The following is a 51,719-nucleotide window of genomic DNA, read 5'->3' on the forward strand; positions in this document are numbered from 1 at the left end:
GGGGCCGCCCCGCCAGGGGCCGCCGATGCCGCCCGGCGGAGCCGGGAACCGGCCGCCGCAGGGCGGTCCGGAGCAGCAACAGCAGCAGCCGCGGCCCCCGCAGGGGGCTGGGCAGCAGATCCAGCCGCTGGGCGGCGAGCCGCCGCTGACGCTGTACCGGGACAGGCGCCACGTGGTGCTCCAGCCGGGCACCGACCTCGACCGGTTCGGCGAGCCGAACGGCAACGTCACCTACGCGATCCGCACCCCGTACGCGCAGCGCTCGCTGCCGCCCCAGTGGGCGAACCGCGCCTACTTCGCCTACCGGGTCCAGCGCCCGGTGCAGGTGCTGCGCGGCACGGCGGTTCCGTGGTTCGAGCAGCCGGGCGGCGGTACCGCATACGTGCTGCCGGGCGCGGTCAGCGACCTGATCGCCGACGGCACGCTGATCGAGCTCACCGGGAACGAGGCCCCGCCTCGCCCCGCGATGGAGTGAGGTAGCGGTTTTCGAGGGGGATGTGGGCGTGCGCGCACATCCCCCTTTTTTTGCGCGCACGTCCCCTTTTGACGCGGTTTCGGGACGCGTTTGGCGCGGTTTCGGGACGCGTTTGGCGCGGTTTCGGGGCGCGGGTGAACCCCGGCCGCTCCAAGCCCCCAGCCACTGCGCCGGTCGTTAGAAGTGCGCCGGTGCTAGAAGTGCTCCGGTCGCTAGAAGTGCTCCGGTCGCTAGAAGTGCTCCGGTCGCTAGAAGTGGGCCGGTCACTAGAAGTGCTCCGTGTCGACGGTGAGTCCGTGGGCGGCGGCGAAGGCCAGTGCGGTCGTGGTGTCCACCCGCGCTCCCCGCAGCCGCGCCTGCACCAGCCCGTCGGCGTCGATGCGCGCGTCGCGGAGGTCGGCCTCTTCGAGCCGGGTGCCGAGCAGCCGGGCGCCGGTCAGGTCGGCTCCGCGCAGGTCGCACCGGCGCAGGTCGGACTCGTTGAGGTTGGCTTCCCGGAAGCGGATTCCCCGCAGGTCGGCACCTCGCAGGTCGGCGCCGCCCAGCCCGGCCAGCGTCAGGTCCGTCTCCCGCAGCACCCAGGACCGGAACCGGCAGCCCGCGAACGACGAGCCGAGCAGGCTGGAGCCGTCCATCGTGGAGCGGTGGAGGTCGGCGCGGTCGAAGCGGCAGGAGCGGAACGCCGTCGCGCGGTGCTCGCTGCCGCCGAGATCGGTCCCGGTGAAGGTGCATTCGGTGAACACGCAGCCGGAGGTCTTGAGGCCGCGCAGGTCGGCGTCGGTGAAGTCGCAGTGCTCGAAGGTCCTGCCCTCCCAGACCTGATCGGTCAGCACTGCGTCGCTGAAGTCCTCGCCCACCGTTTCGACCGCTTCCGCCCCGTTCGCCATGCCTTCGACCCTGCCACAGCCCGGAAAGCGGTCCGCGGCAGGTGATCAGGGCACGACGACGACCGGGCGCACGGCCTCCACGACCAGCGTCGCCGGGACGGTGCCGAGCAGGCCACCGCGCCGGCGGGAGCGCCCGACCACGATGAGGTCCGCTCGGTACTGCTCGGCGACCTGCTCCAGGCCGACCGCCGGGTCACCGCGCTGGTGCACGAAGTCCCAGTCGATGTCGATCCACTTCAGGTGGGTCACTACTTCCTTCTTGAGCTCCTCGACGAGGCTCTCGGCCGCTTCGCTGGCCACGGCGACCCCCATCGGGGACCAGTAGGCGACGCCGCCCACCGCCTCGACGTAGACCAGGACCAGGCGCGCCCGCTCGCGGCGGGCCAGCCCGGCAGCCCACGCCGCGGCGTGGAAGCTCGCCGGGCTGCCGTCCATTCCCACGACGATGCCGCCCAGCCCATCCTTGCCGATCTCGAATTCCCGCTCGGTGCTGTCGCCTTCGGCCACGCGGCGATGGTAGTGGTAGCCGTTCGTTCCGCTGGACGGATGCGACACACTCGCAACGTGAACCCCGACCGGCAGCTCTCCGACCTCGAACGTCGTGCCCTCGACGCCGTCGACGTCCGCGGCGTCCTGACCGACCTGCGCGAGCTGGTCGCGATCCCCAGCGTCGGTGGGACCGAGGGCGAAGTGGACGCCCAGCGCTGGTGCGCCGAGCGGCTCACCGGGCTCGGCCACCACGTCGACCACTGGCGCATCGACGTCGCCGAACTCGCCGCCGCAGAAGGCTTTCCCGGCCAGGAAGCCGACCGCGACGTCGCCTACGGCTGCGTCGGTGCGCTGGGCGAGGGCGAGCCCGCGCTCGTGTTCTGCGGCCACACGGACGTGGTGCCGCCGGGCGACCTGGACCGCTGGCCGGACCGCGATCCCTACACGCTGCGGATCGACGACGGCATCGCCGCCGGCCGCGGCACCTGCGACATGAAGGGTGGCGTCGCGGCGTTCTTCGGCGCGCTGGAAGCACTGCGAACCGCGGGCGTGCGGCTCCGCCGACCGCTCGCCGTGCACGCGGTCAGCGGCGAGGAGGACGGCGGACTCGGCGCGTTCGCCACGCTGCGCCGCGGGCACCGCGGTGCGGCGTGCGTCCTGGCCGAGCCCAGTGCCGGCACGATCGTCGCCGCCAACGGCGGGTCGCTGACGTTCCGGCTGGAGGTCACCGGCCAGGGAACGCACGGCTCCACCCGCTACCGAGGGGTGAACGCCCTCGACAAGCTGGCGCAGCTGCTTCCCGCGCTCCGTGACCTGGAACGGCGCCGCAACGCCGAACCGGACCCGCTGGTCGCCCACCTGGAGATCCCGTACCCGCTGTCGGTCGGCATGGCCAGGGCAGGCGACTGGGCCAGCACCGTCCCCGACCTCGCGATCGCCGAGGGCCGCTACGGCGTCCGCCTCGACGAGGCGATCGACGAAGCGAAGGCGGAGTTCGCCGACGCCATCGCCCGCGCCTGCGCCGCCGACCCGTGGCTCGCCGAACACCCGGTGCGGGTCACCTGGCCCGGCGGAACCTTCGCCAGCGGCAGGCTGCCGAAAGGCCACCCGCTGCTGGACGAAACCACGACCGCGATCGTCGACGCGGGCGGGCGAGCACCGGAAGTGCTCGGCGCCCCGTACGGCACGGACCTGCGGCAGTACGCGGCAGCCGGAGTGCCCACGTTGCAGTACGGCCCCGGCGACGTCCGGTACGCCCATGCCCACGACGAGCACGTGTCCATCGCCGAACTGGAGCAGGTCACCCGGACCTACGTCCTGCTGGCGATGCGGCGGTGCGGCGTGGCCGGTTGATGGCGTGGCCGGTTGATCAGGTGGCGCCGTTGCCGCTCCGATGGTTCCGGTATCCGGGTTGCCCCAGGATCGATGACCGCGCCGAGATGCTGCGGAGGTCGACCGAGCGGCGAGAAACCGGAATAGCAGTGATGCCGGACGGGTTGCGGGATCAAACGCCCGGATCTGCCGGTCCGAGTCCGGTTGCCCGTGCCGCCGATCTACCCGCAGCAACCTTCCGAAGCGGAGTTCAGTGGAAGTCGCGGGAGGTGGACGGGATGCGCATGTCCAGGCGCTGGAGGCGTTCGGCTCTGAGGTTGGTCACCCCCTCTGCTCGTTCCACGGTTCCCCGCACCAGCAGGGCGGCGCTGGTGCGGCCGATCTTGCGGTAGCGGGCCCACAGGCCCGGTGAGCACACCACGTTGATCATTCCGGTTTCGTCCTCCAGGTTCAGAAACGTGATGCCGCCCGCCGTCGCGGGGCGCTGGCGGTGCGTGACCGCTCCGCCCACCAGCACCCGGGTGCCGTTGTCCACTTCGGACAGTTGTGCCGCCGGGAGCGCGCCCATCTCGTGCAGTCGGCCGCGGAGGAACTGCAACGGGAAGCTGTCCGGGGAAACCCCGGTGGCCCACACGTCCGCAGCCGCCATGTCCACCCCGTCCATGCCCGGTAACGCGGGAGCTGTGGCAGCCACCGTGGTTCCTGGCAGCCGGTCCGGGCGGTCGCCCGCAGCAGCGGCGGCGTGCCACAACGCTTCGCGCCTGGAGAGCCCGAAGCAGCCGAAAGCTCCTGCCGTGGCAAGCGCCTCCATCTGGGGGGCCGTCAGGGTCAATCGCCGGGCCAGGTCGGCCATGTCCCGGTACGGGCCACCGTTCGCCCGCTCCGCCACCAGTTGCCCGGCGACCTCGTCGCCGATCGTGCGGACCGATGCCAGCCCCATCCGGACCGCCTTCCCGCCCTCGCTGGCCGGATCCGGTTCGAGATCGGCCTGCTCCCGGCTCGCGTTGATGTCCGGGCCGTGCACCAGCACGCCGTGTCTTCGGGCGTCCGCGACCAGCGACTGCGGCGAGTAGAAGCCCATCGGCTGCGCTTTGAGCAGCGCGGCGCAGAACACCGCGGGGTAGTAGCGCTTGAACCAGGCGCTGGCGAACACCAGCAGCGCGAAGCTGAGCGCGTGGCTCTCCGGGAAGCCGAAGTTGGCGAAGGCGAGCAGTCTCGCGTAGATCCGCTCGGCTAGTTCGCCCGTGATGCCGTTCGCCGCCATCCCTTCGTACAGCCGCCCCCGGAGCCGCTCCATCCGCTGCGCGGAACGTTTCGCCCCCATCGCACGGCGCAACTCGTCGGCCTCGCCCGCCGAGAACCCCGCGACGTCGACCGCGAGCTGCATCAGCTGCTCCTGGAACAGCGGGACGCCCAGGGTCTTCTCCAGCGCCCCCTTCATCAGCTCGTGGTCGTAATCCCAGTCCTCCTCACCGTTGCGGCGGCGGATGTAGGGATGCACCGAGCCGCCCTGGATCGGCCCGGGCCGGATCAGCGCTACCTCCACCACGAGGTCGTAGAACTCGCGCGGCCGCAACCGAGGCAGCGTCGCGAGCTGCGCCCGGCTCTCCACCTGGAACACGCCGATGGCGTCCGCCCGTTGCAGCATCGCGTAGACCTCGGGGTCGGTGAGGTCCAGCTCGCCGAGGTCGACCTGGATGCCGTGGTGCTCCCCGGCCAGGTCGATCGCGTAGTGCAGCGCCGAGAGCATTCCCAGGCCCAGCAGGTCGAACTTGACCAGGCCGACCGACGCGCAGTCGTCCTTGTCCCACTGCAACACCGTCCGGCCCGGCATCCGCGCCCACTCCACCGGGCAGATCTCGCTGACCGGCTGGTCGCAGATCACCATGCCGCCGGAGTGGATCCCCAGGTGGCGCGGGTGGCCCGTGAGCTCGTCGGCCAGCTCGCGCACCTGCTCGGGGATGTCGCTGTCGTCCGGCAGCGCTCCCCAGTGCTCGATCTGCTTGCTCCAGGCGTCCTGCTGCCCCGGCGAGTACCCCAGCGCCCTGGCGACGTCGCGCACCGCGGACTTCGGCCGGTAGGTGATCACGTTGGCCACCTGTGCCGCGTGGGTGCGGCCGTACTTGCGGTAGACGTACTGGATCGCCTCCTCCCTGCGGTCCGACTCGATGTCCAGATCGATGTCCGGGGGACCGTCCCGCTCCGGCGCCAGGAACCGCTCGAAGAGCAGGTCGTAGCGCACCGGATCGACGTTGGTGATCCGCAGCGCGAAGCAGACCGCCGAGTTCGCCGCCGAGCCGCGGCCCTGGCAGAGGATGTCCGTCTCGCGGCAGAAGGACACGATGTCGTGGACCACCAGGAAGTAACCGGGGAACTCCAGCCTCTCGATGATGGCCAGCTCGTGCTCGATCTGCCGGTACGCCTCGGGGTTCTCCTGCGGGAGCCCGTAGCGGCTCAGCGCTCCCCGGTAGGTCAGCTCGCGCAGCCAGCCGGCCTCGGTGCGGCCTTCGGGGACGTCGAACGGCGGCAGCTGCGGGGCGACCAGCCTGAGGTCGAAGGCGCACTCCCGCCCGAGCTTCGCCGCCATGTCCACCACGCCCGGGTAGCGGGCGAACCGCTCGGCCATCTCCGCTCCCGACCGCAGGTGATCGCCGGCCCAGGCCGGGAGCCAGCCGTCCATCTCGTCCAGGCTCCGCCTGGCCCGGATCGCGGCGACCACCGCGGCCATGCGGCCGTGTTCCGGTCCGGCCAGGTGCGCCGCGGTGGTGGCCACCGCGGGCAGCCCGGCGTCGGCGGCCAGCTCGAACAGGACGTCGTTGCGTTCCGAGTCGGTGGGCAGGCCGTGGTCGGTGAGCTCCACCGCGACGTTGTCGCGACCGAACAGCGCCACCAGCCGGTCCAGCTCCGCGGCGGCTTCGGCCCGGCCGCCGGACTCCAGCGCTGAGCGCACCGTGCCCTTGCGGCAACCGGTCAGCACCAGCCAATGCCCCTCGGCCGCCGCCGCCAGCTGTTCCAACTGGTAGGTGGGTCTGCCCTTCTCCCGGCCGGCGAGCTGTCCGGCGCTGATCTCCCGGCACAGCCGGGTGTAGCCGGCGGGATCACGGGCGAGGACCAGCAGGTGCCGGCCCTCGGGATCGGCGATCCCGTTCTGCGGCGCCGAGAGGCCGAGGCTCAGCTCGGTGCCGAACACCGTCCGGACGTCGTGCTCGGCCGCCGCTTCGGCGAAGCGCACGACTCCCTGCATGCCGTCGTGATCGGTGAGCGCGATCGCTTCCAGGCCGAGCCGCGCCGCCTCCGCCACCAGCTCCTCGGGATGGCAGACGCCGTCGAGGAAGCTGAAGTTCGAGTGCGCGTGCAGCTCCGCGTAGGGGGTCGGCGGAGAACCCGGTGGATCCACCGCCGCCTCGTAGGGCGCTCGTTTCCGGCTCCACGCCGGGCTGTCACCACCGTCTCCGGGGTAGTGCTCGTCGCGCGGAATCGATCGCCCGGAGAGGACTTTCTCCAGTTCGGACCAGGTGTGCGGGGGGTTGAACCAACTCATGACCCCAGTGAACTCCCGTTCGAATCACCATCGCCAGCAAATCCGCCCCACTCCACTCGAACGAGTGTTCCCATCACCGGTACGCCCCCTGGACCCACCAGCGTTCGTCCTCGTGGACCAGCAGCAACGCCACCTCGTTGCCGTCCTCCCCCGCTTCGAGCACGACCTGCACCCGGACCACCGCACGGGCACCGGCGTCCACCCACCAGCGCTCCGAAACCGGCCAGGGGCCGGCCCAGCCGGACACCGCGCGCGACCGGCCGCCCGCCACCAGGACCCGGTCCGGGGCGGCGGTGAGCCGCTGCCGATCGGTGATCTCCACCGGCAGCCCGTCCGCGTCGAGGACCACCGCGGGCCACGGCGAGTCCGGCAGCACCGTCGGCGACGGCGCCGGGAGGCGCCCCGGCCACGGCCGGTCCGGCTCCAGCGCGGGCCGCCGCTCGTCGCCCCACGACACCAGGCGCACCTGGTCCCGCAGGTCGCGGCCACCGCCCAGCACGCCGATCAGGACCGCGTCCGGACCGAGCATGCCCTGCACGCGCACGAACGCGCGGCCCGCGCGGGCGTCCGCCGCGCCGGTGCTGGAGTTGATCAGGTCCAGTTGCAGCCCGCCAGCGCCGACCACCTCCTCCGGGTGCAGCGACAGCACCCCCACCCCGGCGGTCGGGCGCTCCGCTCCGCGCCTGCCGCTGAGCCAGCCGTCGAGCTGCCAGCGCACCCGGTCCGCGGTGCCCGAGGGGGTCAGCGGCTCAGCACAACGCCACATCCGGTGCAGCTCCTCGCCGTGCTCGGTCCGGGCCGAGATGCCCAGCCTGGTGCAGGCCAGGCCGAGCTCGCCGAGCCGGACGTGCAGCCGCTCCGCCAGCGCCCTGGCCGCGAACGCCGCGGCGTCCACCCGGTCCACCGGCGGGTCGAAGTTCTCCGCGACGGTCAGGTCCGGCGGGAGCGGCCTGCGCTCCGGAGGGCGCTCCTCCTCGCCGCGCGCCGCCCGGTGCGCCATCAGCGCGTCCCGGCCGAACCTGGTCGAGACCGCCGTGGCGGACAGCGCGGCGAACTCGCCCAGGGTGCGGATTCCCAGCCTCCGCAGCAGATCCACCAGCTCACCGCGTTCCACACCGGGGTGGTCGATCTCGTCGATCCGCAGCGGAGCCAGGAACTCCGGGCTGCCTCCGGGCTCGACGACCACGCCGGACCGGGCGGCCAGGATCGCCGCGAACAGGCCGTCCGCGAAACCGATCTGGCACTCGGCTCCCGCCTGGGCCGCGACCTGGTCCACGATTCGCTCGGCAGCGTCCACTTCGGACCCGAAGTAGCGCGACGGCCCCTTCGCCGGCAACGCGACCAGGCCCGGTCGCACGATCTCCACCCCCGGCGCCAATGCTTCGACCGCCATCACGACCGGCTCGAACAGCCGCGCGTCCCGCGCCGGATCGTGTTCGCAGACGACCAGGTCCGGGCAACGGCCCTGCGCCTCGCGGCGGCGCATGCCCCTGCGGACACCGTGCTCCCTGGCCGTTTCCGAGCAGGCCAGGACCCGGTTGGCGACGAACACCGCGGCAGGGGTCAGCGGCTCCAGACCCGCCGCCGCGACCGCCGCGACCACCGGCCAGTCCGGGCACCAGACGACGAGACGTCGAGGTGGCATCGGGCATCACCCCGCAACCGGCCGGAGTACCGCGGGTCCTTCCCGGACCTCGCTCACCGGACCGCCGCGGCCGGGCAGCAACAGCCGGCACGTGCGCGGCCGGGACGCCGCACCGCGACCGGCGGCCTGCACCGTGATCTCTCGTTCCCGCAGGTAGCCGTGGCCGTCGCCGACTCCGCTCCAGCGCCCCTGCGTGCACCGCAGCCGCACTTCGGCACCGGGCCACTCGCCGAACGGCACCAGCACCGATCCCCGGTTGCGGGCGCGCGCGGACAACCTGCGCGCATCCGATTCGGGCAGCCGGTGCGGTCCACCGACCACCACCAGGTCCACCCCGTCGAGCAGCGCGGCGATCACGCCCACCGGATCACCGCCGGGCCGGGGGACCAGCGCGAGCCGCGCGATCTCCACCCCCGCCTCGGCGGCAGCGACCAGGCCGAGCCCCGGCAGGCCCACGACCGCCGCCCACGAACCCCGGGCCGTCGCTTCGGCCAGCACCGCGAACAGCAGGGACACCGATCCGTGGACCGCCACCGTGCTGCCACGGCGAAGGCCAGGCCATGGCAGCACGGCGGCGAGTTCCGTCCGCATGGGCAGCACCCGTCCCGCAACAGGACCGCCCCCGGCATCGACGGCCGGCGCTCCCACGGACACCCCGTCAGCCGTGGTCACCCCGTCCAGCGCCGTCAATGACGCCACGGACATTGCCGCCTCCCCTCGTCGTCTCCTGGACGTCCCGGCCCCAGCTGGACATCCGTTCGACCGCCATGGGGAAGACGGCGGTCGGATCGCACCGCGCCTTGCACCCCGCAACGCGGCACCACCCGGTGAAGTGGCCGACCCCCGACGGCAGCCACTCCGCAGTGCTTTCGAACTTCGATTTCGAACTGTTTCGAACCTCAGTTCGAACAACTCAAGTAAACCCCGCAGCCGCCGCCGAGTCAAGCATCAGAGGAACACAAGTTCGAATGACCTTCGAAAGCGACCGCCTGAGCAGGGATTCCGCGATCGTGCTCGTAGGCTCTCAGTCCGTGTATCCGCAACAACCTCAGGGCTGGGGCGCTCCCCCGGCCACCTACGTCCCGCCCAAGAAGAAGACCCGGGTGGGCTGCATCGTCTCGATCGTCCTCGCCGTCGTGCTGACCCCGATCCTGGTCGTCGTCGGCGTGATCGGGTACTTCCTCTACGCCGACTACAGCGAGCCGGTGGGCGATCCGCCGACGAACTTCGCCCTTCCCGAGACCTGCGACCTGGTCAGCGCACCGACGTTGCAGCGCCTGCGCACGACCAACCCGGACGTGACCAGCTCCGAGCAACCGGAGTACGGCATCTACAACTGCAACTGGGAGCAGACCCTCGGCCGGGACGGCAACAACCCCCGCTCGCTCCAGGTCAGCGTCAGCACCGGCGGCGAGGAGTCCGAGGCGCAGGCCGACGTCGACTACGCCAGGGAATCCGGCAACGGCGCGCGGGTGTCCGATGTCCAAGGGATCGGCGACGAAGCCGTCCTCAAGGTGACCAGCTCGGGCTGGAGCGGGGCGGAACTGGTGTTCCGCAAGGGAACCACGGTCGTCACGATCGGCTACCACGGATCGGACAAGGGGTTCTTCAGCAACGGCCCCATCCCGGAGGCGGAGTCCGCGGAGGCCGTCAAGTCCGTGGCCGCGGAGGTGGAGCCGAAGGTGTGACCGGTCGCGGGTGGCGGGAACGAGCCCGCCACCCGCGCCGCGTCAGTGCGCGAAGTGGCGGGTGCCGGTGAAGTACATGGTCACGCCAGCCGCCTCGGCAGCGGCGATGACCTGCTCGTCGCGGACCGAACCGCCCGGCTGCACGATGGCTCGCACGCCCGCCTCCATCAGCACCTCGGCGCCGTCCGGGAACGGGAAGAAGGCGTCGGAGGCGCCCACCGCGCCGTTGGACCGGTCACCGGAGCGCGACACCGCCAGCCGCGCCGAGTCCACGCGGTTGACCTGGCCCATGCCGACGCCGACGGTCGCCCCGTCGTTGGCCAGCAGGATCGCGTTCGACTTCACCGCGCGGCACGCCCGCCAGGCGAACTTCAGGTCCGCCAGCGTCGCCTCGTCGACCGCGGAACCGGCCACCAGCCGCCAGTTCGCGGGGTCGTCGCCCTCCGCGTCGACGGCGTCCGAGCCCTGGACCAGCAGGCCGCCCGAGATCGCGCGCAGCTCCACGCGGCCGGACTTCGGCGGCTGCGCGGTGAGGATCCGGACGTTCTTCTTGCGGCTGAGCACGTCCACCGCACCCTCGGCGTAACCGGGGGCCACCACGACCTCGGTGAAGATCTCGGCGATCTGCTCGGCCAGCTTGACCGACACCTCGCGGTTGGTGGCGATCACGCCGCCGTAGGCGCTGACCGGGTCGCACTCGTGCGCCTTGCGGTGCGCGTCGGCGATGTCGTCGGACACCGCGATCCCGCACGGGTTGGCGTGCTTGATGATCGCGACGCACGGCTCGTCGTGGTCGTGCGCGGCGCGCCACGCGGCGTCGGCGTCGACGTAGTTGTTGTACGACATCTCCTTGCCGTGCAGCTGCGCGGCGGCGGCCAGGCCGGTCGCCTCCCCGCCGGAGACGTAGAGAGCGGCCGGCTGGTGCGGGTTCTCGCCGTAGCGCAGCGCGGACCGGCGCTCCCAGGTCTCGCCGATCCAGCCGGGGAAGGCCGAGTCGTCACCGACCGGGACGCGGCTCATCCAGCTCGCCACCGCGACGTCGTAGGACGCGGTGTGCCGGAACGCCGCAGCTGCCAGCTCGACGCGGTCGGCCAGCGTGAAACCGCCGTCGCGGACCTGCTCCAGCACCCACTCGTAGCGGTTGGGGTCCACCACGACGGCGACGTTGGCGTGGTTCTTGGCCGAGGCGCGGACCATCGCCGGGCCGCCGATGTCGATCTGCTCGATCACCTCGTCCGGCGCCGCGCCGGAGGCCACCGTCTGCACGAACGGGTACAGGTTGACCACGAGCAGGTCGAACGCCGCGATGCCGAGCTCGGCGAGCTGGTCCGCGTGGGTCTGCTTGCGCAGGTCGGCGAGCAGGCCCGCGTGCACGCGCGGGTGCAGGGTCTTGACCCGGCCGTCCAGGGCCTCCGGGAACCCGGTCAGCTCCTCGACCGGCGTGACCGGCACCCCGGCCGACGCGATCGTCTTCGCGGTGCCGCCGGTGGAGACGATCTCCACCCCGGCGCCGTGCAGTCCGGTCGCCAGTTCGAGCAGACCGGACTTGTCCGACACGCCGATCAGCGCGCGGCGAACCGGTCGCCGCTCCTGCGAGTTCGCGGTCACGGGATACTCACCTTCCGTCCCCGCACGGTCCAGCCGTGCGATGCCAGCTGTGCCAGGGTGTCCACCAGCAGTCGCCGCTCGACTCCCTTGATGCGTTCGTGCAGGCTCGCCTCGTCGTCGCCGGGCAGCACCTCGACGGCCTCCTGCGCCAGGATCGGACCGGTGTCCACACCCGCGTCGACGACGAACAGCGTGCAACCGGTAACCCGAACGCCATAGTCGAGCGCGTCGCGCACACCGTGCATCCCGGGGAAGGACGGCAGCAGCGCCGGGTGGCTGTTGAGGTAGCGGCCGGCGAACCTGGCCAGGAAGTTCTCGCCGACGAGCTTCATGAAACCGGCCGAGACGACCAGGTCCGGCTCGTGCTCGGCGCACGCGTCGGTCAGCGCCCGGTCCCAGTCGGCCCGGCTCGGGTGGTCCTTGAGGCGCTGCACGAAGGTCGGCACTCCGGCGCGTTCGGCGCGGGCCAGGCCCTCGATGCCGGACCGGTCGGCGCCGACGGCGACCACCCGGACCGGGAAGCCGGGATCGGCGGTCGCGTCCAGCAGGGCCTGCAGCAGGGTTCCGGAACCGGAGACGAGGACGACGACCCGGGCCGGGGCCTGCGTCCTGATCCGGAGCGGTTCCGGCGAATCCGGCGAATCAGCGGTGCTCGGGTTCAGCTTTCGCTCCTGACATGCCTGGGCACGATCTCGCACAGACCATATGCGTCCGCGGTGCCGAGGACATCGTCAGGTCCCGGGGCGAGTGGCGCATCCCTCACCGGGAGGTTTCGTCCACGTCGGCGTCATCCGGGGGTTCGGGGGTTTCGGCTTCGGTGGGGTCGGCTGGGTTTGCTTTGGCCCCGGCTTCGGTGGGGCCGGCGTCGGCGGGGTCCTCGGCGGGCGCTTCGTCGTCGGCGGCGAGGTCTTCCCCGGCCTCGGCGGGGTCTTTCTCGGCTGGGGTGGCTTCGGCGGGCGGCTCGTCGTCGGTGGTCTTGTCGTCTTCGGCGGGCACTTCGTCGGCGGGGTCGGCTGGTTCTTCCTCCGTGGTCTCCTCTTCGACATCCGGGGCGGTGAACCAGCTGACCAGGCCAGCGGGGACGGCGATCCAGCCGAGAGTGAGCGCGCCGACCAGCGCGGGGTGCAGGGTGACCGGGTCGAACGGTCCGTTGCCGAGATGACCGCCGGACAGCACCGCGAGCAGCGCCGCACCGATCGCCGCGGTGCCCGCCGCGACCCCGGCTACGACCAGCCTGCGCACAGGACCGACGTTGAGGCGGAGGCAGATCACCCCGGTCAGGACCCCGACCGCAGGCGGCAGGAGCAGGGCGACCGGCCACCACCCGGCGGGGCCGTCGGACGGGAGGGCCGCCAGCAGCGGGACCTCCGGCACCGGACCGGCCGTGAAGTGCAGCGGCCCCGCCGCGTACCCGCCGATCGACAGGCCCGCACCGGTCGCGAACGACCAGCCCGCGACGATCCCGTTCGGCAGGTACAGCAGCGACAGCACGACCTGGCCGAACGCGTCGCCAGGTTCTCCGGCGCGGTCGAGCGCGGCGATCAGCTCCGGGGCGGACAGGCCGATCGCGGTGAGCGCGACCAGCGCGCCGGTGCCGATCAAGGCCGCGAGAGCGAGCAGGCCCGCCCGCAGGCCGGACCAGATCTCGGCGCCGACCCGCTCCCACACCAGGTAGGCCAGGCCGCAGCGGTTCGCCGTACCCGCGGCCGACGCCAGCGCGGCGGTGAGACCGCAGCAGAGGAACGCGTCAACCGGCTGGGCTCCCACTACGTCGCCGAGCAGCAGCGACACGCCCGTGCCCAGCGCCGCGTGCGACCCGGCCAGCACCGCGATCACCCAGCGGGCCTGGGTCGGCTTGCGCAGCTTCGAGCGCCGGGCCACCTGGTTGGCGGCCGTCGCGGTCAGCCCCGCCACCAGCAGCGTGGGCACGAGCGGGAGCAGGCTCAGCGGTGATCCGAGGATCGACAGCGGTACCTGGTGCGCGGCCAGCCACCCCGGCAGCGCGGCGAGCAGGACCGCGCCGACGGAGAAACCGCCGTCCTCGGCCGTGCTCGTGATCAGTGCGAGCAGCCCCGCCAGAGCGAGATAGCCGAGCAGCGGGACCAGGACCGCCGCGGCGGCGAGCCACAGCCACCGGAAACCGGGGCGGCGGTCGGACTCTCCTGCGGCGATGGCATGGGGGATCGAATCGAGCACGGACACGGGCCGAATGTCGCATCGAACATTAGCCCGAACGGGTTCAACACGCCGCCGACTACGCCCATCGAGCTACCGGTGAGCAGCGAAAAGGCGCCGCCCGGAACACCGGACGACGCCTCCTGCGGGACCGCTCAGAAGCCGGGGTGCGGCATCTGGCGCGTGCCCTGCGAGCCACCGGGCTGGCCGCCCTGCGGCGGCGGGGACGACGGCGGCTGGCTCGGGCCTCCGCTCTGCGGCGGCTGGCTCGGCTGCGCGGGCTGGCCGCCCGGATTCTGGCCACCCTGAGCCTGACCGCCCTGCGGCTGGCCACCTTGAGCCTGGCCGCCCTGGGGCTGGCCACCCGGGTTCTGGCCGCCCAGCGGCTGAGCGCCCGGGTTCTGACCACCCGGCGGCTGGCTCGGCTGTGCCGGAGGCGCGGGCTGCGGCGGCTGCGCCGGAGCCCCGCCCGACGGCGGGTTCCACCCGGCGGGCTGCGGTCCGGACGGCGGGTTCCAGCCGGGCTTGGGGTGCGGCCCGGACGGCGGCCCCCACTGCGGCGGCGCCGGGAATCCACCGGAGTCCGGGTTCTCCCGCCTGGGCTCCGCCGACGGCTTCGGGGTCAGGGCCGACGGCGAGACGACGTCGTTCTCGATCAGCAGCGCGGTCACCGCGGCAGCGGCCTGGACCAGCGCCACCAGCAGGACGACCACCATGATCCCGGCCGACAGCCCGCCGACGAGCTGCTGGAGGAATCCGAGCGCGGCGTAGACCGACAGCGGCGCGACCGCGTACAGCGTGTTCGGCGCCTTCGGCAGCAGCCGCAGCGCGCCCAGGCCGGCCGCGGTGATCAGCGCGAACCCGGACATGCTCGTGACCGCGGAGGCGTCGACGAAGCCCAGGACGTAGCCGACCGCACCGGTTCCGGCGATCACCAGGGTGAGGATCAGGTTCAGGTCGGGCCCCGACGAGCCCGGCCGCGACGACGCGGGTGGAGGCGTTCCGTGCGGAACGGACATGGCGGACTCCTCTTGGAAAGCACGGGGAAAGCGACCTCGACGCTATCGAATCGAGACCGGCGGAGGGGCCCAGGGCGATCGGAACAACAAAAACAGCCGGGGCCGGACACCGTTGCGGCGTCCGGCCCCGGCGGGCGGGTGCGCGGGGTCAGCCCCCGATCACCTCGCGCATCAGCTTCGCGGTCTCGCTGGGGGTCTTGCCGACCTTGACGCCGGCCGCCTCCAGGGCCTCCTTCTTCGCCGCGGCGGTGCCCGACGAACCGGAGACGATGGCGCCCGCGTGGCCCATGGTCTTGCCCTCCGGCGCGGTGAAACCGGCGACGTAACCCACCACCGGCTTGGTGATGTTGGCCTTGATGTACTCGGCCGCCCGCTCCTCGGCGTCGCCGCCGATCTCGCCGATCATCACGATCGCCTCGGTCTCCGGGTCGTCCTGGAACGCCTGGAGCGCGTCGATGTGGGTGGTGCCGATGATCGGGTCGCCGCCGATGCCGACAGCGGTGGAGAAACCGATGTCGCGCAGCTCGTACATCATCTGGTAGGTCAGCGTGCCCGACTTGGACACCAGGCCGATCTTGCCAGGGCCGGTGATGTCGGCCGGGATGATGCCGGCGTTGGACTTGCCGGGCGAGATGACACCGGGGCAGTTCGGCCCGACGATCCGGGTCTTGTTGCCGGTGGCGTTGGCGTGCGCCCAGAAGTAGGCGGAGTCGTGCACCGGGATGCCCTCGGTGATCACGACGGCCAGCGGGATCTCGGCGTCGATGGCCTCGATCACGGCGTCCTTGGCGAACTTCGGCGGCACGAACAGCACCGAGACGTCGGCGCCGGTGGCCTCCATGGCCTCCTTGACGGTGCCGTAGACCGTGAGCTGCTTGCCCTCGATCTCGACGACCTGACCGGCCTTGCGCGCGTTGACACCGCCGACGATGTTGGTGCCGGAGCGCAGCATCCGCGCGGTGTGCTTGGTGCCCTCGGAGCCGGTGATGCCCTGGACGATGACCTTGCTGTTCTCGTTGAGGAAGATAGCCATCGGTCACGCCCCCGCAGCAGCAAGTTCGGCGGCCTTGTCGGCCGCGCCGTCCATGGTGTCCACCACCGTGACGACGGGGTGGTTGGCCTCGGCGAGGATGCGACGGCCCTCTTCGACGTTGTTGCCGTCGAGGCGGACGACCAGCGGCTTGGTGGCCTCGTCGCCCAGGATCTTCAGCGCCTGCACGATGCCGTTCGCCACGGCGTCGCAGGCGGTGATCCCGCCGAAGACGTTGACGAACACGGACTTGACGTCCGGGTCGCCCAGGATGACGTCCAGCCCGGCGGCCATGACGTCGGCGGAGGCGCCGCCGCCGATGTCGAGGAAGTTCGCCGGCTTGACGTTGTTGTGCTTCTCACCGGCGTAGGCGACGACGTCCAGGGTGGACATGACCAGCCCCGCGCCGTTGCCGATGATGCCGACCTCGCCGTCGAGCTTGACGTAGTTGAGGTCCTTGGCCTTGGCCTTGGCCTCCAGCGGGTCCTCGGCGTCCTTGTCGACGAGCTCGGCCTGCTTCGGCTGGCGGAACGAGGCGTTCTCGTCCAGCGTGACCTTGCCGTCCAGCGCGATGACCTTGCCCTGCGGGTCCTTGACCAGCGGGTTGATCTCGACGAGGGTGGCGTCCTCGGCGACGAAGGTCTCCCAGAGCTTGACGATCACCTCGACGACCTGGTCGGCGATCTCGGCCGGGAACTTCGCGGCCTCGACGATCTCGCGCGCCTTGGCCGCGTCCACGCCCTGGATCGGGTCGATGGCGATCTTGGCCAGCGCCTCGGGCTTGGTCGCCGCGACTTCCTCGATCTCCATGCCGCCCTCGACCGAGGCCATCGCCAGGAAGTTGCGGTTGGCGCGGTCCAGCAGGAAGGAGAAGTAGTACTCGTCGACGATGTCGGATGCGGTGGTGATCAGCACCCGACGGGTGATGTGGCCCTTGATGTCCAGGCCGAGGATCGCCTCCGCCTTGGTCTTGGCCTCATCCGGGGTCTCGGCCAGCTTCACGCCGCCGGCCTTGCCCCGGCCCCCGGTTTTCACCTGGGCTTTAACGACCACGGGCCCGCCGAGCTGTTCGGCGGCTGCCTTGGCCCCATCGGAATCGGTTGCCACGGAGCCGGGCAGCGTCGGCACGCCGTGGGAGGCGAAGAGTTCCTTCGCCTGGTACTCGTACAGGTCCACGCGAGTCTCCTGCGACGTCGGTGTCGGACCCGGTGACGATATCGACCTGCGGTAACGCTTGGGGCGGCGCGTCCGGTGAAGTGGCTCACCCGGAAAGCCCAACAACGCCTGGTGAATGCATCAAGGCCAGCGGTTTTGCGGCCCAACGAGCTTCCGGGGGCCACTCGCAGTGACGAACTCCACTGGTCCAATGGGGACTCAGGCGTCCACGAACGCCTTCTCCGCGCGGGCTCGCGCGGCGACCACGGCAGTGCAGGCGAACATCACGAGGGCAGCGATCCCCGCCCACAGGCCGAGGCCGGGACCGGAGCCTTCCGCGCGGGCGGCGGTGAGCGGGAGTTCGAGCACCCGGACCGCCACCACGACCCCGCCGCCGCACAGCAGCGCCGAGGCGCGCGCGGGTCGGCACCGGGGGGCCAGCAGCGCGGCGCCGATCACTGCGGTAAGGGCGGCGACCAGACCCCACGACGTCGTGGAGAAGTCGGAGAACACGCCGGGCGGCGTGTAGCCGGGCGCGACGATGACCGGCAGGACCAGCGACAACGCGCCGAGCACGCCCGCGACGGCGGAGAGCGCGAGCACGGTCCGGTTCACCTCGTTCTCGGTCAGGTCGACGTCGTCGCGTTCGACCCCGCCCGCCAGCGCGGCGACGATCGCGGCGGCGATGCCCACGAGCACGCCCACACCCGCTGCCCACGCGCCGATCTCGGCGGTCGCTCCGGCGCCCTGGACCGCAGTGAACACGGTGTCCAGCACCGCCGCCGCGACGAGCGGGAGCACGGACCACGCCACCGTCAGCACGGGGCGGACGAGCAGGGCCAGGCCCGGGACGAGGACCGTGATGCCGAGCCCGGCCAGCACCAGACCGGCGGGCCAGAGCATGCGGGCCGAGTACAGCGGCGGCTGGCTCAGGTAGGAAGGCATCTCCAGCTGGGGCGTCAACGCGGCGAGCACGAACAGCACCCCGGCGATCAGCGCGAGAACACCGGCCGTCGTGAGCAGCCGGGACAGGGTCGGCAGCAGCAGCTCGCCCGCCTCCGCGTCGGACGGGATCCGGCCCGCGGGCAGCGCCAGGACTGCCAGCGCCACCGCGGCCAGCACCATCAGCACCGGGCCTGCCTCGAAGTGCAGCGCGTCGACGACCGCTGCCGCGAACACCGGCGGGACGGCCACCCCCGCGATCGCCAGCGCGAGCCCGAGCAGCCCGCCCCGCGCCACATCGGGATCGGCGGAGCCCGCGACGAATCCGCCGACGCAGGGCACGGCCAGCGCCAGCAGCAGTCCGCCGACGAGCACGACGACCGGCGAGTCGACCGCCGCGCGGGGAAGGAGGTACGGGTCGTCGGAGGAGAAGGGCGTCATCAGCGCGCCGACCGCGGCGACGACCGAAGCGCACAGCACCCCGGCGAGCAGGCCCTGCCGCCGGGAGCCCGAGTCGGCCCCGGAATCACCGGGCTCCCGGCCGCGGAACGCGAGCACCCCGGCGACCACCGTCGCGACGTGACCGGCGATCAGCAGCCAGACGCCGGTGGCGGGCCTGAGCGGGTCGAGCGTGTTGGGCAGCAGGAGCTCGGGGCGGGCCGCGAGGCCGGCGTCGACGACGAGCTGGAGGTCGAGCACGATCCGGGCGGGCGCCAGCACCGCCGGGGCGATCAGCACCGCGGCGGCCGTGCCCGGCCTGTCCCGCTGGCCGAACAGCAGCGCGAGCGCGGGCGGGAGCACCGCGAGGACCAGCAGCAACGGCCAGGACGGGAACGCGGCGGCCAGGTCCGGCTCGACGAGCCCGGCGATCGGGGCCAGGCCGAGCAGCAGCGCGCCGACGGCGGCTGCGGCGATCGCGATGGTCGGTTTGGGCGGGTTCCCCGCCGGGCTCGGAGCGTCGGGCCGCGCAGTCACCGGGCGAAGCTAGCAACCGGAGCAGGGCCTCGGCAGCCCGCCCGCGCAACTCGGAGCACGGATGTTCACTCGCCGCTTCCCCTCCTGCCGGAATTCACCCGCAAAGGGGGAAGCCCCGGCCGGAAGCGGCCTGCCCGGGCGGACGTCCGCGGACCGGGCTCGGGGCGCCGCGGCACGTCTCCCTCTGAGCAGTGACGCCCGGATGGAGCACGCCAGGTTGTCCCTCAGAACGGTTTTTTCTGTGACTTACGACACATTCAGTGACTCTCGGGTGGCCGATGCGCGGAAAACCAATTGCACTGTTCCCTCAATCGTGACCCACTTCCTCGATCACGAAGCGCCAGGCAGTACCGCTGAGTAGCCTCCCCGCGTTCGCGTCATGACGGTTGGTGATCAAGGTCGGGCGACTGCCCGCGACCACTCCCCGTAGAACCGAGGTAACTGATCGGGATTTGCCCCTAGGGGATCAGCTTGGTTACTGTCCTCCGGTCCGTTGTCACGGTCTGATCACGAACGCCGGTTCCCCGACCGGCCCGGAACCCCGTCCGGTGCCCCGTGGTCAGGCTCCCCGAGACGGAAGGGCAGGCATTGGCTCGACACCGCTCCCCCGGCGGCGAACAATCTTCCCCGGTTCTTGAGGCGACGCGCCCCGGCGCCGCCTCCGGAACGCGGGGTGCGCACCGGATCCCGTCACCCCCGTCGGTGCTGCGCGGCCGCGTGGTCGTCGCCGCCGTCGCCGCAGGCGCCTTCGTGGCCGCCGGGCAGTCGATGGCCGCGGGCGAAGGAAACCCCGGCACCGAACACGACGACTTCGAGCTCGCCTCGAACGACGCGGCTGCCTCGTTCGGCACCGCCGCGGACTCCTACACCGGCATGGGAGGTTCGGCTCCCGCCCCCGAGGTGCTGCCGGTCGCCCAGACCACCGACGGCAGCGCCGAGCTGGCGAAGCTCAACCGCAGCTCCCAGGTCACCAAGGCGCTCGCCCAGGAAGAGGCCACCCGGATCGCGGCCGAGGAAGCGGCGAAGCGGCCGAAGATCGTGTCCCCCGCCGCCGGCCGGTTCACCTCCGGCTTCGGTGGCCGCTGGGGCACCACGCACTACGGCATCGACATCGCCAACGCCAAGGGCACGCCGATCGTCTCGGTCGCCGACGGCACCGTCATCGAGGCGGGACCCGCCAGCGGCTTCGGCCTCTGGGTCCGGGTGCAGCACGACGACGGCACGATCACCGTCTACGGCCACGTCAACACCATCACGGTGAGCGAGGGCGAGACCGTCAAGGCGGGCGACCAGATCGCCACGATGGGCAACCGCGGCTTCTCCACCGGCACCCACCTGCACTTCGAGGTGTGGAACGCCAGCGGGAAGAAGATCAACCCGCTGCCCTGGCTGCAGGAGCGCGGCGTCTCGGTCGCCTGATCTCCAGCACGACGTAGCAGGCAGCCCCGGCCGGTCCCCCGACCCGGCCGGGGCTGTTGCGCGTCCGCGGTCGGTCAGCGCGAACGCTCCTGTTCCTCCCATTCCGCCACCAGCTTGGGCAGCGCGTGGCGGTAGAACTCGAAGAAGCGCCGCGTCTGGTCCAGCCGGGCACCGGCGCGGCTGTCCTCGCCGACCGCGGCCAGGCCGTCGGCCAGCGTCCGCTCGAATCCGCGAAGCATCTCGTCGCGGTTGGTCAGGTTGTGGAACCACATGTCGTCCCGGACGACGTAGTGGTCGCGGCGCTGCCCCGGCTCCCGCTCGCGCGTGACCAGGTGGATCTGCTCCAGGTAGCGAACCGCGCCGGAGACCGCCGCCGGGCTGATGCCGAGCAGCTCGGCCAGTTCGGACGCCGTCCTGGTCCCGTTCTCGGCCGCGAGGATGCCGACGAACACCCGGGCGGCCATCCGCGGCATGCCGCTGTTGGCCAGGTCCAGGGCGAACCGCTCGATGAAGCGGAGCACGGCGTCGTCCTGCCTGCGCTCGGGCTGTTCCTCGACATGTTCTTCGCTCACACCACTGAGTTTATACGGTTCTCTTATTTCATGATTTTGTGAAATGAGTGTAGCGTAAGCCGCATGGCCGAACAGATCAGGTTGACCGGCGCGCAGGAGACCCTGATGGGCACCCTGCACGCCAAGGCGGTCGACGCGTGCACCGCCGATCCGGTGCTCGGCGATGCCATCGCACTCGATCTCTCGAAGCGCATCGACTACGACTTCCGGCGGCTGAAGATGAAGCCCGCGGACCGGATGGCGGTGGTGCTCCGGACGAACCGGCTCGACGCCTGGGTGCGCCGGTTCCTCGCCGGCCACCCCGACGCCGTGGTGCTGCACCTGGGCTGCGGGCTCGACGCCCGCGCGTTCCGGATCGACGCGCCGGTGGAGTGGTTCGACGTCGACCACCCCGACGTGATCGAACTGCGGGACCGGCTGTTCCCGTCCCGGGACGGCTACCGCACGATCGCCGCGTCAGTCACCGAAACCGGCTGGCTGGAGCAGATCCCGGCCGACCGGACGACGCTGGTCATCGCCGAGGGCCTGCTGATGTACCTCGGGCAGCTCGACGCGGTCGGGCTGCTGCGCCGGATGACCGACCGCTTCCCGGACGGGGAGATGATGTTCGACGCGGTGCGGCCGTGGGTGCTGCGCCTGTCCCGCTACTCGGGTTTCCTCCGCGTGACCGGCGCGTCCTTCGGCTGGGCCGTCGGCGATCCGCACGACGTCGAACGCCAGGTGCCGGGACTGCGGCTGGTCGCCGAGCACTCGCCGGTGACCGACCCGGAACTGGTGCGGATGCCTGCCGCCGAGCGCCTCAGCGCCCGCGCCATGGCGCCCATCGCACCCCTGCGCAACGCGATCCGGTTGCTGCGCTACCGGTTCTGAGGAGATGCGGCATGAGAATCGTGATCCACTCGTTCGGTACCCGCGGTGATCTTGCGCCGTTCACCGGGCTCGGCGCCCGGCTCCAGCAGGCCGGGCACGAGGTCGCCGTCGGCGTGCACGAATCCTTCGCCCCGATGGTGCGGGCTGCCGGGCTGGAGCACCGGCCGCTCGCGGGCGACGTGCGCGCGCTGCTCGCCGGGGACACCGGCCGGGAGCTCGAACGCGGCGGCGCCGGGGTCCGGTGGATGACCAGGACGATGTCCAAAGCAGGCAGCTACAACGAGACCATGAACCAGCTCGGCGAGAGCATCGCCGAGGCCAGCCGGGACGCAGACCTGCTGCTCCTGCACCGGGGAACGCTGTTCCACGGCTACGTCGTCGCCAAGGCGATGGGCATCCGGAGCATGCTCACCGACCTGTTCCCCAGTTCGCTGGCCGTTACCGGGGAGTTCCCGCCGGTCATGTTCGGCGCGCGGTCGTTCGGCAGGTGGGGCAACCGGGCGCTCGCGACCGGATTCCCGCGCCTGGTCTCGCCGCTGCTCGGGTTCGCCAAGGATTTCCAGCGCCGCATGGGGGTTCCGGCCGTCGGGCTCAGCGGCACCTACCGCGAGATCGACCGGTCGCGGTGGCCGATCCTGCACGGGTTCAGCCCGCTGATCGTGCCCCGGCCCGCGGACTGGCGGCCGGGCATCGACGTCGTCGGCTACTGGTGGCCGCGGCCGGACCCGGCGTGGCAGCCGCCCGCCGAACTCGTGGACTTCCTGGAGTCCGGTCCGCCGCCGGTGTACTTCGGGTTCGGCAGCATGGCGCAGAACAACCGCGAACGGCTGTCGGAGGTCGTCACCGAGGTGGTGCGCCGGACGAAGGTGCGCGCGGTCGTGCAGGCCGGGTGGTCCGGGCTTTCCGCCGCGGGGGACGACGTGCTCGCCATCGGCGACGCCCCGCACGAGTGGCTGTTTCCGCGGATGGCCGCGGTCGTGCACCACGGCGGCGCGGGCACGACCGGCGCGGGGCTGCGGGCGGGCGTCCCGGCGGTCGCCGTGACCGTGCTGGGCGACCAGCCGTTCTGGGGTGAGCGGATGACCCGCGCCGGGGTCAGCCCGGGCTGGACGACGTTGAACTCGCTGACCGCCGAACGGCTCGCCGAACTCGTCGGCGCCGCCGTGACCGATCCCGCGCACCAGCGGCGAGCGCGGGAACTCGCCGAGGGGATCGCCACCGAGGACGGCGCGGGGCGCGTGGTCGACGTGGTGAGCAGGATGGAGTCATGACGGAACGGATCGACCTCACCGGGGCACCGGAGACCATGCTGGCGACGCTGTACCTGCGGGCGCTGGACAGCCGGTCGCCGGACAGCATCCTGGGCGACCGGCAGGCCGCCGAAGCGGTGGACCGCATCGACTACGACTTCGCGAAGTTCCGGGTCCGGCAGAAGGACGCGCCTTCGGTCGCGATCCGCGCCAAGGTGCTCGACCAGTGGGTCTCCCGGTGCCTCGACGCGCGGCCGGAGGTCACCGTCATGCACCTGGGGTGCGGGCTGGACAGCCGGGTGGACCGCGTCGATCCACCCGCGAGCGTCCGCTGGTACGACGTGGACTACCCGGAGGTCATCGAGCTCCGGCGCAGGCTTTATCCGGCACGGCCGCATTACGAGACGATCGGGTCGTCGGTGACCGCGCCCGGTCTGCTCGACCGGATTCCGGGAGACCTGCCGGTGCTGGTGGTCGCCGAAGGGCTGACGATGTACCTGCCACCGCACGGGGGCATCCGGCTGCTGCATCGGATCACGAAGCACTTCCCCAGCGGTGACATGCTTTTCGACGCCTTCAGCACCCTCGGGGTGAAGCTGTCCAACCGGGCCAACCCGGTCGTGGTCAGTTCGAGATCCCGGCTGTCGTGGGGAATCGACGACCCCCGCGCGCTGGAGGCCAGCGTGCCGGGTCTGGAACTGGTCACGGAGTGGGCGTTCACCGACGCACCCGAGATGGACCGGTACTCCTGGCTGCTCCGGCAAGTTCTGCGCGGGGCGGCCAGGATCACCGCGTTCCGCCGCATGGGGCGGCTTCTGCACTACCGCTTTTGATCAGCCGGCGTCCCGCGGCCTACCGGCTCGGCACGTAGGCGAGGCCGTGGGCGCCCGGCTCGCCCTTGCGCGCGACCGGCAGTTCCCCGACCAGTTCGAGGTTTTCCAGGTCGACCACCGCGACCGTCGACGAAACAGCCGCCGACACGTACGCCCGGCTGCCGTCGGGCGAGGAGCTGGTGGTGAGCGGGAACTTCCCGACCTCGACGGTGCCCAGCAGTTCGTAGGTCTCCGGCGCGAAGACCGACAGCCTGCCGCTTTCCTGGACACCGAGGGTGGAATCGGCGCCCGGGGACATGACGACCTCGCCCACGAGCAGCAGTCCCGTCGAGGTGACGTGGACGGGGAAGACCTGGTGCTCCAGCGGCAGGGTCCGGATGACGGCGTTGGTCGCGGTGTCGATGATCCGAATGCCCGGTTCCGCCGTGTCTCCGGCGAAGTCGCCGTACGGGGTCGCGACGCAGACGTGCTTGCCGTCCGGCGTGATGGCGAGACCCTCGCTGCCGGGCACCTCGACCCTGGCGAGGAAGGTGTCGGTTTCGAGGTCGACGACCGAGACGTACGGGGCTTCCTTGTTGGTGGCGAAGCCGCGCCGGCCGTCCGGGGTGATGTCGAACCAGTGCGGTCCGGGCGCCATCGTGTCGATCCGGCCGACGCGTTCGCGGGACCCGGTGTCGAGGACGACCACGCCGCCGGGCAGTTCGTCGGTGGCCTCCACGCTGATGTAGAGCCGCTGCCGCCCGCGGTCGAGCGCCAGGCCGTGCGGTCCGTGCTCGGGCGAGAGGTCGATCGAGTCGATGATCCGCCGCTGGTCCGGATCGATGACGACGAGTTCGCGGGCCCGTCCGCTGTTGGCGTGGTAGTAGCCCGAGTGGTACGCGTTCGTGCAGTACAGGATCCGGTGGTCGGGGTCGAAGCACAGCTCGTGCGGTTCCGCCGGAACCTCCAGGACGTCGAGCAGTTCGTGCGTGACCGCGTCGAAGAAGTTGACCGTGGGTCCGCTCTGGCTCACGACGGCCAGCACGTCACCGTTGCGCATTGAGGTTCTCCTGGTTTCGGATCGGCCCGCTTTCGCGGGGTCACCACCACCTTCGGCCGGTCCGCGGATTGCCGCCAGCACATCCTCGATACGGAGGCATTGCCCGGAGCGGAACAATGCAGGCCAACCGTCCGAGGAGGGGGAATGGACCTGAACCTGCTGCTGGCCCTGGACGTGCTGCTGGAGGAGCAGAGCGTCACCCGGGCCGCCGAGCGACTGCGGACCTCGCCCGCCGCGATGAGCCGCACCCTGGGCCGGATCCGCCGGGTCCTCGACGACCCGGTGCTGGTGCGGGCGGGGCAGGCGATGGTGCTGACGCCCCGCGCGGTGGAACTGCGCGACGAGGTCCGGACCGTGGTGGAACGCTCGCGCGCCCTGCTCACCCACGGCAAGCCGCTCGATCCCGCGTCGCTGTCCCGGGAATTCACCGTGCAGGCAAGCGACATGCTGGTCACCGAACTGGCGCCGCCGCTGCTCACCCGCGTCCAGCGGGACGCACCGGGCGTGACCCTGCGCTTCGCGCCCGAGGCCACCGAAGGGACACCGGCGCTGCGCGAGGGCCGGGTGGACCTGGAGATCGGGGTGCTCGAACACCTCGATCCGGAAACCCGGACCGAATCCCTCGCGTCGATCCGGCTGGTGGCGGCGGTCCGGCGGGGACACCCGCTGTCGCGGGGGAAGATGACACCGGAACGCTTCGGCTCGGCCGCGCACATCAGCGTTTCGCGCCGCGGCCGGGCACGGGGTCCGATCGACGAGCGGCTCGCCGAACTCGGGCTCAGCCGCCGGGTCGCCGTCGTGCTGCCGAGCCACACCGCAGCGCTGTGCCTGGCTCGCAGCACCGACCTCGTCGCACTCGCCCCGGAACTCCCCGGGAGCCCGCAACACCCCTGTAGCCCAGAACTTCCCGGAAGCGCAGAACTCCCCAGAAGCCCAAAACTCCCTGGAAACACTGCGGATTCCCTCGGCCTGCACACGTTCGAGGTGCCGCTCGACCTTCCGGTGGTGGACGTCGGAATGGCGTGGCATCCGCGCAACGACGCCGATCCCGCGCACCGCTGGCTGCGCGCGCTCGTCCGCGACGTGATCACGGAGGTCGTCACCGGCACGACCCGATGATCGTCCTCTGTGGACGAACGTTAGAGCTTGGTGAGCGGGACGCTGCCGATCAGCATCAAGCGGACGGTGCCCGAACTGCCGAAGTCGATCGTCGCGGTCGCGCGGGGCCCCTCGCCCTCCGTCGCGATCACGGTGCCCAGCCCGTACTTGTCGTGCGTGACCCGGTCGCCCGCTTCGAGCTTGATCGCGACGGCGTCCTTCCAGCCCTTCGCGGGGGTGGAGCGCATGCCCCTGGCCGCGAGCCCCGCCTGCGCGGAGTCCGACCCGGTGCGGTCGAAACCGCCGCCGCGGCTGCCCCACGTGCTGCGCACCTGCGGCGCGGCCCGCTCCGGCTCGATCCGGCGCCAGTGCGTCAGCTCGTCCGGGACCTCGGTGAGGAACCGGGAAGCCGGGTTCGTCATCGGCTGGCCCCACGCCGAGCGCATCATCGCGCGCGACAGGTACAGGCGCTGCCGCGCCCGCGTGATGCCGACGTAGGCCAGCCGCCGCTCCTCCGCCAGCTCGGCGGGCTCGCCGAGCGCCCGCATGTGCGGGAAGATCCCGTCCTCCCAGCCGGTGCAGAACACGACCGGGAACTCCAGTCCCTTGGCGGTGTGCAGGGTCATCAGGGTGACCACACCATCGCCCGACTCCGGCAGCGAGTCCGCGTCGGCCACCAGCGACACCCGCTCCAGGAAGGCCGACAGCGAGTCGTCGGCGGGCACTCCCCGCTCCACGTCGTCCTCGTCCTCGGCGGCGGGCTCCGCCCTGGACACCACGGCCTCGGCGGACGGGTCCGCCTCGCCGTCCACCTGAGCCGGCTCCGGCGACCGGGCCTCGATGAACTCCCGCGCGACCGTCACGAGTTCGGTCAGGTTCTCCACCCTGGTCGCGTCCTGCGGGTCGTCGCTGGCCTCCAGCTCGCCCCGGTAGCCGGTGCGCTCCAGCACCGCTTCCAGCACCTCGGCCACGTCCGTCTCGGCCGCCACGCCGTGCAGTTCGTCGAGCAGGTCGACGAAGCCCGCGATCGCCCGCTGCGAGCGGGTGTTCAGCAGCGGGACCGAGCCCTCCGCCGCCTTGCGGAGCGCGGCGGCGAACGAGATCCGCTCCTGCTCGGCGTGCGCGGCGACGACCGCCTCCGCGCGGTCGCCGATCCCGCGCTTGGGCACGTTCAGGATGCGGCGCAGGCTGACCGTGTCCTCCGGGTTGTCCAGCACCCGGAGGTAGGCCAGGGCGTCGCGGACCTCGCGGCGCTCGTAGAAGCGGACGCCGCCGACGACCCGGTAGGGCAGGCCGAGCCGGATGAACACCTCCTCGAAAACACGGGACTGGTTGTTGGTCCGGTAGAACACCGCGATGTCGTTGAACGTCGCCTCGGCGTCGTCGACCAGCCGGTCGATCTCGCCCGCTACGAACGCCGCCTCGTCGTGCTCGTTGTCCGCGACGTAGCCGACGATCTTCTCGCCGTCGCCCGCATCGCTCCACAGCCGTTTGTCCCGGCGGTTCGGGTTGCGCGTGATGATCGCGTTCGCGGCGGAGAGGATCGTCTGCGTGGAGCGGTAGTTCTGCTCCAGCAGGATCGTCCGGGCCTGCGGGTAGTCGCGCTCGAACTCCTCGATGTTGCGGATCGTCGCACCCCGGAAGGCGTAGATCGACTGGTCCGCGTCGCCGACCACGCACAGCTCGCCCGGCTCCGTGCCGTCCTCGGTCGGTTCGGTGCCCACGAGCTCCCGCACCAGCACGTACTGGGCGTGGTTGGTGTCCTGGTACTCGTCGACCAGGACGTGCCGGAACCGGCGCCGGTAGTACTCGGCCACCGCCGGGTGCTGCTGGAGCAGGTCGACCGTGCGCATGATCAGGTCGTCGAAGTCCATCGCGTTGGACTCGCCGAGCCTGCGCTGGTAGGCGGCGTAGACCTGGGCGACCTTGCGCTCCAGGTCGTTGCCGGCCTGCTCGGCGGCGGCCTCGGGACCTATCAGCTCGTTCTTCAGGTTCGAGATGTGCACCGCCAGGGTGCGCGCCGGGTAGCGCTTGGAGTCCAGCTCCTGCTCCCTGGCGATCATCGTGATGAGCCGCCGCGAGTCGTCGGAGTCGTAGATCGAGAAGTTCGACGACATCCCGAGCGTCCTGGCCTCCCGGCGCAGCACCCGCACGCACATGGAGTGGAACGTCGACACCCACATCGCGTTGGCCCGGCGGCCCACCAGGTCGGCCACCCGCTCCTTCATCTCGGCCGCGGCCTTGTTGGTGAAGGTGATCGCCATGATCTGGCCGGGGTGCACGCCGTTGGCGAGCAGGTAGGCGATGCGGTTGGTCAGCACCCGGGTCTTCCCCGAGCCGGCACCCGCGACCACCAGCAGGGGCGAACCGGTGTGCTCGACCGCCTCGCGTTGTTGCGGGTTCAGCCCCGCCAGCAGGGCTTCCGGATCGGGTCCGCGCTGCTCCGCCGGTCGTGGCGATCCGTCCTGCGGGAGATCGAAAAGGGTGCTCATCGCCGCTCCACGTTACCGGCCCGCCCCGACAGCCCCGCCAGTCCCGGCCCGGACCCCGCAGGGTCCGGTTCCGGGTCATGCCGGGGATCTTCCCCGATCTCCGCGCACCACCGGGAACGGGACGGTGAACCGGTACCCGTGCCGCGTGCGTCACCGACGGGTGCGCGGGTCGACCGGCTTCCGGTGCGGCGCCGCGCCACCAGAAAACCACCAAGCCGAGCCAGAAGCGAGCGAACCGGATGACCTGGTTGAACGAGATCGACACGGCGGTCCGGGACTTCCTGGCCTGGGCCGGGTCGCTCAATCCGTGGCTGTGCGTTGCGGGTGTCCTCATCGTCCTCTCCTTGGAAACCTCCCTGTTCGTCGGTCTGGTCGTCCCCGGCGAAGCCGCCCTGCTGCTGGCCGTCGGCGTGCTCGGCGCGCGGTGGGCGGTGCCGCTGTTCGGGGCGGCGGTGGCGGCCAACATGATCGGCCAGACCGGCGGTTACTGGCTGGGGCGCGCGCTCGGTCCGCGGCTGCGGCGCAGCTGGGCCGGGCGCAAGATCGGCGAGCACCGGTGGACCGCGGCCGAGGCGATCGTGCACGGATCGGGTGGGCGGGCGTTGATCACCACGCGGTTCGTCGCCGTGGTGCACTCCGTCGTCCCGGCCGTCGTGGGCACGCTTCGGCTGCCGTTCCGGCGGTTCCTGGGGCTCGCCGCGATCGGCGCCGCGCTGTGGGCAGCCGTGCTCACCTGCGCGGCGGTGGCCCTCGGCGAGGCCGCTCGGGTGGTCGGTTACGGCTGGACGGCGCTGGCGCTGACCTGCGTGGGCGGCGGTGGCGCGGCGGTGGTTCTGGTCCGGGCCGCCAGGCGGCGGCGTTCGGGACCGGACCACGGCGGGGACGCGCCGGTGTCGGCGGGCTCGCAGGGACCGGACCAAGATGCGGACGCACCGGCATCGGCTCCAGCGGGCGCGCCGGGACCGGACCACAACGGGAACACGCAGGCCTCAACCCCGGCGGGCTCGCCAGCACCGGACCGCGATGCGGACGCACCGGGATCGACTCCAGCAGGCGCGCCGGGACCGGACGACGGCGGGGACGCGCCAGCATCGGCTCCGGCGAGCGCGCCAGCACCCGACCAAGATCCGGACGCACCGAGATCGACTCCGGCGAGCGCGTCGGGACCAGACCACGACGGAGACCCGCCGGCGCCAGTCCCGGCGGGCGCGCGAGTACCGGCCCCGGCGGATGCGCGGGGAAGTCGTGGCGCCGGGGAATCCGGCGGGCGCATCCGCAGGAGCGATGACGATCGCGGGGGCCAGCTCGGCGATGGGGTCGGGAACTTCGGCGAGGGCACGCGTGCGGGTGAAACACGAGACCTCGGCGGCGGGACTCGCAGTGGCACCGGTGGCGACATCCGCGGTGGCGATGGCGGCCACATCCGCAGTGGCGGGAACGTCGGCGGGCAAGCTCACGAACGATGTGATCAGCAGTCATGACACCACCATTCCCGCAGCGCACGACCGCTTCAAGGAACTTCACTCGAACAAGTGATCGATGGCTTTCCGATCTCAGTTCGCGGGACGAAACGCTCAGCACGTGGCAACGCCGACCTCGGCTGTGGCAGACTGACGGCGTGCTGACGCAGAGCTACGAGTTTTTCTACGGGCCCGGGACTCCGGCGCCCGTAGCTGCGTGAGCTCCACACACTACGACGCCCCGGGGTCTCGGCCCCGGGGCGTTCGCGCGTCGGAGGGGCCGTGGAGGCCGGGCCTAGCCGGAGGACGACTCCCATGAACACCAGCGTGGACGGTGACCAGCAGCGGTCCGGAGCGACCGAAGCTGCCCCCGACGACACCATCGCCGGTTTCCGCGACGAGATCGACCAGCTGGACGCCGACATCCTGCGGCTGATCAAGCGCCGCGCCGACGTCTCCCGCCAGATCGGGGAAGCCCGGATGGCCGCGGGCGGCCCGCGCATCGTCTACAACCGCGAGATGGACGTGCTCGCGCGCTACCGCGAGCTGGGTCCGGAGGGCCGCGAGCTGGCCATGATCCTGCTGCGGCTGGGCCGGGGCAGGCTCGGGCACTGAGCCGACGCCGATGCCGCCCGCTGCGAACGGCGGGCGGCGTCGGCGGAACCGGGCTCAGAGCGCGTGATCGGCCGCCAGGTCTCGCCGGCGAGTCTCCGGCGAGATGACGACCGCGACCACCGTGATCACCGCGCACAGGGCCACGTACACCGAGATCGGCCACGCAGAACCGAAGGCGCTCAGCAGCGCGGTCGCGATGATCGGCGCCAGCGATCCGGCCACGATCGAGGCGAGCTGGTAGCCGATGGACGCCCCGGAATAGCGGACCCGCGTGCCGAACAGCTCCGCGAAGTAGGCGGCCTGCGGCCCGTACATCGCCCCGTGCAGCACCAGTCCTATCGAGGTCGCCAGCGTGATCACCAGGAACGACCTGGTGTCGAGCATCGTGAAGAACACGAACGCCCACAGACCGGTCCCGATCGCTCCCAGCAGGTAGACCGGCCTCCTGCCGACCCGGTCGGACAGCGCGCCCCAAAGGGGAATGCTGATGAAGTGCACCACCGCCGCGATCAGCGAGGCGTTCAGCGCCAGCCCGCGCGGGAGGTCCAGGTGCACGGCGATGTAGGTGAGGATGAACGAGGTCAGGACGTAGTAGACGACGTTCTCCACGAACCTCGCGCCCATCGCGATCACGACCTCGCGCCGGTACCGGCGCAGCACCTCGACGATCGGCGGCCGTTCGGAGCCCGCCTCGGCCGCCTTGCGCGCGGCCTCGACGAACAGCGGCGACTCGGCCACGGCCAGCCGCACCCACAGGCCGATCAGCACCAGCACCCCGGAGAGCAGGAACGCGATCCGCCAGCCCCAGGCCAGGAACGCCTCGTCGGTCTGCACCGCGGCCAGCACCGCGAGCACGGCGGTGCCGAGCAGGTTGCCCAGCGGCACCCCGGCCTGCGGCCAGGACGCCCAGAAACCCCGGTGCCGCGCCGATCCGTGCTCCGAGACGATGAGCACCGCACCGCCCCACTCACCGCCGATTGCGAAGCCCTGCACCAGCCGCAGCAGGGTCAGCAGCAGCGGCGCCAGCACGCCCATGGTCTGGTAGGTCGGCACGAGCCCGATCAGGAACGTCGAGCCGCCCATCACGATCAGACTCAGCACCAGCAGCTTCTTGCGGCCGAGGCGGTCGCCGAAGTGCCCGAACACCAGCCCGCCCAGCGGGCGGGCCACGAAACCGACGGCGTAGGTGATGAAGGCCAGCATGGTGCCGACGAGCGGATCCTCGGCCGGGAAGTACAGCTTGTTGAAGACCAGCGCGGCGGCGGAACCGTAGAGGAAGAAGTCGTACCACTCGACGGTGGTGCCCACCAGGCTCGCGGCCACCACCCTTGACGTCGCGGATCTGCTCGGGGACTCGGTTCTCATGCCAACCCCTCTTCTCTCAGTGCGCCGACCAACCTCCGTCGATCGGGAAGGAGGATCCGGTGATCGACGTCGTTCCGGGGCCGCAGAGCCACACCGCGAGGGCGGCGACCTCGTCGGGCTCGACCAGGCGCTTGACCGGGGTCCGGGCCAGCAGCACGTCCTCGACGACCTGCGCCTCCGGAACCCGGTGCAGGATCGCCTGTTCCGCGACCTGGCGGTCCACCAGCGGGGTGCGGACGAAGCCGGGGCAGATGCAGTTGGAGGTCACGCCGCGCGCCGCGCCCTCCAGCGCGACCGCCTTCGACAGGCCCTCCAGGCCGTGCTTCACCGTCACGTAGGCGCTCTTGTAAGGGGAGGCGCGCATGCCGTGCACCGACGAGATGTTGACGATCCGCCCCCAGCCGCGGTCGTACATGCCGGGCAGCGCGGCGCGCACGATCCGGAAGGGCGACTCGAGCATGACCCGCAGCATCCGGTTGAAGGTGTCCGGCGGGAACCGGTGGACGGGCGCGACGTGCTGCATGCCGGCGTTGTTGACCACGATGTCGGCGTACTCGCCCACCGACTCGGCCGCGTCTGGGTCGCTGAGGTCGACGACCAGCGCCTCACCGCCGGTCTCGGCCGCGACCCGCTCCGCGGACTCGACGTTGCGGTCGACTGCGACCACCGCCGCGCCCGCGGCGGCCAGCCGCCGCGACACCGCGGCGCCGATGCCGCTGCCCGCGCCGGTGACGACCGCGCGCTTTCCGATGAGATCCAGTGGTCCCCCAGGGCTCGTTTCCCCGCCGAGGTCGTCCGAGCGGTCACTCATAGCCGAAGAACCTATGCGTGATTCGAGTCTCAATCCAGAGCTCCGGCACAACCTTTTCCGACCCTTCAACCGCGGCTTTCCCGGCGGTCGGGGCGATGTCCGGGAATTCCCCCATACCGGACACGTCGCCAGCAGGGCAGACTGGATGCATGGCTCTCATCGCCTTCCTCGTAACGCTCATCGCTGTCATCGCCGCAGCCGGTCACGCGGGTTACCTCGCGATGCTGACCTCCGCGGCGAAGAAGCGGCCCGGCGGCGCTCCCGCGGTGGAGTTCGCCAAGAAGCGGATGCCGGTCGCCGGGGTCACGCTCGCCGTGACCCTGCTGGCGCTGCTGATCTCGACCAGCGACAACCTGGGCGCCGACATCTTCTCGACGGTGCTGGGCGCCGGTGGCGGCTTCGCGGCGGTCAAGGCGTTGCAGTCGAGCCAGAGCCGGTTCCGCGAAGGCCGGTACTGAACCCGGAGTGATCGGGTGACCCCGTAGCGTCGCCGCTGCGCGGTCGGCCTAATCTGTCGCTTGGTCATCCCAGCCAACGCCGAGAGGGTCGAGGCCGATGCGCAGCGGCAGGACCGTCGGCTGGACCGGCCAGATCGACTGGCCGCCCGCGCCGGCAGCACCACGGCACGGACGACACCGGAAGAGCGCTCCGGGCGGTACCTGGACCCCGGCCGCGCCACCGCGTCCGGATCCGCTGACCGACACCTCGGCCGGTCTGCGCAAGTTCGACCTCGGGATGGTCCCCGCGTCGGTGACCCCGCCCGCGACCTGGCGGCGGGCCGCGTGGTTCGCGGTCGCGTCCTCGGCCGCCGCGCTGGGCGGGCTGCTGCTGGCGACCTCGGCGCTGGTCGGCGACTCCGCGGACGTGCGCGGCGCGGCCGCACGCGACTCCCCGGCGGTGGATCCGTACTACCTCAGCGGTGATCCGACCCGGCCGCGGGCGCGGTCGACGGGCTGGGTGCAGGCGTTGTCCACCCCGTCCCACCCGCAGGAGACCCGGGCGGTCGCGGGCGAGTACGCCGGGCGGCCGTCGATCTCGGATCCGCTGATCCTGCTGGCGACGCCCGATCCGGAGACGATCAGCAGGCGCACCCAGCAGTACTACGCCGCGATCGGTTCCGGTGATCTCCAGTCGGCCTTCCGGATGACCATCGGCCAGCTGCGGCACGAGGGGGTGCCCGCGTTCGCCGAGCGGTACGCCGACGTCGCCACCCTTGATCTGGTCGAGGTGCGGCACGTCCCGGCGCGGGCGTTGTGCACGCTGCGGCTGACCCGGGGCGACGGGGCGGTGCTGGTCCAGCAGCGGGAGCTGCGGTTCACCACCGGCGACCAGCCGAGGATTCACAGCGACGAGGTGATGCCCTGACCGAGCGTGAAGACTGCTCCGTTAGGGATCACCCTTCCGACCCCTTCAGGTGAACTCGGACGCGGATCTTTCCGCTCCGGCCCGTGCGCGCGGTACGAGTGCTCCGGACAACGCAGCTCGACGGACGTACGAGGACGATCGTGGACGGGTCGGCGACAGGGCGCAGACGCGACCGTGACGGCGCCATCACGGTCACCGAGCTGATCCGGCGCGAGCCCGGCTGGACCGCGCGTGCCCACCTGGCCGACGAGCTGCTGGCCTACTCCTCCGAGCAGGACGACCCGACGCCGGCGCCGCTGGCCAGCAGGCTCCTGTTCGGGACTTTCGGCTTCGGGCTGCTGCTGGTGTCGGCCGTCATCACCTCGATGATCCTCGCCCATCCGCTGCCCAGGGCGGACGGCGGCGGCGCGGTGGTCAGGGGCGTCGTCGCGCTCCGGCCGGACCTGGTGCGCGACGCGAGCTGGCCGTTCAGCCCCGGCCTGCCCGACGACGTCCCGTCCGCGCCCGCCGCCGCGGTGCGGGAGCGCAGCGACACGTCGGCGTTCATGCTCGCCGACGAGCTGTACCGGCGGCTGGGTTCGGACCCCGAGGGCGCGGTGCGGCTGCTGTCGCCCGAGCTGGTGGACGGCCAGGAGGCCGAGCTGGCCGGCGCGTGGCGGGAGGCCACCGCGGTCCGGGCCCGGCCGGTCTCGGCGGTGCCCGGCGGGGTGATCGCCGAGGTCGAGCTCGACTACGGGACCGGCGACCGGGTGCTGCTGCGGCACCTGCTGACCGTCGAGGTCACCGGGACGCCGCGGATCTCCGGGGCGGAACTGCTCGCCGCACGCCACTTCGATCCCGGCTGATGGGTAGTTCTCACAACAATGCGGCAACGACAACTCCTGTTCTCGGGGGACCGGACAGTGCGCCCGCGGAGCCCGGGCGAACCGGGCACCGGCGGGATGGTTGCCGCACGCAACGAGTCCGGGTCCGGTCCCGGAGCCGGGAAAGCGGCGATCAACTGCGGAAACGATGCGAGGCTCACACCGGCCCCCGGCGTCGCGATCGGCTGTCGCCGATACAGTCGAAATAGGTGGAACGGATCTACCGACTTCGGGCCTACGGTCTGACGACGTCGGCTAGGCTCCGCGTAGCGCGGACGGGCCCGGCCTCCCGGCCAACCCTGACCGCGCTGAGAACGTGTACATGTCGGAGGGCCGGATCCGGTCCGCCAAATCCGCCGATGTTCGGCGGGGCCGTGCACTCGGGATCGCTCCTGGGTCGACATCGGAGCTCGAAGAACATCGATAGCAGTACGGGGAGACGTCGGTGAGCGACGAAGGTCGCCTGGTCGCCGGACGCTACCGAGTGCAGCGACGCATCGGCAGTGGCGCGATGGGCGTGGTGTGGGAGTGTGTCGACGAACGCCTGCACCGCACTGTCGCGGTCAAGCAGTTGTTGCTGCAGCCCGGGCTCGATCCGGGTGAGGCCGAGGAAGCGCGGCAGCGGGCAATGCGGGAAGGTCGGATCGCGGCACGCCTGCAACACCCGCACGCGATCTCGGTCTACGACGTAGCCGAGGACGAGGGCCAGCCAGTGCTGGTCATGGAATACCTGCCATCCACCAGCCTCGCGGCGATGATGTCCGAGCACGGTCCGCTGCCGCCGAGGGAAGTGGCCAGGATCGGTGCCCAGGTGGCCGCGGCGCTCGGCGCCGCGCACGCCGCCGGCGTCGTGCACCGCGACATCAAGCCCGGCAACATCCTGCTCGGCGACAACGGCACGGTGAAGATCACCGACTTCGGCATCTCGCGCGCCCAGGGCGACGTGCAGGTGACCAAGACGGGCATGCTCGCCGGAACGCCCGCGTACCTGTCGCCGGACGTGGCGATGGGCCAGGAGCCGACCGGCGCGTCGGACGTGTTCTCGCTCGGCGCGACGCTCTACGCCGCCATCGAGGGCAAGCCGCCCTTCGGGCTCAACGAGAACACCCTCGCGCTGCTGCACGCGGTCGCCGCGGGCAAGGTCGAGCCGCCGCAGCAGGCGGGCCCGATGCACGAGCCGCTGATGGCGATGATGCAGAGCCGCGTCGAGGACCGGCCGGACATGGCCCAGGTGCGCGAGATGCTGCAGGCCGTCGCCGACGGCCAGGCGGTGACCTCGGTGCCGACGATGGCCGCGCCGATCCCGCCCGCGATCGCGCCGGACGCCGCGAGCAACCCCGACATCGCGCCGACCAGCGTCGTCGGCGGTGGCAGCGGCGGGCCGGACCACACCACGGTCGCCTACTACGAGGAAGACCCGTACTCCGAGCAACAGCAGTACGCGGACGCCACGTCCTACATGGGCTCGGACACCCGCGGCGACGACGCGATCTACGAGAAGCCCCGGCGCAGCAAGCGTCCGGTGGTCATCTCGGGCATCGCGCTGGCCGCCGCCGCGGTGATCGCGGTGCTGGTGATCTCGGCGTTCTTCACCAACAACGAGCCCACACCGCCCGCGACGCAGCCGACGACCCAGGCACCGCAGCCGCCCGCGCCCTCGCCGACCAGCGAGGTCGAGGAGACCGAGTCGTCGAGCTACGAGAGGCCGACGTCGACCAGGGAGCGGCCGACCTCCACGCAGCGGCCGACGTCCACGGCGGAGCGGCCGACCACCACCCAGCAGCAGCCGACCAGCGACGAGGAGGAACCCACCTCCAGCCCGGAGCAGCCGACCGCCACGCGGACGAGCTCCACGGGCAGCGTCTCGACGCAGGGCGCGAACGGCTGAGAACCGCAGGACGGGGCCGGGGCGGGCACGACGGAGTGCCCGCCCCGGCCTTCTGGCGTCCGGTGTCCCGCCCGCCCGGGGGACGGCCGGACGGGAGAGCCCAGTAACGTTGAGCACTGTTCGCTGAAGCTGGCCACGGGGGTCCGGTCAGTACTGTCCAGTCGAAGGCACAGCCAGTACCAGGAGTCACCTGTGAGCGCCGAGGGTCGTTTGATAGCGGGTCGCTACCGCTTGGAAACACAGATCGGCAGCGGTGCGATGGGGGTGGTGTGGCGCGCGGTCGACGAGCGCCTGCACCGCACCGTCGCGGTCAAGCAGTTGTTGCTGCAGCCCGGTTACACCCCCGAGGAGACCGAGGAGGCCCGTCAGCGCTCGATGCGCGAGGGCCGGATCGCCGCCCGGTTGCAGCACCAGAACGCGATCGTCGTGTTCGACGTCGCCGAGGACGAGGGCCAGCCGGTGCTGGTCATGGAGTACCTGCCGTCGCAGAGCCTCGCGACGGTGATCAGCGAGCAGGGCGTGCTGCCGCCGCAGCAGGTGGCGCGGATCGGCGCGCAGGTCGCCGGGGCGCTGGCCGCCGCGCACATGGCGGGCATCGTGCACCGGGACCTCAAGCCCGGCAACATCCTGCTCGGCGACAACGGCATGGCCAAGATCACCGACTTCGGCATCTCGCGGGCGATCGGCGACGTGTCGGTCACCAAGAGCGGGATCCTGGCCGGAACGCCTGCGTACCTGGCGCCCGAGGTGGCGCTGGGGCGTGATCCGGCGCCCGCGTCGGACGTCTTCTCGCTGGGGTCGACGCTGTACGCGGCGATCGAGGGCGAGCCGCCGTTCGGGGTGGACGAGAACGCGATCAGCCTGCTGCACCGGGTCGCGCGCGGGCAGGTCGAGCCGCCGCGGCAGGCGGGGCCGATGACCGCCGCGCTGATGCAGCTGCTGCGGCCGGACCCGGTCGACCGCCCGACCATGGCGCAGGCACGCGGCCTGCTGCAGGCGGTGGCCGACGGCAGGCCGGTCGCGGCTCCGGCCCCGACGAAGTGGGCGCCTCCGCCGACCACGGTCGGCAGGCCGGAGCAGGCTCCGGCGAACCCGCCGACGCAGGTGGGCGCGGTGGCGCCCGCTTCGGCGGCTCCGGAGCGCAAGCCGCGGCAGGCGCTGCTGTGGGCGATGGCGATCATGATCGCGGTGCTGGTGGGCATCCTGGTCGCGAGCTTCGTCAGCAGCGGGGAGCCCGGGAACCAGGGACAGCCCCAGCCGTCGGGCCCGGCACCGGCGCCGGCTCCCGCGAGCACGGCACCGGCGACCACCACGGCCGCGAGCACCACGGCGACCTCGACGAGCACCACCGCGCCGACCTCGTCGACCGCGAAGCAGCCGTCGAAGTCCGACATCGAGGGCGTGGTGAAGGACTACTACTCGTTGGTGCCCAACAACCTCGACCGGGCGTGGTCGATGCTCGGCCCGTCGTTGCAGGCGCAGGGCAAGGATTCCTACGAGCGGTTCTGGAAGCGGATCGACAAGGTCGACATCGTCTTCGGGCCGCAGTTCACCGGCGGGGACAAGGTCGTCGCCGTGCTCCGGTTCACCACGAAGGACGGGAGCACCAGCACCGAGCGGCACGTGCTCGGCATGGTGATGAACGCCAGCGGTCAGCCGCTGATCAACACCGACCAGTTGCAGGGGCGCTAGCGACGTCCTTCAAAGCCGTGAGCATGGCCTGGGTGGCGGGCTGTTCCAGCACGGCCTCCCGGACGGCGACGTGGATCCGGCGGGCCGGTTTGGCGCCGCGCAGCGGCACCGCGACGACGTCGGGGTGGACGACGTCCAGGCCGAGTCCGGGGAGCAGGGCGATCCCGAGGCCGGCCGCGACGAAGCCCTGGGCGGAGTAGGAGCCGTCGGTGGTCACCGCGACCCTGGGGGTGAAACCGGCGCAGGCGAAGGCGTCGGCCAGGGGTTCCGCGCACGGTCCGGTCGAGTCGCGGTCGCTGTTGACCCAGATCTCGTCCGACAGCTCGGCGAGGTCGATTCCGTCCTCCGTCGAGCGCGGGTGGCCGTTGGGCAGCACGACGAAGTACGGATCGTCGGCGAGGCTGATCAGCCGCACCCCGCGGACCGCGGGCGTCTTCCGGCCGGCCACGATCACCGCGAGGTCGGTGTCCCCCGCCTCCACCACGTCCAGGCCGGTGTCGGTCAGGTTCAGCTCCAGGCGGACCTCGGGGTGGCGGGCGCGGAACTTCGCGACCGCGGGCGGGACCAGCGTGACGCTGGCGGTGTGGAAGAAGTGCAGCCGCAGCACCCCGGTGCGCCCGCTGCGCAGGTCGGCGAGTTCGGCTTCGGTGTCGCCCAGCAGCTCGGCGAGCTGGGCCGCGCGGTCGGCGAGCAGGATTCCGGCCGGGGTCGGCCGGACCCCGCGACCGGCCTTCTCCAGCAGCGGCAACCCCGCTTCACGTTCCAGTGTGGACAGTTGTTGGCTGATGGCGGACGGGGTGTAGCCCAGGCCGGCCGCCGCCGCGCTGACCGAGCCGCTGGTGACCACCGCCCGCAGGACCTGCATCCGGCGTACGTCGAGCACGGCCCAACCCTACAGCAGTGCTGAACGTTGCCTTCAATTTAATTCACTTGTCCTTACCAGTGGTGCGGACGACGCTGATCTTGTTCGGCACGCGCACGTGGAGGGGCGATGAACAATCCGGCCAGTTACTACCGACTCGGGGCACTGGCGCTGCTGTGGGGATCGAGCTTCCTGCTCATCAAGGTCGCGCTGGACGCGCTCGCGCCGACGCAGATCGCGCTGGCGCGCATCGTGCTCGGCGCGCTCGTGCTGCTCGCCCTGTGCGCGGTGCGCGGCATCCGCCTGCGCGGCGACGCCGCGCTGTGGCGGCGGATCGCCGTTGCCGCGCTGTTCGCCAGCGCCCTGCCGTGGGTGCTGTTCGGCATCGGCGAGCAGACCGTCGCCTCCGGGCTGACCGGCGTCATCAACGCCACCACTCCACTGTGGACGGCGTTGTTCGGGCTGCTGGTCACCCGCGAGGCACCGCCGCCCGCCCGGCTGGCCGGGCTCGGCCTCGGCTTCGGCGGGGTGGTGCTGATCTTCGCGCCGTGGCAGGACGACAACCTGCTGACCTGGGGCGTGTTCGTGTGCCTCGGCGCCGCCGTCAGCTACGGCCTCGCCTACGTCTACATCGGACGGAACCTGACCGGGCGGCACGGGCTCCCCCCGCTGGCGCTGGCCACCATGCAGATGATCGTCGCCTCCGGCTACGGCGTGCTCGCGCTGCCCATCGACGGGATCCGCCCGGTGCAGCTGGAGCCGGTGCCGCTGCTGGCGATCGCGGTGCTCGGCGTCTTCGGCACCGGGCTGGCGTTCGCGATGAACTACCGGCTCATCTCCGACGAGGGTGCGACCACCGCGTCCACCGTCGCGTACCTGATGCCGATCGTCTCGGTGCTGCTCGGCTGGCTGGTGCTCGGCGAGCAGCTCGGGTTCCGAATCCTGCTCGGGATGGCGATCGTGCTAGCGGGGGTGCTGATCACGCAGCGATCCACCCGCCCCGCGCCCGACGTTCAGACCAGCCTGCGGTCGGAGGCCCAGCGGGAGAGCTCGTAGCGGTTCGACAGCTGGGTCTTGCGCAGCACGCTGGAGACGTGCGTCTCGACCGTCTTCACCGAGATGAACAGCTCCGACGCGATCTCCTTGTAGGCGTAGCCGCGGGCGAGCAGCCGCAGCACGTCGCGCTCGCGCGGGGTGAGCAGGTCGAGCTCGGGGTCGCCGACCGGCGCCGAGTTCGGCCCCTCGGAGAAGGCGTCGAGCACGAATCCGGCCAGGCGCGGGGAGAACACCGGATCGCCCGCCGCCACCTGGCAGATCGCGTCGGCCAGCTCCCGGCCGGAGATGGTCTTGGTGACGTACCCGCGGGCCCCGCCCCGGATGACCGCGATGACGTCCTCGGCGGCGTCGGACACCGACAGCGCCAGGAACACCACGTCCGGCTGCTTGCCGCGGACCTGCCGCAGCACCTCGGCGCCACCGCCGTCCGGCATGTGCACGTCGAGCAGCACGACCTGCGGCTGGTAGTGGGCGATTCCGGCGACGGCCTCGGCCACCGACCCGGCCTCCCCGACCACCTCGACCTGGTCCGCGGCGGCACCGAGCTCGGCCCGGACCCCGGTGCGGAACAGGGCGTGGTCGTCGACCAGGAACACCCGGACCGGCCGTCCCTCGCTGGCTTCACTCACGGTTGGCTCCCCTAACTCCGGCGCGCGGCATCTCCATCTGCACCTCGGTGCCCGATCCCGGCGAGGTCTTCACCCGCACCCGGCCACCGTTGCGCTCCATCCTCCCCCGGATCGAGTCCGCCAGGCCATGCCGGTCGGCAGGCACGCTGCCGGGGTCGAACCCGCTGCCGCGGTCGCGCACGTAGATCGAGACCTGCTCGGCCTCCACCTCGGCGTAGACGCTGACCTCGGGCACCCCGGCGTGCTTGGCCGCGTTGACGATCGCCTCGCGCGCCGCCGCGAGCTGCGCGGCGTGCCGCTCGTCGAGGTCGCAGTCGCCTACCACCACCTGCTGGACCTTGATCGCGAAGGAGTCCTCGACCTCCCCGCACGCCTTGGCCAGCGCCGTGGCGAGGGTCTGCGGCGCGGTCTCCACCTCGGCGCTGTCCGCGCCGGACTTGCCGTAGCCGTCCGGCCCGTACAGCCAGTTGCGCAGCTCGCGCTCCTGACCCCGGGCCAGCCGCCGGACCTCGCGGGTGGACTCGGCCTGCTTCTGGATCAGCGCGAGCGTCTGCAGGACCGAGTCGTGCAGGTGCGCCGCGATCTCGGCGCGCTCCTGCGACCGGATCCGGCTGGCGCGCTCGACGTTGAGGTCCCGCACCAGGCGCATCCACCACGGGATCGTCAGCACGGCGGCCCCGACCAGCGTTGCCAGCACCGCGAGCAGCACGAACTGCAGCTCCCTCATGGGCACCCGGCCGACCAGGAACGACACCAGGCCCACGATGACCAGCACCGCTCCGGCCAGGATCCGCACCATCGAGCGGCGTCCGCCCTCGCCGACCAGCGCGCCGGTGACCCCGGAGCGGGCGCCTTCGCGCCAGCGGCGGCGCTGCGGCTCGTCGGCCTCCCGCCAGACCACCGCGGCACCGGCCATCGCCACCGCCAGCGGACCGACCAGCCAGGCGGGCAGCGTTCCCAGCAGCGCGACCATCGCGGTCAGGCCACCGCCGAGGACGATCAGGCCGAAGCCCTGCTGCCGCTCCTTCGGCGAGACCTCGACCTCGCGCACGTCCCCCTGCGGCACGAAGATCCAGAGCAGCGCGTACGCCACGATCCCCGCCCCGGCGAAGGCCGCCGACACGGCGAACAGCGCGCGCACCCACAGGACCGGGATCTCCAGGTGGTCGGCGATGCCGCCGGAGACCCCGGCGACCAGCCTGCCGCTGCGGCGGCGGCGCAGGTCCGCGGTGTCGGTGCCGGCGGGCTGCCGGACCGCGACGTCCCGCCACTTCCGTTTGACCCGGGATTTCACAGCGTCGATGGTCACACGGTCGTACGTGCGCGGACATCAGGGACCGGCCCGTGCTTTTCGTGCCCCTTTTCCGGGCAACCTCAGGGGAGCCCCTGATGTAGGTCGCGGGCGGGGTGCCGATAGTAGGAGGCATGGCAGAGAGCACGAGCCGGTCCGCGGGGGCGAGGGTCGGTGAAACACTCCAGGACTTCTGGGCGACCCGGCCCGCACGTCCGCGGGGCAAGATCGCCGGGGTGGCCGAGGCGCTCGGGCGCCGGTACGGCGTCGATCCGGTCCTGCTGCGGATCCTGTTCGTCGTCGGCGCCTTCTACGGCGGTGCCGGGCTCGCGGTGTACCTGCTGGGCTGGCTGCTGCTGCCGAAGGAGACCCCCGAAGGCCGCCGGCCCACGCCGGTGTTCACCGCGCTGCTGGTGATCGGCAGCCTGTTCCTGCTGATGTTCTGGGTCATGCAGTTGCAGGGGCTGGTCGGCCTGTCCATCGCGTTCCTCGGGCTGTACCTGCTGCACCGCAACTACCGCGACCGGCCGAAGGCGACCGCGGCCGAGCCGCAGGGCGCGGTGCCGGTCACCGAGAAGACCTGGGTCTACCCCGGGGCGAAGGCTCCGGTGCAGCCGCTCACCGACACCGGGCTCGACGTGCGCCAGAACCCGCCGTCGTGGGATCCGCTCGCCGCCGCGCCGTTCGCGTGGGATCTGCCGGAACCGCAGGAATCCGAGCCCGAACCCGAGCCGGAGCGCCCGAGGCGCCGCTGGATCACCCTGCTCACGCTCGGCATCGCCGCGTTCGCCGGCGGGATCACGATCTCGGCCGGTACGCCGCTGGGGTTCACCTTCGCCCTGGCGCTGGGCATCATCGGCGCGGGGCTGGTCGTCGGCGCCTTCCTGCACGGGGGGCGCGGGCTGATCGGCGCGGCGATCCCGGTCGCGGGGCTGGCGATGGTGTTCGCCGTGGCGCCGGTGGGCAGCGGCCCGTGGGGCGAGATCGACGAGAGCCCGGAAACGCCCGCGCAGCTCGCACCGGAGTACCGGGCGGCCGTCGGTGACGTCCAGCTGAACCTGGAGGGCATGGCGCTCAGCACCGGGCAGGAGGCCCGGACCCGGGTCAGCGTCGACATCGGCAACATCAGCGTCTACGTTCCGCGCACCGCCGACGTGACCGTGGACTGCGCGGCCGGCCAGGGCCTGACCAACTGCCTCGGGCGCGAGCGCAACGGGGACAGGATCCGCAACCACGTCGTCGACACCGGGGAGGACGGACCCGGCGGCGGCACCATCGTGCTCGACCTGCGGGCGGGTACCGGCAACGTGGAGGTCTTCCGTGACTGAGGGGAACGCCCCGCGGCGCAGGGGTCCGGACGCGGTCACGCTGACCGCGGGCGTGCTCGCCCTCGCCCTCGCGCTGCACGTCATGATCGGCGGCCCGGTCGGCGCGCTGCTGTGGGTCGTCCCGGTCGGGGCGGTCGCGATCGGGGTGGCGATGCTGCTGGCGTCGCTGCGGCCTCGCCGCGAGCGCTGATCAGCGCAGGATCGCGCCGAGGACGATCAGGACCAGGCCGACCGGGGCGGCGACCAGGACTCCGACGCTGAGCCAGCGGTGCAGCTGGGTGCGGTGCTTGCGCAGCTCGTCCTCGGTGCGGGTCGAGATGATGAAGTGGCCGTCCCGCTCGGGCTTGCCGATCACCAGCGGGCCGATCTTGTCGTGCACCTCGCCGAGGATGTAGAGCCGGTGCCCGGGGCGCAGGACCCACTCGGTGTACTCGTAGCCGATCGTCGTGCTGGAGTCGAAGATGTTCGGCAGCTGGATGCCGAACAGGTTGAGCCCCTGAGGGCGGTGCGGCTCGAACCGGCTGACGACCTGCTCCGGCCGGTCGGGCGCGGTGCCGTTGGGGTCGACGCCGATGAGCACCCCGTGGTCGTCGCGGAGGGCGTAACCCTCCCACGAGGTGTGCTTGGCGACGACTTCCTGGTGCTTGGTCTTGCGGCGGTGACCGTCCTGGTGGCGGACCTTCTCGTAGTGGCGCTTGACCTCGTAGCGGTACCAGACGCACTCGGTCTTGCTCAGCTCCGAGACCAGCACGCCCTCCGGGCGCGGGTGCGCGGCGCCGACCACCTCGCACTGCTTGCGGAACGAGCCGCGGGCGCCGATGTCGTCGGACGCCTTGCGCAGCATCTCCAGCTGCGGGACCGGGAGGGTTTCGGCGCCGATCATCGCGTGCAGCTCGCTGCGGGCGTTGCGCATCAGGTAGAAGCCGACACCCGCTCCGACGAGAAGGAGCACTCCGATCACGATCATTGCCATGGCGCTCTCCCGATCAGCTCACCCGTCCGCGGCCACCCTATTCGGCGACCGTGCCGGGGCGGTGGCGAACGGTCGAATCTCTCCGACGGCCGCGCGGTGACTCTCTACACTCGCCTCCAGCCGCCGAAGGGGGATCGATTGCTCAGCGCTGATGGGCGTCCGACGTTGGAGGACGTGGCCGCCAGGACGGGTCTTTCCCGCGCCACGGTGTCCCGGGTGATCAACGACTCGCCACGGGTGAGCCCGGAGGCGCGGGAGCTGGTGCGGGCCGCGGTGCAGGAACTCGGCTACGTCCCGAACCGGGCGGCGCGGACCCTGGTGACGCGCCGGACCGACGCGGTCGCGCTGGTGCTGTCGGAGCCGGAGAACAAGTTCTTCGACGACCCGTTCTTCGCGTCGACCGTCCGGACCGTCTCGCAGCACCTGTCCGCGGCCGGGACGCAGATGGTGCTGCTGCTGGTGCACGGCCCGGACGACCACGTGCGGATCGCCCGCTACCTGTCCGGCGGGCACGTCGACGGTGCGCTGGTGCTTGCCCCGCACCTGTCCGACCCGCTGCCGGAGGCGGTGCGCGATCTGCCGCTGCCGATCGTCTTCGGCGGCAGGCCGGGAACCTCCGAGGAAGGGCTGCACCTGGTGGACCACGACAACGTCGGCGGCGGCCGGATCGCCACCGAGCACCTGATCTCGCTCGGCCGCCGCAGCGTCGTCACGGTCACCGGTCCGCAGGACGAGTACGCCGGGATCGAGCGGCTGGACGGCTGGCGGCAGGCCACCGGGTTCGACGACGACGAGGCCGCGCGGCGCAGCGAGCCGGGCGGGTTCACCGAGGACGGCGGCGAGCGCGCGATGACCGAACTGCTCGCGCGCGTCCCGGACCTCGATGCGGTCTTCGCCGCCAACGACCTGATGGCGCGGGGCGCGCTGCGCGCCCTGCGCGCGGCCGGGCGCGGGGTTCCCGGGGACGTCGCCGTGGTCGGCTTCGACGACCAGCCCGCGGTCGCGCCGCGCACCGATCCGCCGCTGACCACGGTCCGGCAGGACCCGTCGCTGCGCACCCGGCACATGGTCGACCGGATGTCCCGGCTGATCGCCGGGGAGGACGTGCCGCCGGAACGGACGGTGCTGCCCGTCGAGCTGGTGGTCCGGGCGTCGGCCTGATTGCGCTGACTGGAGGTTTACCCGCTCCCGTCGACCCAGCAATCTCGCTGAGAGCGCTCTCACACACGAGGAGGCAGTCATGTCGGCACGGCGCCTGATCGTCAGCGGAACCGCACTCGCCCTGCTCCCGCTCTTCCCGTTCCCCGCGGCCGCGGTGCCGGAGAAACCCGCGGCCGAGGTGTTCTTCGACGACTTCTCCGGCTCCGAGGTCGACCGCTCGAAGTGGAGGATCGAGGTCACCGGCGAGAACTTCGGGACCGTCAACCAGGAGCAGCAGGCCTACGTCGACTCCCCCGACACGATGTACGTCGACCACGACGACGCCGGAACCGGGGCGAGCAACGGCGCGCTCGCCCTGCACCCCCGGTTCACCCCGGGGCACCAGGCGCCCGACGGGCAGACCTACGACTTCGTCTCGGGCAGGCTGAGCACCCAGGACAAGTTCGAGTTCACCTACGGCAGCTACTCGGCCCGCCTCAAACTCCCCGAGGGTGCGACGGGTCCCGGCCTGTGGCCCGCGTGGTGGTCGCTGGGCGCCAACATCGACAACGGCAAGCCGTGGCCGCAGTGCGGCGAGGTCGATGTGATGGAGAACGTCGGCGAGCCGTGGACGAACGTCTCCCTGCACGGGCCGGAGTACAACGGCGACACCCCGATCATGCAGCGGCAGCACTTCGAGGGCGCGGACCCGGCGGACTGGCACGTCTACAAGGTCGACTGGACGCCGGACGGGTTCACGTTCTTCGTCGACGACAGGGAGATCTACAAGATCACCAAGCAGGAGATGCAGCAGAACGGCTGGACCTGGGTCTACGACGACCCGCAGTTCATGATCCTGAACTTCGCCCTCGGCGGCACCTACCCCAACGGGGTCAACGGCGTCACCGAGCCGTACTTCGGGCTGCCGCAGGAGACCGTCGACAAGGTCGCGGCCGGTAACGTCCGCTACCTGGTCGACTGGGTCCGCGTGGAACAGCAGTAAAGCTGTCTGCACTCACCCTGCTTGGCGGTGCGGGTGGCGGAACCTCAGGGCGGCGGTGCCGGGTGGGCCAAGCGGCTCCGCCGCTCAAAGAGGTTCGGTCACTCCCACTCGATGGTGCCCGGGGGCTTGGACGTGACGTCGAGGGTGACCCGGTTGACCTCGGAGACCTCGTTGGTGATCCGGGTGGAGATCCGCTCCAGCACGTCGTAGGGCAGCCGGGTCCAGTCCGCGGTCATGGCGTCCTCGCTGGACACCGGGCGCAGGACCACCGGGTGGCCGTAGGTCCGGCCGTCGCCCTGGACGCCGACCGAGCGGACGTCGGCGAGCAGCACCACCGGGCACTGCCAGATGTCGCGGTCGAGCCCGGCCGCGGTCAGCTCCTCGCGGGCGATCGAGTCGGCCGCCCGCAGCGTCTCCAGCCGGTCCGCGGTCACCTCGCCGATGATCCGGATGCCCAGGCCCGGGCCGGGGAACGGCTGCCGGTGCACGATCGTCTCGGGCAGCCCGAGCTCCAGGCCGACCCGGCGCACCTCGTCCTTGAACAGCGCGCGCAGCGGCTCGACCAGGTCGAACTGCAGGTCCTCCGGCAGCCCGCCGACGTTGTGGTGGCTCTTGATGTTGGCCGCGCCGGATCCACCACCGGACTCCACCACGTCCGGGTAGAGCGTGCCCTGCACCAGGAAGTCGATCTGCTCGCCCTCGGCGCCCGCCTCGGCCTGCAGGTCGCGGGCGGCCTGCTCGAAGACCCGGATGAACTCGCGGCCGATGATCTTGCGCTTCTCCTCGGGGTCGGTGACCCCGGCCAGCGCGCCCAGGAACCGGTCGACGGCGTCGACGGTGACCAGCCGGACCCCGGTGGCGGCCACGAAGTCGCGCTCGACCTGCGCGCGCTCACCGGCGCGCAGCAGGCCGTGGTCGACGAAGACGCAGGTCAGCTGCTCGCCGACGGCGCGGTGCACCAGCGCGGCGGCGACCGCGGAGTCCACCCCGCCGGACAGCGCGCAGATCGCGCGCTTGTCGCCGACCTGCTCCCGGATCGCGGCGACCGTCTCGTCGACGATCGAGGAGGTGGTCCACTGCGGGCGGATGCCCGCGATCTCGTGCAGGAACCGCCGCAGCACCTCCTGGCCGTGCGGTGAGTGCGCGACCTCCGGGTGGTACTGGACGCCGGCCAGCCTGCGTTCGACGCTCTCGATCGCGGCGACCGGGGTGTCCTTGCTGCCCGCGGTGACGGTGAAGCCCTCGGGCGCCTTGCTGACCGAGTCGCCATGGCTCATCCACACCGGGTGGTGGCCGGGCAGGTCCTCGTGCAGGGTGCCGCCGGTGCCGGTGACCGCCAGCTCGGTGCGGCCGTACTCGCGGGTGCCGGTGTGCTCGACGGTGCCGCCGAGCGCGGCGGTCATCGCCTGGAAGCCGTAGCAGATGCCGAACACCGGTACGCCGGTGTCGAACAGGGCCGCGTCGACCTGCGGCGCGTCCTCGGCGTAGACGCTGGACGGCCCACCGGAGAGCACGACGGCGGCCGGGTCGCGGCGGACGATCTCCTCGACCGGGGTGTCGTGCGGGACCACCTCGGAGTAGATCTGCGTCTCCCGCACCCGGCGCGCGATGAGCTGTGCGTACTGGGCGCCGTAGTCAACTACGAGGACAGGACCCTGCCCCTGGTTCTGCGGTGCGGTGCCGGACACGTCGTCGAAACCTCCTGGCGAGAGCGGTGCGCCTCATTGTCCCAGGTAACGAAGGCCACTGCCCCCACGGGTCCGGCTAGAACGGTGTTGGGCTTGCCTTGCGTGGCGGTGCCGATTGCGTGCGTGGGCCAAGCGGCTACCGCCGCGTCAGGCCATGGGGAGCCGTAGCGCGGCGGGGGCGTCGGCGGGGACGGCGGGTTCCTTGGGCGCCACCCGCTCCACGGGCCGGTAGCCCTCCGACTGCCGCGGACGCGGGTCGGCCTCGCCCTTGTTCGGCCACATCGAGAAGGCCCGCTCCGCCTGCGCGGTGATCGTCAGCGACGGGTTGACGCCGAGGTTCGCCGTGATCGCCGAACCGTCCACGATGGACATCGTCGGGTGCCCGAACGCCCGGTGGTACGGGTCGATCACGCCCTGCTCGGCGTTCTCGCCGATCGGGCAGCCGCCGATGAAGTGCGCGGTGAGCGGGATGTCGAACAGCTCGCCCCAGGTGCCGCCGTGGATGCCGCCGATCTTCTCGGCGACCCGCTCGTTGGCCTCCTCCCCGGCCGGGATGTAGGTCGGGTTCGGCGCGCCGTGCCCCTGCTGCGAGGTCAGCGACTTCCGGCCGAACAGGCCCTTGCGCAGCTTGGTCGTCAGCGAGTTGTCCAGGCTCTGCATCACCAGCAGGATCACCGTGCGCTCGCTCCAGCGCCCGATCCACAGCAGCCGCAGCGACATCAGCGGGTTCTGGCGGAAGAAGCGCAGCCACTGCCGCCAGCGCGGCAGCGGTGAACCGCCCGAGGTCGGCAGCGTCTGGAGCAGGCCCATGGCGTTGCTGCCCTTGCCGTAGCGGACCGGCTCGATGTGCGTGTCGGAGTCGGGGTGGAAGGACGAGGTGATCGCGACACCGGTGGAGAAGTTCTTGTCCGGCAGCACGTTCGGGGTCTGGGCGCCGATGATCGACTCCGAGTTGGTCCGGGTGAGCCGCCCCAGCTTCGCCGACAGCCGCGGCAGGTCGCCGCGGTCGCGGGCGCGGTGCAGCAGGTTCTGCGTGCCCCAGGTCCCGGCGGCGACCACGACCTGGTCGGCGGTGAAGACCTTCGCGCCCTTGTCGAGCACCGCTCCGGTGCGTTCGGTGCCGATGCGCCAGCGGCCGTCGCGCCCCTCGGCGAGCCGGGTCACGGTGGTCAGCGGCCAGACCTCGGCGCCGTTCTGCTCCGCCAGGTACAGGTAGTTCTTGACCAGCGTGTTCTTCGCGCCTACCCGGCAGCCGGTCATGCACGCGCCGCACTCGGTGCAGCCGGTCCGGGCCGGGCCCGCGCCGCCGAAGTACGGGTCGGCGGTCTGCTCACCGGGCTTGCCGAAGTAAACGCCGACCGGCGTGCGGTGGTAGGTCTCGCCGACGCCCATCTCGTCGGCGACCTGCTTGATCACCACGTCCGACGGGGTGGTCGTCGGGTTCGTGACCACGCCGAGCATCCGGGTCGCCTGGTCGTAGTGCGGCGCGAGCTCGGACTCCCAGTCTGCGATGTGACCCCACTGCGGGTCCTCGTAGAACGGCTTCAACGGCCGGTAGAGCGTGTTCGCGTAGTTCAGCGAACCGCCGCCGACCCCGGCGCCCGCGAGGATCAGCACATCGCGCAGCAGGTGGATGCGCTGGATCCCGAAGCAGCCCAGCTGCGGCGCCCAGAGGAAGTTGCGCAGATCCCAGGACGTCTTCGCGAACTCGTGGTCGGCGAACCGGCGGCCCGCCTCCAGCACCGCGACGCGGTAACCCTTCTCGGTCAGCCGCAGCGCGGCCACGCTGCCGCCGAACCCGGACCCGATCACCACTACGTCGTAGTCGTGCACCCCGTGAGACATGGCCGACAGCGTAGACAAAATTACTGGTCGGTAGATAGCCCTTCCGGGGTGAAAGCTACCGGGAGTAGGAATCCTTCTAGGTCAGCTTGAGGCCTAACCGGGCCCTAGCTTCGCGGCCATGATCGATCCGTTCCTCATCGACGTCCCGCAGTCCGACCTCTCCGACCTGCACCGCCGCCTGGACGCCACCCGCTGGCCGGACCAGCTCCCTGACGTCGGCTGGAGTCACGGCGTGCCGCTGGACTACGTCCGCGACCTGGCCGAGCACTGGCGGCACGACTACGACTGGCGCGCGCACGAAGCGCGGCTGAACCGGCACCCGCAGTTCACCACCGAGATCGACGGCCAGCGCATCCACTTCCTGCACGTCCGCTCGCCGCACCAGGACGCGACACCGCTGCTGATCACCCACGGCTGGCCCAGCACCATCGCGGACTTCCTGGACGTCGTCGAACCGCTGACCAACCCGCCGGTGGAAGCCGACGCCTTCCACCTGGTGATCCCGTCCCTGCCGGGCTTCGGCTTCTCCGGACCGACCACCAGCCCCGGCTGGAACGCCCAGCGCACCGCCCGCGCCCTGGCCGAGCTCATGAGCCGCCTCGGCTACGAGCGGTTCGGCGCCCAAGGTGGCGACTGGGGCCGGATCATCAACCGCGAACTCGCGCTGCACGCGCCGGAGCGGGTCATCGGCCTGCACGTCAACGGCAGCCTCGGAATGCCGTCGGGCGACCCGGCCGAGCTCGTCGGCCTGGACCCGCACGACCAGCGCCGCCTCGAATCGCTGGAGAAGTTCACCGGCGAGCGGATGGGCTACGCCTGGATCCAGGGCACCCGGCCGCAGACCCTGAGCTACGCGCTGCTGGACTCCCCGGCCGGTCAGCTGGCGTGGATCGCCGAGCTGCTCGAGTGGTTCGACCCGGCCGAACTCGGCGAAGCCAACCGCATCGACCGCGACCGCGTCCTCACCACGGTCACGATCTACTGGCTCACCCGCACCGCGGGTTCCTCCGCGCGGGTCTACCTCGAAGCCGACGACAACACCTGGGGCGTCCAGGAGCCGTGCCCGACGCCGACCGGCGTCGTCGGCTTCGGCGAGGACCGCGGCATCCGCCGCTTCGCGGAGCGGGAGAACAACATCGTCCGCTGGACGACGTTCGACCGCGGCGGCCACTTCGCCGCGATCCAGACCCCGGACCTCCTGGTCACCGACGTCCGCGCCTTCTTCCAGGAGCTGCGCACCTGACCAGCCACCGTCATCAAGCGGCGCAGCCGCTTAGCCCAAGCACGCAACCGGCACCGCCGCGGGTTCTC

At 71.6% G+C, this 51,719-nt stretch carries 44 protein-coding genes; 21 read left to right on the forward strand and 23 right to left on the reverse strand.

Going from position 1 to position 51,719, the window contains the following annotated elements; all coding sequences use genetic code 11:
- Positions 1-475: TNT domain-containing protein (locus tag ABD691_RS24555; RefSeq protein ID WP_344683533.1), on the forward strand; the 475-nt coding region annotated here is incomplete at its 5' end.
- Positions 476-741: 266 nt separating this feature from the next.
- Here ABD691_RS24555 and ABD691_RS24560 read toward each other — a convergent pair.
- Entirely contained in the window at positions 742-1,362 is a 621-nt protein-coding gene (locus ABD691_RS24560) for a pentapeptide repeat-containing protein (protein WP_344683535.1), read from the reverse strand.
- A 45-nt stretch (positions 1,363-1,407) separates the two neighbouring features.
- Positions 1,408-1,869: a universal stress protein gene (locus ABD691_RS24565; protein ID WP_344683536.1), complete on the reverse strand. Its 462-nt coding sequence runs from the start codon at positions 1,867-1,869 to the stop codon at positions 1,408-1,410.
- A 57-nt stretch (positions 1,870-1,926) separates the two neighbouring features.
- On the opposite strand from ABD691_RS24565, the gene ABD691_RS24570 reads away from it, so the two are divergent.
- Positions 1,927-3,204, forward strand: a complete 1,278-nt coding sequence (locus tag ABD691_RS24570) for an ArgE/DapE family deacylase (protein WP_344683538.1) — start codon at positions 1,927-1,929, stop codon at positions 3,202-3,204.
- 229 nt (positions 3,205-3,433) lie between these two features.
- Here the strand turns inward: ABD691_RS24570 and ABD691_RS24575 are convergent, their stop codons facing one another.
- The 3 genes from ABD691_RS24575 to ABD691_RS24585 form a co-directional block, all read right to left on the reverse strand.
- Positions 3,434-6,724, reverse strand: a complete 3,291-nt coding sequence (locus ABD691_RS24575; RefSeq protein WP_344683540.1) for an error-prone DNA polymerase — start codon at positions 6,722-6,724, stop codon at positions 3,434-3,436.
- Positions 6,725-6,797: 73 nt separating this feature from the next.
- A complete protein-coding gene (locus tag ABD691_RS24580; protein ID WP_344683541.1) occupies positions 6,798-8,369 on the reverse strand; it encodes a DNA polymerase Y family protein in 1,572 nt (523 codons plus the stop codon).
- Between the two features lie 6 nt (positions 8,370-8,375).
- Complete coding sequence (locus ABD691_RS24585; protein WP_344683542.1) at positions 8,376-8,960, reverse strand: hypothetical protein; 585 nt, start codon at positions 8,958-8,960, stop codon at positions 8,376-8,378.
- 440 nt (positions 8,961-9,400) lie between these two features.
- On the opposite strand from ABD691_RS24585, the gene ABD691_RS24590 reads away from it, so the two are divergent.
- Entirely contained in the window at positions 9,401-10,057 is a 657-nt protein-coding gene (locus ABD691_RS24590; protein WP_344683543.1) for a hypothetical protein, read from the forward strand.
- A 42-nt stretch (positions 10,058-10,099) separates the two neighbouring features.
- On the opposite strand, the gene purH is transcribed toward ABD691_RS24590, so the two are convergent.
- From purH to ABD691_RS24625, 7 genes are all read right to left on the reverse strand, one after another.
- On the reverse strand, positions 10,100-11,665 hold the full coding sequence (gene purH, locus ABD691_RS24595; protein WP_344683544.1) for a bifunctional phosphoribosylaminoimidazolecarboxamide formyltransferase/IMP cyclohydrolase: 1,566 nt from the start codon (positions 11,663-11,665) through the stop codon (positions 10,100-10,102).
- Positions 11,662-12,279, reverse strand: coding sequence for a phosphoribosylglycinamide formyltransferase (gene purN, locus ABD691_RS24600; protein WP_344683946.1), 618 nt, complete (start codon positions 12,277-12,279; stop codon positions 11,662-11,664). Before purN ends, purH begins: the two co-directional genes overlap by 4 nt.
- Before the next feature lie 145 nt (positions 12,280-12,424).
- Positions 12,425-13,867 carry a cell division protein PerM gene (locus tag ABD691_RS24605; RefSeq protein WP_344683546.1) on the reverse strand — a complete coding sequence of 481 codons (1,443 nt, stop codon included), beginning with the start codon at positions 13,865-13,867 and terminating at the stop codon, positions 12,425-12,427.
- 128 nt (positions 13,868-13,995) lie between these two features.
- Entirely contained in the window at positions 13,996-14,859 is an 864-nt protein-coding gene (locus tag ABD691_RS24610) for a DUF5336 domain-containing protein (RefSeq protein WP_344683548.1), read from the reverse strand.
- Positions 14,860-15,007: 148 nt separating this feature from the next.
- On the reverse strand, positions 15,008-15,892 hold the full coding sequence (gene sucD, locus ABD691_RS24615) for a succinate--CoA ligase subunit alpha (RefSeq protein ID WP_344683550.1): 885 nt from the start codon (positions 15,890-15,892) through the stop codon (positions 15,008-15,010).
- 3 nt (positions 15,893-15,895) lie between these two features.
- Positions 15,896-17,065, reverse strand: coding sequence for an ADP-forming succinate--CoA ligase subunit beta (gene sucC, locus ABD691_RS24620; protein ID WP_344683552.1), 1,170 nt, complete (start codon positions 17,063-17,065; stop codon positions 15,896-15,898).
- A 198-nt stretch (positions 17,066-17,263) separates the two neighbouring features.
- Complete coding sequence (locus ABD691_RS24625) at positions 17,264-18,961, reverse strand: hypothetical protein (RefSeq protein ID WP_344683554.1); 1,698 nt, start codon at positions 18,959-18,961, stop codon at positions 17,264-17,266.
- Between the two features lie 702 nt (positions 18,962-19,663).
- Here ABD691_RS24625 and ABD691_RS24630 point away from each other — a divergent pair.
- A complete protein-coding gene (locus ABD691_RS24630) occupies positions 19,664-20,380 on the forward strand; it encodes a M23 family metallopeptidase (protein ID WP_344683556.1) in 717 nt (238 codons plus the stop codon).
- Positions 20,381-20,454: 74 nt separating this feature from the next.
- On the opposite strand, the gene ABD691_RS24635 is transcribed toward ABD691_RS24630, so the two are convergent.
- The gene (locus tag ABD691_RS24635) at positions 20,455-20,952 is read right to left on the reverse strand and encodes a GbsR/MarR family transcriptional regulator (protein ID WP_344683558.1); all 498 of its coding nucleotides are present in this window, start codon (positions 20,950-20,952) and stop codon (positions 20,455-20,457) included.
- A 63-nt stretch (positions 20,953-21,015) separates the two neighbouring features.
- Between ABD691_RS24635 and ABD691_RS24640 the strand changes: the two genes are divergently transcribed.
- Genes ABD691_RS24640 through ABD691_RS24650 form a run of 3 tightly spaced genes read left to right on the forward strand, consistent with a single transcriptional unit; the run spans position 21,016 to position 23,905 of the window.
- The gene (locus ABD691_RS24640; RefSeq protein WP_344683560.1) at positions 21,016-21,822 is read left to right on the forward strand and encodes a class I SAM-dependent methyltransferase; all 807 of its coding nucleotides are present in this window, start codon (positions 21,016-21,018) and stop codon (positions 21,820-21,822) included.
- 11 nt (positions 21,823-21,833) lie between these two features.
- Complete coding sequence (locus ABD691_RS24645; protein ID WP_344683561.1) at positions 21,834-23,093, forward strand: glycosyltransferase; 1,260 nt, start codon at positions 21,834-21,836, stop codon at positions 23,091-23,093.
- The gene (locus ABD691_RS24650) at positions 23,090-23,905 is read left to right on the forward strand and encodes a class I SAM-dependent methyltransferase (RefSeq protein ID WP_344683563.1); all 816 of its coding nucleotides are present in this window, start codon (positions 23,090-23,092) and stop codon (positions 23,903-23,905) included. The genes ABD691_RS24645 and ABD691_RS24650 overlap by 4 nt, the downstream gene beginning before the upstream one ends.
- A gap of 19 nt (positions 23,906-23,924) precedes the next feature.
- On the opposite strand, the gene ABD691_RS24655 is transcribed toward ABD691_RS24650, so the two are convergent.
- Positions 23,925-24,944: a YncE family protein gene (locus tag ABD691_RS24655; protein ID WP_344683564.1), complete on the reverse strand. Its 1,020-nt coding sequence runs from the start codon at positions 24,942-24,944 to the stop codon at positions 23,925-23,927.
- A 144-nt stretch (positions 24,945-25,088) separates the two neighbouring features.
- Here ABD691_RS24655 and ABD691_RS24660 point away from each other — a divergent pair, with 144 nt between their 5' ends.
- Positions 25,089-26,063 carry a LysR family transcriptional regulator gene (locus tag ABD691_RS24660; protein WP_344683565.1) on the forward strand — a complete coding sequence of 325 codons (975 nt, stop codon included), beginning with the start codon at positions 25,089-25,091 and terminating at the stop codon, positions 26,061-26,063.
- Positions 26,064-26,083: 20 nt separating this feature from the next.
- Here ABD691_RS24660 and ABD691_RS24665 read toward each other — a convergent pair whose 3' ends face one another.
- Positions 26,084-28,534: a UvrD-helicase domain-containing protein gene (locus tag ABD691_RS24665; RefSeq protein WP_344683567.1), complete on the reverse strand. Its 2,451-nt coding sequence runs from the start codon at positions 28,532-28,534 to the stop codon at positions 26,084-26,086.
- 239 nt (positions 28,535-28,773) lie between these two features.
- Here ABD691_RS24665 and ABD691_RS24670 point away from each other — a divergent pair, with 239 nt between their 5' ends.
- Both ABD691_RS24670 and ABD691_RS24675 read left to right on the forward strand, forming a co-directional pair.
- Positions 28,774-30,015, forward strand: a complete 1,242-nt coding sequence (locus ABD691_RS24670) for a VTT domain-containing protein (protein ID WP_344683568.1) — start codon at positions 28,774-28,776, stop codon at positions 30,013-30,015.
- Between the two features lie 294 nt (positions 30,016-30,309).
- Entirely contained in the window at positions 30,310-30,609 is a 300-nt protein-coding gene (locus tag ABD691_RS24675; RefSeq protein WP_344683569.1) for a chorismate mutase, read from the forward strand.
- A 54-nt stretch (positions 30,610-30,663) separates the two neighbouring features.
- Here the strand turns inward: ABD691_RS24675 and ABD691_RS24680 are convergent, their stop codons facing one another.
- Together ABD691_RS24680 and ABD691_RS24685 are read right to left on the reverse strand one after the other, a co-directional pair.
- Complete coding sequence (locus ABD691_RS24680; RefSeq protein ID WP_344683571.1) at positions 30,664-31,974, reverse strand: MFS transporter; 1,311 nt, start codon at positions 31,972-31,974, stop codon at positions 30,664-30,666.
- Positions 31,975-31,990: 16 nt separating this feature from the next.
- Positions 31,991-32,785: a 3-hydroxybutyrate dehydrogenase gene (locus ABD691_RS24685; protein WP_344683573.1), complete on the reverse strand. Its 795-nt coding sequence runs from the start codon at positions 32,783-32,785 to the stop codon at positions 31,991-31,993.
- Positions 32,786-32,934: 149 nt separating this feature from the next.
- On the opposite strand from ABD691_RS24685, the gene ABD691_RS24690 reads away from it, so the two are divergent.
- The 5 genes from ABD691_RS24690 to ABD691_RS24710 all read left to right on the forward strand — a co-directional run bounded on the left by ABD691_RS24690 (position 32,935) and on the right by ABD691_RS24710 (position 38,593).
- Positions 32,935-33,243, forward strand: coding sequence for a hypothetical protein (locus ABD691_RS24690; RefSeq protein ID WP_344683575.1), 309 nt, complete (start codon positions 32,935-32,937; stop codon positions 33,241-33,243).
- A 97-nt stretch (positions 33,244-33,340) separates the two neighbouring features.
- Positions 33,341-34,150: a hypothetical protein gene (locus tag ABD691_RS24695; RefSeq protein WP_344683576.1), complete on the forward strand. Its 810-nt coding sequence runs from the start codon at positions 33,341-33,343 to the stop codon at positions 34,148-34,150.
- Positions 34,151-34,233: 83 nt separating this feature from the next.
- Positions 34,234-34,995 carry a hypothetical protein gene (locus ABD691_RS24700; protein WP_344683577.1) on the forward strand — a complete coding sequence of 254 codons (762 nt, stop codon included), beginning with the start codon at positions 34,234-34,236 and terminating at the stop codon, positions 34,993-34,995.
- Positions 34,996-35,458: 463 nt separating this feature from the next.
- Complete coding sequence (locus tag ABD691_RS24705) at positions 35,459-36,901, forward strand: serine/threonine-protein kinase (protein WP_344683579.1); 1,443 nt, start codon at positions 35,459-35,461, stop codon at positions 36,899-36,901.
- Positions 36,902-37,159: 258 nt separating this feature from the next.
- Positions 37,160-38,593: a serine/threonine-protein kinase gene (locus ABD691_RS24710; protein WP_425565158.1), complete on the forward strand. Its 1,434-nt coding sequence runs from the start codon at positions 37,160-37,162 to the stop codon at positions 38,591-38,593.
- Here ABD691_RS24710 and ABD691_RS24715 read toward each other — a convergent pair.
- Entirely contained in the window at positions 38,565-39,476 is a 912-nt protein-coding gene (locus ABD691_RS24715) for a LysR family transcriptional regulator (RefSeq protein ID WP_344683582.1), read from the reverse strand. The genes ABD691_RS24710 and ABD691_RS24715 overlap by 29 nt on opposite strands.
- 108 nt (positions 39,477-39,584) lie before the next feature.
- Here ABD691_RS24715 and ABD691_RS24720 point away from each other — a divergent pair, with 108 nt between their 5' ends.
- A complete protein-coding gene (locus tag ABD691_RS24720; RefSeq protein WP_344683583.1) occupies positions 39,585-40,511 on the forward strand; it encodes a DMT family transporter in 927 nt (308 codons plus the stop codon).
- Here the strand turns inward: ABD691_RS24720 and ABD691_RS24725 are convergent.
- Positions 40,469-41,140 (reverse strand): response regulator, encoded by a 672-nt coding sequence (locus ABD691_RS24725; protein ID WP_344683585.1) that lies wholly within the window; start codon positions 41,138-41,140, stop codon positions 40,469-40,471. The two genes, ABD691_RS24720 and ABD691_RS24725, sit on opposite strands and share 43 nt — an antisense overlap.
- The gene (locus ABD691_RS24730; RefSeq protein WP_425565150.1) at positions 41,133-42,434 is read right to left on the reverse strand and encodes an ATP-binding protein; all 1,302 of its coding nucleotides are present in this window, start codon (positions 42,432-42,434) and stop codon (positions 41,133-41,135) included. The genes ABD691_RS24725 and ABD691_RS24730 overlap by 8 nt, the downstream gene beginning before the upstream one ends.
- A gap of 131 nt (positions 42,435-42,565) precedes the next feature.
- Between ABD691_RS24730 and ABD691_RS24735 the strand changes: the two genes are divergently transcribed.
- Positions 42,566-43,759, forward strand: a complete 1,194-nt coding sequence (locus ABD691_RS24735) for a PspC domain-containing protein (RefSeq protein ID WP_344683586.1) — start codon at positions 42,566-42,568, stop codon at positions 43,757-43,759.
- Positions 43,752-43,949 (forward strand): hypothetical protein, encoded by a 198-nt coding sequence (locus ABD691_RS24740; RefSeq protein WP_344683588.1) that lies wholly within the window; start codon positions 43,752-43,754, stop codon positions 43,947-43,949. Before ABD691_RS24735 ends, ABD691_RS24740 begins: the two co-directional genes overlap by 8 nt.
- Here the strand turns inward: ABD691_RS24740 and ABD691_RS24745 are convergent, their stop codons facing one another.
- On the reverse strand, positions 43,950-44,726 hold the full coding sequence (locus ABD691_RS24745) for an E3 ubiquitin ligase family protein (protein ID WP_344683950.1): 777 nt from the start codon (positions 44,724-44,726) through the stop codon (positions 43,950-43,952).
- A 180-nt stretch (positions 44,727-44,906) separates the two neighbouring features.
- On the opposite strand from ABD691_RS24745, the gene ABD691_RS24750 reads away from it, so the two are divergent.
- The gene (locus ABD691_RS24750) at positions 44,907-45,893 is read left to right on the forward strand and encodes a LacI family DNA-binding transcriptional regulator (protein ID WP_344683590.1); all 987 of its coding nucleotides are present in this window, start codon (positions 44,907-44,909) and stop codon (positions 45,891-45,893) included.
- 79 nt (positions 45,894-45,972) lie between these two features.
- A complete protein-coding gene (locus ABD691_RS24755) occupies positions 45,973-46,875 on the forward strand; it encodes a glycoside hydrolase family 16 protein (RefSeq protein ID WP_344683591.1) in 903 nt (300 codons plus the stop codon).
- 98 nt (positions 46,876-46,973) lie between these two features.
- Here the strand turns inward: ABD691_RS24755 and guaA are convergent, their stop codons facing one another.
- On the reverse strand, positions 46,974-48,563 hold the full coding sequence (guaA, locus tag ABD691_RS24760) for a glutamine-hydrolyzing GMP synthase (protein WP_344683593.1): 1,590 nt from the start codon (positions 48,561-48,563) through the stop codon (positions 46,974-46,976).
- A 147-nt stretch (positions 48,564-48,710) separates the two neighbouring features.
- Positions 48,711-50,408 carry a GMC oxidoreductase gene (locus tag ABD691_RS24765; protein WP_344683595.1) on the reverse strand — a complete coding sequence of 566 codons (1,698 nt, stop codon included), beginning with the start codon at positions 50,406-50,408 and terminating at the stop codon, positions 48,711-48,713.
- 118 nt (positions 50,409-50,526) lie between these two features.
- Between ABD691_RS24765 and ABD691_RS24770 the strand changes: the two genes are divergently transcribed.
- Positions 50,527-51,651, forward strand: coding sequence for an epoxide hydrolase family protein (locus tag ABD691_RS24770; protein ID WP_344683597.1), 1,125 nt, complete (start codon positions 50,527-50,529; stop codon positions 51,649-51,651).
- The last annotated feature ends 68 nt before the right edge of the window (positions 51,652-51,719 follow it).

The sequence above is a fragment of the Saccharopolyspora taberi genome (assembly GCF_039534165.1).
GTDB classification, from domain to species: Bacteria; Actinomycetota; Actinomycetes; order Mycobacteriales; family Pseudonocardiaceae; genus Saccharopolyspora_D; species Saccharopolyspora_D taberi.

What these genes read in the sequence shown, in the direction of transcription:
- ABD691_RS24685 (WP_344683573.1), bottom strand. Translation starts at nt 32,785, where the DNA reads ATGAGTGACCGCTCGGACGACCTCGGCGGGGAAACGAGCCCTGGGGGA.
- ABD691_RS24575 (WP_344683540.1), bottom strand. Translation starts at nt 6,724, where the DNA reads ATGAGTTGGTTCAACCCCCCGCACACCTGGTCCGAACTGGAGAAAGTC.
- ABD691_RS24695 (WP_344683576.1), top strand. Translation starts at nt 33,341, where the DNA reads ATGCGCAGCGGCAGGACCGTCGGCTGGACCGGCCAGATCGACTGGCCG.
- ABD691_RS24675 (WP_344683569.1), top strand. Translation starts at nt 30,310, where the DNA reads ATGAACACCAGCGTGGACGGTGACCAGCAGCGGTCCGGAGCGACCGAA.
- ABD691_RS24610 (WP_344683548.1), bottom strand. Translation starts at nt 14,859, where the DNA reads ATGTCCGTTCCGCACGGAACGCCTCCACCCGCGTCGTCGCGGCCGGGC.
- ABD691_RS24655 (WP_344683564.1), bottom strand. Translation starts at nt 24,944, where the DNA reads ATGCGCAACGGTGACGTGCTGGCCGTCGTGAGCCAGAGCGGACCCACG.
- ABD691_RS24710 (WP_425565158.1), top strand. Translation starts at nt 37,160, where the DNA reads ATGGGGGTGGTGTGGCGCGCGGTCGACGAGCGCCTGCACCGCACCGTC.
- ABD691_RS24690 (WP_344683575.1), top strand. Translation starts at nt 32,935, where the DNA reads ATGGCTCTCATCGCCTTCCTCGTAACGCTCATCGCTGTCATCGCCGCA.
- ABD691_RS24640 (WP_344683560.1), top strand. Translation starts at nt 21,016, where the DNA reads ATGGCCGAACAGATCAGGTTGACCGGCGCGCAGGAGACCCTGATGGGC.
- ABD691_RS24765 (WP_344683595.1), bottom strand. Translation starts at nt 50,408, where the DNA reads ATGTCTCACGGGGTGCACGACTACGACGTAGTGGTGATCGGGTCCGGG.
- ABD691_RS24580 (WP_344683541.1), bottom strand. Translation starts at nt 8,369, where the DNA reads ATGCCACCTCGACGTCTCGTCGTCTGGTGCCCGGACTGGCCGGTGGTC.
- ABD691_RS24560 (WP_344683535.1), bottom strand. Translation starts at nt 1,362, where the DNA reads ATGGCGAACGGGGCGGAAGCGGTCGAAACGGTGGGCGAGGACTTCAGC.
- ABD691_RS24665 (WP_344683567.1), bottom strand. Translation starts at nt 28,534, where the DNA reads ATGAGCACCCTTTTCGATCTCCCGCAGGACGGATCGCCACGACCGGCG.
- ABD691_RS24680 (WP_344683571.1), bottom strand. Translation starts at nt 31,974, where the DNA reads ATGAGAACCGAGTCCCCGAGCAGATCCGCGACGTCAAGGGTGGTGGCC.
- ABD691_RS24585 (WP_344683542.1), bottom strand. Translation starts at nt 8,960, where the DNA reads ATGCGGACGGAACTCGCCGCCGTGCTGCCATGGCCTGGCCTTCGCCGT.
- ABD691_RS24670 (WP_344683568.1), top strand. Translation starts at nt 28,774, where the DNA reads ATGACCTGGTTGAACGAGATCGACACGGCGGTCCGGGACTTCCTGGCC.
- sucD (WP_344683550.1), bottom strand. Translation starts at nt 15,892, where the DNA reads ATGGCTATCTTCCTCAACGAGAACAGCAAGGTCATCGTCCAGGGCATC.
- ABD691_RS24770 (WP_344683597.1), top strand. Translation starts at nt 50,527, where the DNA reads ATGATCGATCCGTTCCTCATCGACGTCCCGCAGTCCGACCTCTCCGAC.
- ABD691_RS24755 (WP_344683591.1), top strand. Translation starts at nt 45,973, where the DNA reads ATGTCGGCACGGCGCCTGATCGTCAGCGGAACCGCACTCGCCCTGCTC.
- ABD691_RS24745 (WP_344683950.1), bottom strand. Translation starts at nt 44,726, where the DNA reads ATGATCGTGATCGGAGTGCTCCTTCTCGTCGGAGCGGGTGTCGGCTTC.
- ABD691_RS24660 (WP_344683565.1), top strand. Translation starts at nt 25,089, where the DNA reads ATGGACCTGAACCTGCTGCTGGCCCTGGACGTGCTGCTGGAGGAGCAG.
- ABD691_RS24735 (WP_344683586.1), top strand. Translation starts at nt 42,566, where the DNA reads ATGGCAGAGAGCACGAGCCGGTCCGCGGGGGCGAGGGTCGGTGAAACA.
- ABD691_RS24645 (WP_344683561.1), top strand. Translation starts at nt 21,834, where the DNA reads ATGAGAATCGTGATCCACTCGTTCGGTACCCGCGGTGATCTTGCGCCG.
- ABD691_RS24650 (WP_344683563.1), top strand. Translation starts at nt 23,090, where the DNA reads ATGACGGAACGGATCGACCTCACCGGGGCACCGGAGACCATGCTGGCG.
- ABD691_RS24720 (WP_344683583.1), top strand. Translation starts at nt 39,585, where the DNA reads ATGAACAATCCGGCCAGTTACTACCGACTCGGGGCACTGGCGCTGCTG.